Here is a 57671-nt window from a genome sequence, read left to right on the forward strand (position 1 = left end):
CATCGCATCTACAATTTTGGATAACATAAGAGGAGTTGGAACTTTAAAAATGGCATCTCCCATATATTTTGAATATGCACTGTCCTTGTCCACATGTAGGCTCTTAATAAACGGAAATACCATTTCCTGCATAACAAAATACATCTTCTGAGCCGGAAAATCGTGAAAAACAGACCACTTTAGCTGTGTGACGTCAATCATTCTATCTCCCAGCTGTACCTCTCCGGAAAAAACACTCTGGTATGGAAGCCCCAGCATGGCACTCTCTTTTGCATGAATATTATCGGTTTCATCTAAATCGTGAATAAACATCAGATATGTCATCTGTTCAATCACTTCCAGCGGATTCGTTAATCCTCCTGTCCAGAATATCTCCCACAGTCCATCAATTTTGTTTTTCAATTCCCCTGTAATCATTGCTCATTCTCCCAATTCCATGTGTATTTTGTGTAACGTCCATTTCCAATTTTTTTGATTCTTCCCTGCTTCGTTAGCTCTGTCAGAGTTCTTTGTATTGTTGTCTGACTTACTCCCGGAACCTTCTGCATAATTTCCGATTTTGTAATGGTTCCTATCTGTTCCTTAATTGCTTCTGCCACACGATCCGGTTTTGCCGTTGCCTTTTCCTCAATCAATTTGGTTCTTTCAAAAAATTCTCTGTACGCAGCCGCAATCACACCCAATAAATAGGTCACAAATGGCGCATAATCATTTTCCTCCTCGTGCCACAATCTCGAACTATCCTGAAGAGCCTCATAATAAGAACCTTTTGTTTTCTCAATCAGTTTTTCAATACTGATATACCTGCCAACCATATATTCTGATTGATACAACAGAAGCAGTGTCAGTAACCGGCTCATTCGTCCGTTCCCATCCCGAAATGGATGGATACATAAAAAGTCCAGTATAAACATTGGAATAATCAACAGCGGATCTGCATTTGTTTTGTTTATCACATCATAATATGCTTCACAAAGCTTATCTACCGACTCCGAAGTCTCCCAAGCTGCTACTGGCTGAAAGCGTATAGATGACACCCCCTCAACATTTTTTTCTTCAATTATGTTGTCAACGCTTTTAAATGCGCCTCCCACTCCTCCATTCTCAAATTTATATAAATCTCTGTGAAGCTGCAATATAAAAGTAGTTCTGATTGGTATATGGTCAAAATTCTCATGAATTGTATTCAACACATCTCGATAGCCGGCAATCTCCCGTTCATTCCTGCTCCTTGGCATCGTCTTATCCAGCACAATTTTTCTCAGTCTTTCGTCCGATGTATAAATTCCTTCGATTTTATTGGAGCTTTCTGTACTTTGTATTCTCGCCACTTCAACCAAGTCATGCAGTACATCCGCATGCCTGCTTGCAATCAACCTCTGCTCGCCTTTGTACTCGTGAATCGTTGTAAGGTAACCGACAATTTGCGGTGTTAATAGCTTCTCCCATTTTTTAGTGTAATCATAATTTCTCATCCACTTCCCCCATTCCCTGTACAACTATGCCATCATACTAATTTGACTTAAATAAAATATAACATTCCTCTTCGTCACTGTCAAGTTCAATTTAGTCATTTTTTATGCAATGACCAAATTGAGTCAGCAGTACCAAATTAAAAAATAGAGCTCGAGAATTTATACAACTCAAGCCCTATATCCCTGACTAACATTTTAAAATGGTCCGCTACTACGGCATAGCACCGGCTACCGCCGTTTTCCCGCACAGAGCCATGAAGAAACCAGCATCGAGGCCACACCAATGACCAGATAAACCACCGCGTATATGACAAACGCACCTTCCCCCGGATCAAAGAACGCCCATGTGCCAAGCAAAAACAAGGCGGCGGCAATGACAGGCAGGCACCACATTTCTTTCATGGATTTTCCTGCAAAGATCCCTGTTACAATGGAGAATGCCGGATTGATCGCAAAAAACAACAGCAGCGTAACCGCCATTCCGGCATCACTTTGGACAAACGTTACCGCGGCCCATGGCAGTAAGAGCATCACCGCTGCAGACCCGGCCAACCACCCGATCAATTTTGTTTTCATGCTTCACCCTCCGTAATCTCTGCGCATCGGTTGCCTGACGTGTTCCTCTCTTTTCAAATCCTATTCCTGGGGAGATTTCTTATCAATGGTCTAATGTCTCCTCATCCGATAAAGGTCCGCCGCCTTCTTCGGGTTCTGAAAGGCATCATAGTGATCGCCCTCAAATGTAAAACGCCGCGCTGTAATGCTCTCGGGGTTTCTGCCGGCGAGCGCCGCAACGAGCTCAGTTCCCACATCCGGTTTGCATTTCACATACAGCATGTTTCCGTCACTTTTAATGGTGAAAATACCCGGATCATAACCTGGAAGCGCAGACTCTTCATACCAGATCACCGCCATGTCCGAAATCCGCATGACGCCATGATACAGCCTATTTGGCAGCCGCAGCCAGTTTTTAGTCAAAAAGCCCACTTTCATAAAATCTTTTTCTCTGGTGGGTTGGGAAGTCAAAGACAATAGCAGTGCATCCGGCTGGCGGCATTCCCTATAAAATTCCAGTATTTCTTCTGCGCTGTAGCCGCTGTCCTTGGCCGTCATCTCCGCAACGGAGGCGCCGGTTTTGGACATCATTTTTACGCCGAGTCCGGTCAGGATGACGCCAAGAAGCACGCAGACTACGGTAACTACAATCCACATTATATCACTTTCATAGATCATATGGAACAGCAGATGGTTGAACACTCCGAGAGCCAGCGCCCCAATACCCAGGATTAACAGGCCGCCTCCCTCATGTTTCATTTTACTTTTTTTGGTAAGTTCCTCCCCAGTCCACAGCAGTTCCGTCTCCCATGCTTTTGTCATCGGTGTAATCATGTTCATACCCTCTCTTCATTCTGTAATGTTGTTCGATTTATGAGTCAAAACATAACGGCTGCATTCCACATCGAATAACGTAAAGCCGCATGATAACAGTGTCCTCTCAGACGCCTTGTTCTCCTTGTCTATGTCGGCGGTAACTCTTTTGGCATCCGGAAACGAAAATACCAGATCCACAAGCGAGGTAACCATTTCCTTACCCAAACCTTTTCCGAGACAAGCTTCTTCTCCTATGAGGTAGTCGATGCCGTATGACCCCTCGATCGGCAGCGATCCAAAATCCTCATCCCTGCTATCCTCGCATTTATAGTATTGACTAGGCGTTTGCGAAACGCCACAGCCCTCATAAATTCGGGCTTTTTTCTTTGTCAAAATAAAACAACTCCTCACAGGTTTATGGTAAAATTGAGATGTCCAGTAACAATCAACCATATCCACCTGAAAGGAGTTGTACCTATATGATACCATACAATCAGCTTTCTTTGGCAGATATTTTTTCATGTTGCCAGGATATTTATGAATCTGACAAACCTGCTTTCCTGTCACTGCTCCAATCCCATATTGACCTTATTGAAATTGTCCCTGCTTCCTTCCGGAAGCGTTTCTATGCATCAACGGGCAGAACCCGCAAATACCCTTTGTTCGCCCTTTTATGGGCCTTAATCATTCAACGTATTTTTTCTATTCCTACTGACTCGTTACTGCTTATTTTCCTTCATTATTCCAGACATCTCAGAGAATTCTGTGGCTTTGACAAAGTCCCCGATGCTTCTAAGATAACCCGCTTCAAACAGGATTTTCTTCCTGAACTCGAAGATGTTTTCTCACGCCTTGTTGACCTCACTGAACCTATCTGTCAGGCGATTGACTCTTCCAAAGCCAGTATGACTATCTTCGATTCTTCTGGTATAGAAGCTTGGGTTACTGAAAACAATCCTAAATACGCAAACCGCATCATTAAACAGCTAAAAGCGTATGCAAAATCCAAAGGCTTTGACGATTCTTATGATCCATATAAAGCTGCCTATGCTTCCATGCCCTCACATTCAGCTGCCAATCCGGAGATCAAACAGCTCTATATCGATGGGCATTTCTGTTACGCCTATAAGATAGGAATTGTTACTAATGGCCTCGGCATTATCCGGCACATTGATTTCTACAACAAAGCTTTCTTTGAGAAGCATCCTGAAATTACCATTTCTAAGAAATCCGATTCGCCTGATGAGGACAAATCTGTCCATGACGCAAGGCTCTTGATTCCTACTCTTCAGGACTTTTTCGCTACACATCCTCTGATCCGGCCTGACACCTTCCTTGGTGACTCCGCCTTTGATTCGGTCCGCCTGTACAAGGAACTTCTTTCCGGGGATACCTTTGGTAATGGCAGGCACTTCAAGAAAGCCTATATTCCTTTGAACTCCAGGGCACATCTTGAAAACCTTGACTATACCATTGATGAAAACGGGATTCCCTGTTGTCCAAAGGATCCCTCTCTTCCAATGAAATACGAAGGAACCTGTAAGCTTAAAAGCGGCGTCACACGATACAAATTCGTCTGTCCCAAAGTTGTTTGGATAAAAGATCCTTCTTCTGGAAACTATCACCGGCTCTGTAAATGTGACAACCCATGTACCACGTCTTCCTGTGGCAGAATGATTTACATTTATCCAGAGAAAAATCTTCGTGCCTATCCAGGTATTCTGCGAGGGACTGACGAATGGAATAAGGTCTACAAAACCAGAACCTATGTGGAGCGGTCTATCAATCACTTAAAAGACTGCTTCTGTCTGGCCGGACGTAAAACCCAAAATGAGAAAACACTTCATGCCGACCTAATCCTCGCAGGCATTACACAATTAATCGGTGTGGTTCTCGCAGATAAGATTCATAAGCATGAATGCATACGGACGTTAAAATCTTTAATTGCATAGGACTTACCAACTCCATAAAACGTATGGCTTATGAATGTGCGCCATTATCCGAATACATCCCACTTATTCAGGTCCTCCTGCTTCGCAAAGTGGCTTCCTTATTTGGAATCAGGATTGAATACCTGTTTCGCAATCAACTAAATATCTATAATATCTTGTCTTGTTACCTCAGATATTTTATTCATATTTTTAGTCATTCCTTTCGCTTCGCTCAGGCACGAACAAGTCATGAAAAGTCTTGTCCCCCTCCTCTTTTAGTTTTAAAATGTTATTATGGAATAGCAATACACTACAGAGCATGGGAGGAGGAGTGGCGAAGTTTATTCGGCCCCGTATATTTATATGTGCCGTCATCCTTACAAGCACAAACAAGTGGGACTTTGAACCCGGACTCTTATCACGGGTAATAAACCATGTTTATTTAGTCGTAAGATGACAGTCAATGTTGCTATTCCTATCTTTAGTTAAGGTGGTGATACTTATGATGAGGCTCATCTCCCCCATCTGCTGTGGACTTGATATCCATAAAAATGTTATCGTTGCAACCATCGTTACTACTAATAGTTCTGGAATATCGAGTGTGTGAAGAAAAGTCTGCAGGAAAGATTTATGATATCTTGGAGTGTCTCCGATTTCATCATCTCAATCACCCTCATGTCAATCCCATTACAAAAAATATTTTTTGTTTAAAGCGACTTTAAAACTATTATTTGTCCAAAGCCGCTTTGTTATCGTCATAATATTCTTACACCAAGACTCTTTCAAAAAACAGTATAGTAAGCACTTGACTAAATAGTAAAATCGTTGTTTTTACTAGAATTTTTCTTAGACTTTTTTTAATGCTGTCGTACCATTGATTACTTCTAATAAATTGTTTTCCATCTGTTTTTTAATTTCAATTATAGACCTCCCATATTGTACAGCTAAAAACTCTATCACATCCATATCCCATGGCATATACAACATTCCATTCTTTTCAGTAAACGGTGCATCTGTTTCTGGCAATATTTTATTTAATGGCATTTGCATGATTATATCTCTTCCTGCTTTTGAATAACACATTTTAGGATTTATACTAAACCAACAACCTAACGATAAAGCCTTTTGAAGTTCTTTTATATTTCCGGTAAACCAATGCATTATAGGCACATTCTTATCTAAAGTTTTTTCTATACATTCTAATACATCTTTAACTGCACATCTTGAATGTATACTGATTATTCTTCCATGGTGCTTCTCAGCTTCACTTAATGCACCATAGAAAAAGGTTTTTTGTACAGAATATGAATGCCTATTTCTGCTAGTACCATCTATACCTACTTCTCCAATATATCTGGACTTTGAAATTTGTTCCATAAATAGATCAATTTCATTCCTTCTATCTGCCACTAATTCCGGATGAAATCCTAACGCAACTCTCACATTATCTGTATTATTAAAATACTGGGATGTTTTTAGATAGGCGCGCGGACTTGTCGTAACCGCTAACACCTTTACATTTCTTTGCTTGACTTCATCAAATACTGCTAACGGATTCTTGTATAAATCCAAATGACAATGGAAATCTATCATATAACACTATGCTCCCTTAACAATGCTCCTATTTCTAGCACCCCACGTTCAATAACACCTAAATATAAATTTCGTTCTTCTCCTTTTGCAAAAGACAACATACCTTTCACAAGACTTTCAATGCCATTTTTTTTCAATTGAACAACAGCCAATGCTGCAGCTGCTACATCTTTTGAATACGAACATTGTAAATTTTCTTTAAAATACCCGCCTTCTGTAACATCACACAAATTATTTTTCAAAAAAGCTGCTCTCCTTACTAAACAAGGAACACAGACCCCACAGTGCTGTAATTTCCGTTGATATTTTCCACAACTTGTCGAACCAAAAATAAGTTTTTTCATCAAATCCTGATTCTTACAATCCATCAAAACTTCACCTTTTGTTTTATATTTGTATGGTAATACAAAATCAATATTTATTCCCACATCATTCCAAATTTCCTGCATTGCTTTCATATATACAGGATGGGTTGTTTTTGTACTAAGACTACCTGTTCTAAGTGGATCTAATGGCATATTCAAACTAATATATCCATTTTCAGGTACGAATAATTCTTTCCTGCCTTGAGCATTGCAATCAATGCCACAAGATGCCAATAATGCAAAAGCAAAAAAGACCATTGATCTTGCTCTGGTCGAAATTTCCGATTCTCCTTTTTTCTTTATATTATTGCTCCATTGGCACAAATTATTTATTCCAAACTGCATGGCATATTCTCTTTGATGTTCAGCATCTCCCCTAACTGTTTGAGATACAAATAAAGGATTTCTTCCTTCTTCATGCAAATCAATTGCTCCCACTAAACTGTCCATACCTCCTGACAACAAACAAATACAATCCTGCTGCCTTAAATCATATTTTTTCTGCGGAACCAGCGATTCTGGTAAAGCATTTATATTTAAAACCCAAAAATCTCCGCTGAGGAAACGAAGCATTTCCTCTAACTTCCTTTTTTCCTGTCTCCATTTAGGCGCATCATGCAAATATATGCAAAGCTCAATTTTTCTTGTCCAACCATCAGCACTCTTTTTCCTCAATACTGCTTTATCTGCTGCAACTACAGCCATAGCAATAATTGTAAAATCCAATGCCTCTACTGTTGGAGCTATTTTTGATTTTCTCAATTCTTTAAATAGTTGTACTCCCACATGCCCTACATTGTTTATTTTCTGTTCAGGAACTGTAAACATTTCAAAATAATAATCATCATCACTATAATACTTTGGGGTACAGCATCGTGGATAACAAATCACTTTATTCATACTTCAACCTCATACACTTCAAACGTGTTTTTTATAGCTGTTTGAAATAATTTCTGCATATCAATCGTCTTACTACCAGAGTTTCTAAGCCTATTTAACTGCGATGATATTTCTGATTGTAAATAATCTTTCATTTCGTTCATACGATTAACACGTTCTACAGCTGATACTTCTTGTTTTTCAAAAGCTTGTCCTATGTCCAATTGGATACGACTAAATGCCTCATTGCCAAGAAATGTACCGGTGAGAGACCATATCTGATCATCAGTCAATTTACTAATATCTGTATCAGGATTTTGACTCATAAACTCGCTCAATGCAAATCTTCCTGAATCTCTACAAGATACTTCGTCTAAGCTTCCACCAGTTGGGCATACATTATCAATTATTGTATCAATAATTTCATTCGCATTAGCACCTCGTCCTTGCAATTCTGATAAAATTTTACCCAATGGGAAATTCTCGTTATCCCTTAAGGACTGAAATGTCTGGAAGAAATTCGCAGCTGCTTTGGTTGAAGTACGCATGCGTTTGGAGAGATTTTTCGCTCCGCCCATTCCTGTTTTAGAATAATGCCCCAGCGATTTTCTCAAAGAGTCTTTACTCCCAGAATGAACGTATTCACCCATTCCTCGTCTAGCACTTGCAAAACGGAATTTGGGTGCAATAACAAGTTTTTCATCATCATCCGGTTCTTTTTCATCAGATTGATTATCATTTTCACTATCGTCATCATTTTGACAATCCGGTTGCTCATTATCTTGATTAGGCAACTTAATGTCATCTAACCACTCCGGATCTAGTGAAACCCCTGCACCTGGTCCCATACTTGAAGCTGATGTTCCCATATGTTTTCACCCCTACTTCTTTTGTGTATTTTGTGTTATGGCCCTTTTTACACTATCTGGTGTTTCTGAATCGTCAGCCCATTGTTTCAACATATCTTTAGCCCATTCCTTTTCAGCAATAACAGGAATAATGGGAGCTTTTCTAGATTTTGCCGGTATCTCACACAAAGCCAAAGCTAAATTACGACCTAATTCGGGAAAAGCTTCCGTAATATGTACTGCTGCAAATAAAGCATTTACATTCCATTGTTCATTACGTCCCAAACTAATTATTCTTTTCAACAATTTCTCAGCCTCTCTTATTCCTAGAGATTTAATTGATTCAACAAGTTCCCTAAGGTATGTACCATTCTTTACTTTCTTTAACGCAGTTAACAATTCTTTGCCTTTAATAGAAAGTTCGTCATATGCAGCAAACGAAAGCGCCTTATCTCTGCTAAGATACAAAAGTGGACGCAAATCAAGTCCACCTAGTTTCGGTTCAATTAATACCCATTTCTGTACAAAATCATTGTTCCATGTAACATCTGGAAATTCATATTTTTCACCACTTATTAAGCTATCTTCTAACTTTTGTATAAATTCCGGTTTTCCTTCCTCTGCGTTTGCAACTTCTTTAGCCAGATAATCAAATGCCCCTTCTGATGCACATCTCTCAAACAATAACATCTTTATTAACACACCGGAATCTAACATCATTCCATTAATTTTTGCAACTTTTTTTCTTATCTCAAGAGCATTTAATAACCGTTTTATTAATCTAGGATTACCTTTAATATTATCCGCACTTACAAGAATACCTGCTAATTGATCTGCAATTGCTACATATTCCTTCATGGTTCTTTCTGTATCATCATCAAAAACCCCTTCTATTTTTTCTGCTGTCACATCATCTTCCCATGCTTTATTCAAAAGCTTGCTTAATTTATTTTGCGCCTCTAAAAATGCTTCTTGTCTCACTCCGTTTCTTTTAACTTCTAATTCCATGAACAAGAGAACTATGTACACTTTTACTTCTGCAATCCCCAAATGCGGTATTTTTATTGGAACTTGAATCAACTTATCGAAATAACTTGTAACTAACTCATCTGACAATTCAACTCCATTAAAATGGGCACGTACTCCATTTCTTATCATCTGTTCATCTGCTGCGATGATAAAGGCTGTTCGCTCTACAAATAATAATAATCTCATTGCTTCAAGAGTCGAAATCGCTGTTTCAGGTAAGCACCGATCTAAATCATCTACCAAAACAACAAGTTTCACTTTTAGCTGTTTAAGTATTTCTTCAAATTCCTTCCTAATTTCCTCAATCTGCTTTGTTGCCGGCTCTGACATCTCTTCATTATCATTTAAAAGATTTTCCAATTCTGGAGTCAGTCCTTCAATCGCAGTATCTATCGCTTCACTGTTCTCAGACTTTTTATCACGATTATTCCAACTGCTTTTTATGACATTTGCAAAATTTGCAATCACGCCGACAGGCGCTGCTCCTGGAATAAAGCCAGCCAACAAAGGTAATGCCAGTTTTGATACCTGAAACCAATTAATACGTTTCAGGAATTTCTTGAATTTCTTTCCAAGCTCACCATCTTCATCAATTCCTTGTTTTTTCATTTCTTCAGTCAATTTCATCGTCACCGACTGGAGCAAGGCGGATTTCGCATCTTCATATCCCTGATATAACCATGCATTGAATTCAAGAAAAATATATTTGTTATCACTGGACTGGTCATTCAAATCTTTACCAATCATTTTTACCATGGAGGATTTCCCGGCCCCCCAGCTTCCAGATATTCCTATAGATATTGGATTATCCCCTGACTCAATTATTAAATCTGCAACCGTCTTAGATACAACTGAGAAATGCAAATAGTCTGTAGTAGTTTCAATATCATTCCACATATACTTTTCTCCTAAATCTTTGATAGATAGTTCAAAGTTTACTTTTTTATTTTTATTGAAAAAATCCGGATTATGTAACGTCTCCCATAGTGCTAAAAATTCAATGATGTAACGGCTTCGCATTCAGTTATGGATTGTGGCGGCCGAATCTTCACCTATTTATTTTGCAATATCAGTTAAAGAAATATAGTCATTATAACTTCCATTCGACACAACGAAAATTTGCATTCCCTGGATATTAATTTACTTTTAAGACCTTTTACTACTTTGTTCTCAACCTCAACCACTTTCCTCATTATATCAAATTTTGTGTAAAATGTCTTGCTCTTAACACCTATTTAAAAATATATTCGACATTTTATAATACTAACTCTAATCATATTCAAACATAATTTCCCAGATTTTGTTGTCACAATCTCCGTCTCGGTTCCGAATACCGCCTCGTCCTGGCTGTCCATCCATTTCACACGATAGGCCAGGTAGTTCAGTTCCTCCAATCTTTTTTCTGACACTGGGACCTCATACAGGTACTGGCGCAGATTTGGAATGGATGATTCTACATAGGTGGTAGCTGTTTCCAACGGAACTGTATCCGTTCCATTCAGAAGAGAATAGGCTTCTCTCATTTCTTCGATTGTAGCCGGCAGACTGATACCTACACCAGGGCTCACTGTCCGGCTCAAATAAATCTTAAACATCTAAATTCCCCTCTCTGTCCTTTCACATATAGCCGTTTCTATTTTTGATACTCTATTAAAAGAGGCCCGCCATTTTTATCTGGCTGACCTGAAATTTTACCTCATATCCTCTTTTCCCCATCTCACATCTATGAAAAGGCCAAAAAATCGGGGTCAAAATCGGCCATTTTTTGCCCGATTTTTTTCTCGATTTTTCGCCAAAACCACTATATCTTGTGGTTAAATCCCTCTATTTCCCTTCCGAACCACAATTCCGCATCATTATTAACTCTTTATATCTTTCATAATGTCATTTATAGGTATAAAACCGTGGTTATTAGTTGTATCAGTTTCACAATAAGACACAACACCACACCTTATCATTCCAATCACCTTATGCTCTTCGTTTAATACAACACCCCCACTTGCGCCATGCACAATTCTGCCACTTACTGTTATTAACTTTTGTCCCATAAAAGTTCGCTCTCCAGTAACATATACAGTTTGAACATCTGGTGTATTTCCTAAATTATAATCGGGATAGCCAATCATAATAATTTTACTACCTATTTTTATATCATCCGAATCCCCCAACTCCCATGGAATTAAATCTTCTCTACCAAACCCATTATAACAAGCATAATCTATATTCTCATTTCTTTTTAGGAACTTAATATCATTAGATATAATGCCTATTTGGTCTTCTTTAAAAGTTGTTACCTTATAGAAGCCTTCTTTTTTTGTTACATGGTGATTAGTAAGAAGTAAGTCCGGATCAAGCAAAAAACCACTGCCTTGTATGTAATCATCAAGAGCATTAATTTCAATTATGAATACAGATTTTTCTATCTGCTTTATAAAATCCAAGTATTCATCTACACGAAAGAATATTTTGCCCGAAACTCGATTCAACTCAGAAGCATATTTAAGATAGGTAGGATTATTATCTCCCCTAATACTTTTTATATATTCAATTTTCCCTTTTAATACTTGTAAAAACCAATTAATAATCTCATCTTCTTTTTCACTCTTTCCTGAATTGACCGCTTCAATAATTTTAGGATTTTTGCATTTTCCTTTCTCAACATATAGCTTCGCAGACTCTAAAAGACCTTTAACTTTACAGCTATATAATAATGCCCTAATTTCCTTTATATAATCTCGTCTCAAATTAACAAATTGATTAACAACTAAACCGGTTACTATCTGTCTCTGTCGATAATCAGATATTCTAACCTTATTGTAATTTATCAAAAAATTATTTTTTTTAATAAGTTCTTCCAAGACAGTGCCCACATGAACCCCATTAAAATCCACATAAGCAATTTCCACTGGAAAATCAGCTTTATATGTTGAAAATGTAATATCGTCTGCATATCTACTATATTGCAAATTATATTTCTTTGCCAGCTTAGTCAATTGAGTATCTAACGGTGCACATACCATATTTGTTAAAATTGGTGATGTAGGGGCTCCTTGAGGAAGTTTTCCTTTATAACAAGCAATTTGCGAAATAACTAAGGCAGCTTCTTCACCCAAATTATATGGCGGCTTCATTAGCATACCTCTGACTCTACCAAAATGAATTTGGTCAAAGAAATTTTCCAAATCAATGTTGAAAACATACTTCTTTTTTACATGTCCTTTGGCATTAGTCGCCACATTTTTGTCCAAAACAAATCCATGAGCTGCTGGCTTCGTTTTATATACCATATTCAATATAACTGCTAATTTCCTTTGAATAGCTTTGAGTTTATCATTTGGCGCACAAATAACTCTTTCCCCGCCATTCTTTTTTGAGATTGAAAACTCGACATACATATTATCTGGTTTTATGCTATATAAAAAATATCTTAAACTTTTTTCTTTTATACCCAATATGTCAGCCACATCTTCGCGGCTTTTCATATTAAAGAATTTTTCTCTTACCATATTAGGTTCTTCAAGCATAACTTCCTCCAAATAAAATAGGAGAATTCTACCTTATCCATGCCCACATTGTGATTATTATAATTCACATATAGTAAAGTGAGATAGTCAGAGGGATATCCCCCTAACATTATAGTACATCGTTGCAGTAACACTAACGAATATAAATTCTCCTATGTAATAACTATATCATAATTTTTTGAAATATCAAATACTAACTATAATCTCTACATGAAATTCCTATAATCATATACCACACCTTCATACTGCGATAATAGCCAGCCAACTCTTGCTATAGCATTGGATGACTGAATTGTACATGGTAACTTTGAATACAATCCAAAACTATTCCAATTCATTTTTGATAACCCCAATATTTCTGTTGCTATTTGAGCCAGATCACCATTACCATAATGTTTAACAATTTTTAAAGGAGCCGGTATACTTTTTCCACCTTGAATATATCGCAGGTTAGCGTTTTTTACCGAAGGGGCTATTCCATGAGTATAGAGATATGCCGTATTTTCATTAATAGCAAAACACACGCCTCTTCTTACTGGGTACCCATCAATTTGTAATCTTCTATCATATTCAAAACATCGAAATCTATCTTCAAGAGTTATCTCTATTAAATCAATGTCTTTAACCCCAGCACTTCCTAAACATTTTGTTAATCCATCAATCTCTTGTTTCTGGAATGGGAACCTTTTATGTATAACCACTCTTTGAGGAAGCGTTTTAAATGAATCAAAAAATAGTTCTTTAATATTTAAGCCCAACTGATAAGCTTCATTTTCTGATAAATATGGATTATTTTTTGAATCAAATGTTACATCCTTAATTTTTGATAATTTATATCGGAGCCCTTGGCCGTCTGCTCCATAAATATGACTACACCCTATAAGTGTTTGGTTATCCGTTTTAATATGATCAACACTGTAACCTATTCCCGCGAACGCGGTGTCAGTTCTTAAGCCACTTAAAATCCAAGGTGTTCTTCCAGCTTTTACATAAATTGCAAGAGATAAAGCCCAGGCAATTTGACAATCCAACTCACTATCAATTGTTTTTTCTCTAATAAACTGTGTCGAGATATGTCTTTGAACAGAAAAAGCTTTTACATAATCATGCAAATCATAATGAATATTTCCATCATTAAAAAAAGTAAATAACTCATACTCTTTGGGAATATAAATAATAATAACATCTACACTATCACGTGATTTTAGATATTCAATCTTCTTCTTAATCTGATCACCAAAATTCAAGCATGACTGATATAAGTTGGCTTTATTTAGCATTTTATCATCTAATAGAGCCCATTCCGCAATTAGCGGAACACTGAGTCCAACCCCATAGACGGACTGAAATCCAGGATAATCAATAACGTAATCAACATTATAATTAACTTTGTGTTTTTTATTAAGTCGATCCAAAAAATCCTCTAATTTTTTTTCGGATCCTACTGGGCTTATCACTCCTAAAGATATGTTTGATTTAAACAATCTATTATTCATATAGAAATCATACGGTTTATTATTAATCAACCCTCGCATAGGATGAAAATCTGTATGCATCGCATTCTGGGCAGGATTATAAAATTTTAATTCTGTATCTGCAAGTTCTGCGCCTCCAATGCATATTCTTTTTTTCATATCATCATCAGGATTGTGTAATGCCTGTCTTGATCTCAACCCAACAAGTAGACTTTTATTGACAATTGTAAACTCGAACCCTGATTCAGAATTACATGGATACATTGAAATAATCGATTTACCATCTGGAAAAATTATATTTATCCAATGTTTAATATAAGCCGCATAATTCTTATTCGCTTGCATTTTACATATTTGTTCCATAAATCTATCCGAAAATTCTTTATTTTCTTCCTTGCTAACATTATTTCGATCTTTATAATAAAAAGCAGGCGTTAGTGTCAAATATGAGTACTTCCAATCCATGAATAATGAAAACCGTATGCCCTGATATGCTTCAATATTTTTTCCGTTTATAGTGTAGTTTATTTTTTTTGACTCTCTCCATATTTTGTTTCTATTATATTTACAATTGCTATGCTTTCCAATAACAATAAGCAATGTTTTTAAAAGCATACTTTTTAAAGTGCCATTGTCAAAAAAAATTTTTCTTGTCAATGGTACTAGTTCTATCGTTCCATTAACGTTAGGGCCACACATGTTACTAATCGAATTTCGATTTCCCCAAGCATAAATCATTCCATTATAAGGTACTGCAACTATGTTATAATCAATCAGCTGCTTGCAATAATCCCATAGGTTCATAACTGAACTGTTTTTCACCTCAAATTGGTAACATTTATCTGGAAATTTAATTGGATAAACATTTGTATCTACAATTTTGTTTACACCCTCCTTATACGGTGAAAACGTTGTTGTTCTACACTCATACCCAGCACCCAGATCAGCTTTTAATTTTTCAACTTCTTCTTGTAGTTCCTTGTCTTCAAAACACATATGCGCAATATTAAGCATTGTTTTATCAAAACCATCTGTAGGTATATAAAACGCCTCTCGCCCATACAAATTGAGTTTCTCAATCAGAACTCTCACTTCTGGTGCAATATTCCTACCATATCCACACCAATAAAGCCTTCCAGCACCACTTCTACAAAAGCTACGCTCTATTGCTTGCATTAGTGATTTATCTCTTCCGCTATACCCCATTACAACAAAATAACGTTTTGATGCTTCAAATGATAAGGCATTAACAAAAATATCACTCTGGCTATCTAATTCCTCTTTACTGTTTTTTAGAGGACCATATTTGTAATCGCCATGTAGAGCAATACATAGCAACTCCTTATTAGCATCAGTACGATATATCCTGTCTTGTGATTCCAACGTAACCTCAATAGGAACTAGTTGATATTTATGCGCAGCTTTAATAATTAAGCCATCAAAATTGGTAGTCCAAACACTTTTAATTATCTCTCGCTCTGCTAACAAACATAATATATGATATCCCAAACTTGGCGTCTTTCCTGTTATGTTTCGTTCAAAATATTTTCTTCTATCGTCTGGAATTCTAAATGCTTTCTCAATATAATAAGAGTATTCAATATCTTCGCCTTCTTTAGGATATGTACCCTGATTATCTAACCAATTTTGGATTGACCGTTTTATATTTTGTGATTTGATATTATTATGCATTTCTGCCAATGTAGGATTTTGAGAAATGAATATATCTCTTTTCCATTCCCAAATACATTCGCTAGCACAAGGTATCCCTGATTCAACTGATGCACCAGCACCCAACAAAAATGAATACTTTGTATCTATATTTTGTTTAATAGAACGAATAAATTCATCAAACTCTAAAATATAGTCCATATATCTCTGTTCCTTCTCTCTCAAAAAATTATAAATAATATTTCACATTATGATACTATTATATAACTAACAATCTTCACATTATCTTTAATTATTAATATTAGTAGATGACACATTTACCAACCATAAATACTGCTCTGTTTTTTCTTGATTATCATCTTATCTTCATCTGACCGTGAATGGTCCCTTTTCCCCAAATACTCATCTTCCCTAGCGACAATTGGATCATACCAATCAGCCTTCTTCTTCGCCCATTCAATCCATTCAAAATCAGCTTCGGTCAGCTCTCCTTTATTCAGTATTGCAGTTATGTAATTTCTAATCTCACAAGCAATCCGATAATCTTTTGCTATATTCTCCAGTGCCTGCGTTTTTACCGCTTCCTGCTGCCGTCTTTCTTTCACTTCCTCTTCACGGAGTTTCGCCTCCAAATATAAACGATGCTGCTCTTCTCTCTTTTCCCGTTCGATTCTGTGTACATTGGAAATTTCGTAAAGACGAATTATTATTTCATCCAAGTGCTCCTCTAATTTTAACTCTACACTATCTTTAATATACGAGCTGTCGTCAAACACAATACGAAGCTTACCATTGTATACATTATCGTATTTTTTTATTTTAGGTTCGCTTGCATATCTTTTATATCGTTTGGCCTCTTTATACTCCAGTAATTCTTTTGCCTCCTGCTTTGTTATTTCATGGGGTACCTTATCCTGGGCCTCTGCAAACTTAAAATGCACAACATCTTGTCGTATCTTTACAGACAAGTCTTGCTGCACCTCTCCTCCCAGTTTTTCTACTGTTTTAAATATGACATCCATAATTAAAATAGCCCGGCTTAATCCATCCTCAGAAACATCATTTATAAATCGAGGTGGCTCAACTGTTTTTCCTCTATCATAATAATTTCGATTCCTTGCTGAGAAATTATGTTCCTTGAGATAATCCTTATACTCTTTTATTGCTCTCTTATATACAACTAAATTCTTATGTAGGTGAGCATTTTGTTTAATTTCCAAACTATTGATTGCTTCAATTACCTTCGCTTTTTCATCAGTCGTTAAAAAGTATAAAACCGTATCCGGTATATCTAAATTTGTAGAAAATGGTATCACAGTTGGCGCTTCCTCTTTAAGCCTCTCCATCGCTTCTATACATCTCTCTTCTGGCTGTACTGCTTTTTCAACTTTTTCTTCCTCTACAAAGCTTTTCTTCCGTTTTCTGGTTACTACAGCACCTGCCAGCGTCAACTCTACAGACACATCTACATCACCTGATAAAGGTACTAAATCTGTTGATACATCCTTTCCAAAATCCACTCTTGTCCAATATCCAGAAGGAGGATATGGGACGTTCGCCTGTTTTAAACTGCTAATTAACCGTCCATAGTGTAGATTATATTTTTGGGCAACCTTTACAAGTGACTGTTTCCAAACTTCATCATAAAGCTGTTGCCTCGTTAAGGAAATCACTTCCTTACCTTTCATGCCAACTCCTCCCCCCTTCGTATTTTTTCTCTTCATCTTTATACTTGGACAGCGAAAACGCGTACTCAAACAGCTCTATTTCTTCGGTTCTGCGTCTTCGCTTAATATAAAAAGCAGGTCTTGTTTCATTTCTTCAAACTTTTCAATTATTGTGGTCAGGTTCTTTTCGATATTCTGAACCTGGATTTCATTTATTTTTCCATGATTATATGCAATTAACCGTTCAGCAATAATATGATATGACCAACTTTCTGAGTATCTTCTGTCACGCTCCTCATTATGAATGGCAAAACCAATTGGCAAAACACCATTTCTCATACCAATGCTTACTGCCATTGATGATATCCCCAAATATTCACCAGCAATCTTGCAAGTTATTTTCGATATACCACGTATCTCATCATCCGTATATTTCGCCATAGTTTACTCCTTCCATCCACCTTTTTAATAGCAATAAATATTGATTTAAAACACTTACACCATTGCAAAGCTATACATACATAATTATATTCTGATAGTACCATTTCAACTTAAAGCCTACCATCAGATTCAATATAATCTTTTATTCATTTTAACAACCTGTTCTTGTAGCATTCGCAAATGTCCTTTGACTACCATTAGGAACATATATCTACATATATCATTTATATATCAGGGGCTACTCCAAAGCAAATTGCTAAGCAAAATTAAAGGTGTACAAAGGATTTGTAAATGTCAAATAGAAATAAGCAAATCTCCTTCGAGGACAGTAAGCTACCAAACAACGCCTTCATAAATATAGGGTGAGTAGCCCAGTAAACTACTCTTTTTTAACCTACTAGATTTGCATATAATCCACTTAACTATATTAAGGTTATTGTAACATGGAATGGATTATTTTCCCACAAAGCTTTATAAATTCATATCATCTCATTATAAACCCATTCTCCTCCTACTGGTTGGAGTTCATACTCAGTGCTTTGGCTGCGTTTGACGAGCATATGAAAGCTGGACGTTTTTGTTATGATACTGCTGTCTGTTTCGATTCTCCGTAGACCATCAGGAATTCTTTCTCACCTATCTCTTTTTCCGTCATGCTCTGTTGAACCTTAAAACCCTCTGCTCGATAAAATGATACTGCTCCAGTGTTTCTTTCGTATACATGCAGGGACAGATATTTCTTCAACCTTACTGTCTAGCTGGTGTCAATTCCCATGCCCCAAGGTTGACTGCTGCAACTCCTGTTATCTCATTCTATGTTTCATTTACATTTTTCCATTCCGTAATATCAAACAAACTCATCTGACCCTTGATGGTCTCCTCCTCCATCCACCACGAAAAAACATCCTCCGCCGTCTTCCACTTTGTCTTGCCCCCGCCAGCATGAATTACATCAAGCATTTTTCCAAAGGATCTTATATATGCCCGCTGGTAGGTCGGGAATAGCCGAAACTCTGTCCAACGGTTCTTCCCTGCCATAGGGCATCCCAAACAGCCGACTCGGTAGAATCCCATATCATAAAGCGGATTAATCTCCAGACGCTCGCTGCGTATATATTCCCACACATCTGAGTCCCGCCAGTCCACAATCGGGTTGCAGGTTCTTTTCCCTTTTAATGTGCAGTTCTCAAACAGCATCCGTTGCTCATCATTGTCATTATTCAGGATAATCTTCTTACTGGGATCCGAGACAAAGTTCTCAAAAACTCCCCGGCTAGTCTTCCTCTTCGCACTCTCCGCCCATCGCACACCGGTAGTAATAAAGCGATCCTGGCAGGAGTTCTCTTTACAAATTTGGCAGCAATATCTCTGCAGCCTTGTCGGTGGGAATTTTTTCATAGGGATCAGAGACCACATGGTAACTCTCTGGCCTTTGTAAATCGGATAATTCACACAGCAGGTAATCCCCTCCAGTTCCAACTTGCGAAAAATATCTCTCACATAGTAAATGGTCTGAGGTTCATCTGCTGTAGTCAGGTTGTGATGAATCTCAAATGGTATCCTGGCACGTCTGACAATTTCCCTACATACTGCGCTGTCTTTCCCTCCACTGTCTGTTACAACCAAGGGGCGTCCGTATAGTCTTAAGGACATCTCGGACGCCATCTTCACCCTTTCTATCGCTTTCTGTTCTAAATCCATTCAAAAAAGAGTCAGATATCTTTTCCCGGCCGGAACTCTGCCTCCTTCTTTTTGTCTCTCTTGCAAAAGAAAAAAGACACTGATTTTCATCAGTCTCTCCCTGTCATAACAATCTGCTCTTTTCTATTTACACAGTGAACACCATCACCTCCTTTACAGCAAAGCCCCACCATATTCCTGGATTTACATATTAATTTGCGGTCCCTGAGTTATTTCTGCCTCCTGAAACAGTCCGACATATTGACTAATCTCATCCGCCAATATCTGGTAATCCTTCTGGTTCGGCTTATAGACATACCACTCCTTCTCCTTGTTTTCCCAAATATGCGGGATAATCCCTTCCTTGAAATTGGGATTGCTGACCGCCTTCCTGCCCCAAATATCCCGGAATTTCAACGCATTGGTATCAATCATTCCCTCTTTTCGGTTAAACATTGTCATAACGATTCCGTCATATGTTGTAGTAGAGGATCTGGAAAACTCCAGACGCATACGAACTTCCTCATTTACTCTCACATAGCCACAGCTTCCGATATATGTTGCATCTTCGCTGTATCGGGTCACACCAAGCACCTTTTTTAACTCCATTCGTAAAAAATTCACCATTTAACCTCCTCTGTCCCTTTTTACAATTTAATCCGCGGCCCCTGTAAGGTTTCTAGCTCTTGAACCAAGTCTGCATATTTATCAACCACCTCCGCCATTTTTTCTTAATCGTTTTTTTCGAACAAATAAAATAAAGGCTATTACGATAAACAACGTTTACTAACCAACGCCCTATCATAACAGCCTTCTAGCTTGTAATTAACAAAAATGACCAGTCAAGTCCAATTTTATCGGTCATTTTTATTATGTATTATGATGCTTAATTACTCCTTAAATTTATGCAAGCTTGTATCTCTTATTTAATTATTTCTTTCGTATCTGTAATTCACCCCAGCCTTTTCCGCTTGGTGCATCTGGTCTTTCCGCTCAATATGATAGATACGGTTTCCTTTTTTGAATTTAGCACCTGTCTGTTTGAACCAGAAAGGAATATCATACTCCACACACTGCTGCATGATTTCTAAGATCCATGCGTAATCACAAATCCTGGCCTCTGGGCCAGACTCCCCGCCACAAGTAACTTGTTCAATTAATCCGGTTGCCAGATACCTACGAATCTCAATCCATTCCAGCATTGGTTCATGAATAATCGTCCGGTGTCTGATTGGTAAATTCAGAAAAATGGGGAGCCGATAGTCGGCCATATTCTGATTCTCACAGGTACAGCAGATTGTTACATTGTCATATCCTTCTCCCCAGTCTTTTGGAAGTCCAACCTGGAATCGATGGATTCGTTTTGTAATGATTACAAAATGCAGGTCATCCCTCTCCCGAATCATCTTCCATGCTTCAGGCCGCCATTCATCCGCTTCTTCTACAAAAAAGTCTGAGGTCATGCAAGTATACACGGCCCCCTCGTCCGGCTGTAATTTATATATACCTTTTCGATTCCGCTTTACCGGCAGAGCAAAGCTGGATGTCCTGGCTATGATGCTGCTGTCTTTTCCAAATTCGGCGTCTCTGCGGTACACATAGCAGTTCAGACACCCCGAACTTACTTTTCTACATCCGTGCCATGGATTCCAGGTTGCCATAATGCCACCTCCCGCATATTTAGAAGCCTTATGGTATGTTTCAAAAATGGTTGATCCGATAACATCTCCCTTTTCTATAACTGGAAGTTATAGAATTTCTTTTCATTATCTTCCTTTGCTTTTTTCTTTTCTTCTTTTTTTGCCTTATATTCAAAGTATATCCACATAATATCTTCCATTAATATTAGAAAAAGTCACTTTGGTAGGGAAAAGGTTCATTCCCCTGGCAGCCATTCCAACAACACTACAAACCCACTCACTTAGTTCATTTGGAAGTCGAAAGCACTCAGATTCTCCATCTTTTAGAATTGTTATTATTGGAGTGAATTTCTGATCCACCCCAACCGATAATACATCAAAAGTCTGAGAACCTTCATGCAACGGCAAAAGAAGTTGGTTCACCGAATCAAAATATACCTTCCCACCCCTTGAGTTCAAATATGATTCTTCATCAAAGGGAATTACAGGCTCAATGGGCAGTTTGCATCTTCTCCGCTCAAAATACCTTGCCAACTGCTCACAAGCAAACGCATTAAAGTATTCGCCCTGCATATCTATATCAGCCCGGATCTGTTCGACAGATTCAAAATGGTTCATAAAATTAAGCAAAGCATTGAATACAACCAAATTATCAGAATAAATGCCAGAGTACGATTTGTACCAAGCTGGTTGCCATTCGCAAATAAGACGATATAGCTTTTTGTAAAGCTCTAATTGAACTTCACTCAAGCAAAACCAACCTACGTCCAGAATCTTTTTGTTGGTGCTTTCATCAAGAGATTGGTATCGTAAGGAATCGCATAACCCCTTCAACAGCTTAGAAATTATTCCCGCCATCATATCTGCCATACGAAGACCTGAATGTTCCATAGAACCGGCTTCATCTGAATTATCCAGTCCTATTTCACGGGCAGACTTTAGAGTTTTGCTTTCTTCCTCCGCTTTACCTTCTTTATCAATAATAAGTGAATAGTTCTGTAAATTTTTCTCCTGTAGATACTTATAGACCCCATCAAAAGGCATATGATAATCCCAATCAAGCTCTGGAGCATCTGAAATTTCATCTAATACGAGTAAAATTTCTTGAAATGCCGTCGTCTCTGCTTGTTTCAATTCCAAATCGTTTTTATTAAATTCAATCCTATCTCGGAAAAACTTCTTTAGTTCCTCTAAAAAGTCTTTGGGTGATTCGTAGAGGCATTTAATGATTTCCCTCGGGTGATATATAACGAGAGCCTTTGTAATGGAATACTTCATAAAGTCTGCATCAAAGAGAAAACTGTTCTCGTACCCTTGAAAAACCTGCAACATAAGGTATTCGATCTTGCTGGAAACAGAAAAGTAAATATGAATTTCCTCGTCAAAAAGCGACAGAAAATCATTTATAAACTGAGCATTCTGCTTATTAAGGGAGGCAAAACCATACTTAAATTGTTTTTGCTGAAACATCGTACTTTTGATTTCACCATTACGATCTTTTCTATCTGCGTACTTAGCCTCAAAAGAAGCATGCCGTTGCAGAATATCATCCTTCTCGGCTGACCATCCTACAATCATGGTTACGAAATTATCATAATAATTAGAGGCACTTACTGTCTGATAGTTGATTTTTCGACTATGCTCAGACTCATCATAGTAGAAATTATATTTAGACATTTTGTAACTCCTCCTTCATAATAAATGACAATTTATAAGTAACTGCCCAAAAAGTTATTTCATCCACCTTATCAAGCTATGTTCCCTCATTTAATTCGCTGTCCTCATGAAACACCATCAGGTACTCCTGCTCCCCAGTTCCTTTCTCTGTCATGCTGTTTTCAACACGGAATCCTTCCGCCTGATAAAATGCCACAGCGCCTGTATTCTTCTCATATACATGCAATGACAGGCGCTTTTTCCTCTTTACCTCTGAAATCAGCTGATGGCCGATCCCCTGCCCCCGGTGTCCCTCCGCTACAAATATTCCGGCAATATACTCTGCGTCCATGCCAATGAAGCCTTGGACCTCCCCGTCTTCCTCAAACACATACACCTCTGCATTTGGCAGCACGGAGCGGACTGTCTCGAAATTCTGTCTCCAATACTCCTCTTTTATAAATGGATGAGCATTTAAGTTTCCCTCCAGCCAAATCTCCATAATCCTATCCAAATCCCGAAACTCAAATAACCGAATCATCTAATCTGACGCCTCCTCGTTCTACTGCTATTATACAGGAGCAGACATGATAGCGCAATATGTTTTCAGAACATTTGTTCTTTTCGTGCTTAACCACTGTTCTGGGCTTGCATTGAAAACTTGTATTCAAAGACTTACTTTTAAAGCTGCAGCTCCTGCCCAATCTGACTTCCGCCCAGGTAGTCCCGCCGAAACTCCTCCTCTGTTTTTATAAACAGGTTGTCATTATTGTCTGTATCCCAGAACCCAATATAAATCTCACCCTTCTCCGTCTGAATAGGCCGGTAAAACAGTTCTTCTCCCCAGCCGCTATCTGCCATCGCCTTCCACTCTTCCATCACAGCCGCCAACTCCCGGTCATTTAATTCTCCGTATGTTCTTACTGTAAGCACACCCCAAAGGCTGCCGGCATATGCCTCTACATCTGGCGTCATAGATGCAACCCGTTTTTTAAGCAGTTCAGAAAACAGATATTCCGCCAGACCTTTCTCGGGGTAGCTTTTTAAGCTGGCCTGAATCTTTTCCCGGATCATGTTTTCATACGAGAGAAGTTCCTTCCCTCTTAAAAGCTCCGGCACAAAGGATTCACTTCCACTCCAATAGGCGGTTACAGCCAATGAATTGTATAGGCGGAATTCATGAACAGACGGACTCAGTTCCTGTATCGGATGTCCCTTATAGATGAGCGTGCCAAATGTTGTCTCCACCGGCCCATTCGCTTTCATTTTCTGCAAACCAAATTCTTCGAGACGGACATATGGTTCCAGTTCCTTCTCGATATAAATCTGATGTAAATTCAGCAGATACTTTGCATAGCACTCCGCTGACAACTCCTGAACCGGGAGGAATTCATAGTCCTTATAATTACGAATAATCTGACTTGCTGCATCTGCATCCCTTGGAACCTCAGCTTCTAGTGAAGCCAGAAGTTTCTTTCTCGACACAGTGGTTTTATCCGCCAAGTTCTGTATCTCCATTGCAATCTGGTTCAGCTCCCTAAATGTGAGCCGTGGAGGTAAGAACTGATCCAACTCCCAGATATTGCTGAGATAGTCTGCCACCTCATAAACGTCATATATTCTGCATTTCTCCTCAAGGGCCTCCAGCTGTTTCTCCGTCATAGGGAAATAATAACAGTTCTTTTCCGGATACTTCTTATCAAATACCAGATACACCCGGAATACTGCTGTCCCAGGCTGCACCACTTCTGGATTCTGCGTCTTTCCTACTTCCGATTTTGGTGCCTTGATTCTTGTAATAAGCCCCTCATCTGTCAACCTCTCACTGGCTTTCATATGGAAACGGCCATACGCCTCATAATCAAAATAGCCGGTCAGTTCCACCGGCAGCGTTCTCCCTTCCCGCTCAAACAGATCATGTCCATACTGTTCTAGGGATTTTATCTCTGGATGGCATTCGTACTGGTCTAAATGCTCCATTACCTCCACAATCCGTATCAAAGAATCCGGCTTTTCATTCTGCAGCACAGTCTCGAAGACAGCCCGCTCCTGTTCCGTCCAGGAACCAATCTTTGCGGCAAGGTAGTTTAACTGTCCAAGGTTTGAATCCTGAAACACAAATTCTCCAATTAACAGATGTGCCAGACCGGACACCGGCGCTTTCACATCTCCTATGAATGGAATCATCCTGGAAGGATGGTACCCGGCCAGTTCCTCCTGGACCTGTTCTGCCTGTTCCTCCGAAGCCGGCAGCTTCATCCAAATTCCGCCATCCCAGTTTTCACGCTTCACAAACACTTCCATTTAAGCCCCGCTCCCTTCCTTATTCCTTCTATATTAAACATGGTTCCGATGATTTAAGTAAGGATATTACCCGGCAGCGCTCCCGACTGTACTTCCTGCCCCTGAGACTCGTCCTCCTTCTGTCCCTGAACCAGTTCTTCCGACTGAAACAGAGACAGATATCCATTGACCACCTCCGCTATCTTCTGGTAGTCCTCCTCTTCCATCTCACAATTCCACCAGACAGAATCTTTATACGATCTCAGTTCTGGCCCTGCCATCCGTTCCCCTTCCGTTTCTTGTTTCAGACCAGTCACATCACTGATCAAAAACTTCATCTGATCCACCAGCCCATTGGTCCGCTCCAGCACTGAGACGGTAAGCCTGGTATACCCACTGTCCATAAAGCCCTGTCCCAGCTCAATCTTCCCTCTGAGATTCTCCTCCAGTCTCCCATAGCAGGCTTTCCCCACATAATGCATATCCTGCATCGCAATCCGCCCTTCAAACATCTTTTTCAGCTCTTCCGATATCATTCCGCTGTTCCTCCCCGTCTATCGTTCTTACTCCTCCCTGTAATACCAACAATAAAACCCCCAGCTGTGATAAGGATATCACACGGTGTCTGGGGACTTTATTCTTGCCACTGTCAGGATCCCGGCAGGCAGGAATCCGTTGATTCTGCCGCCGGTCTTAGTCATATTCATTGATTCTCTGGGTCATCACAATCCCTGAGTGGAACTGTATTTCAATCTTATCTTCGCTGATTACCATGATGGCCTTAATCAGTCGCCTGACCAGTTCGTCATCAAACTGGCGTTTTAGGTAGTTGGTCTTTTGGATGTACTGACCCATACCTTCCACTCTCTGGTCGTAGGCTTCGGCCAGCTGCTTTTCCCGGCTCAGCTCTGTCCTCTTTTTCTTGAAGGCCCGGATCTGGTCCGTGATCTCCCGATACGCCCGGTCGAACTCCTCATCGGCGCTCTCCGTTTTAGCACTATCCTCGATTAGGGCCAGCATCTGTTTCTGCAGTGCATCGATCTTCTCATCATATTCGGTTGGCTCCACGTTGTCCGAGTAGCTGCCCAGGATCCGGATGACATTATCCCGGAAGGCATCGATGAACTCCCCTTCATCCTTTACCACGGAGTTGATGGCCTCCATAATCGCTTCGTGGAGCGCTTTTTCTTCCAGGCTGGGGGAATGTTTACACTTCTTGGTTCCGCTCTTCAAGCGGCTGTAACAGCGCCACACCGGCTTCTTTGTACCGCCGTTCACCCATACCTGCCTGCGGTAAGGCTGTCCGCACTCTTTGCAGTACATGATGTCGGCCAGCACATACTTGGAACTGTATTTTCCCCGGATGGTGGTTCCCTTCTTTTTTGCCGGGCGGTAAACATTCGCCCGGCGGGCCCGTTCCTCCTGTACCTGGTAAAACAGTTCCCGAGGGATAATCGCTTCATGGTTGCCCTCGATGTAATACTGCGGTACGATTCCTTTATTGACCGCCCTCTTCTTTTCCAGGAAATCCACGGTATAGGTTTTTTGCAGCAGCGCATCCCCCATATATTTTTCATTCATCAGCATTTTGGAAATCACCGTGGCATGCCACACGGTGTTTCCTGTCACAGTCCGAATTCCTTCCTTTGTAAGCGTCTCTGCAATTTTGTTAATGCTGTTTCCTTCCAGGTATAATCGGAAGATTCTGCGGACCAGCTTTGCCTCATCCGGCACGATGACCAGATTTCCTTCTTCATCCTTGGTGTATCCCAGAAATTTATTGTGATTTACATACACCACTCCGTTTTCAAACTGCCTCACATACCCCCAGTGGACATTTTCACTTAAGTTCCGGCTTTCCTCCTGGGCCTGGCTGCTAAGGATGGTAATCAGCATTTCCCCGCCATCCCCCAGGGTATTGATGTTCTCCTTCTCGAAATACACGGCAATATTCTTTGCCTTTAATTTTCGGATATGGGTAAGGGAGTCTACCGTGTTCCTGGCAAAGCGGCTGATGGATTTTGTGATGACCATATCAATTTTCCCTGCCATACAGTCATCAATCATTGCTTGAAAGTCATTCCGCTTACGGGTCATGGTGGCGCTCTTCCCGTCATCTGCATAGATTCCTGCAAACACCCATTCCGGGTTGCTGTTGATTTTTTCTGTATAATAATTCACCTGTGCTTCATAGCTGGTCTCCTGCTGTTCCTGCAAGGTACTGACCCGGCAGTAGGCGGCTACCCGCAGCCGCTTATATTGAGCCCTTGTATCACGGCTGAATTCCGGATTGGCTGGAATTACAGAGATGTTTTTCTTTACAACGGTTGCTGTTCTGGCCCGTCTCATCCGGTTTCCTCCCTTCTGCTGCTTCCTGGATAGGAAGCTCAATTTTTACACCATTCATTAATTCATATTCGAACCGTCTGTCCTTGTGAACGGTAATCCGATGTATCGTTGCCTTAAAAAGTTCACTATTAAATTCTTTTTGGAGTGGATTTTCTTCCAGGACTGTTTTCAGTTTTTCTGTCTGGTAATTCTGGTCCTGAATTCTGGACACCCGGTACTGTAATCTGGCCCGCTCATAAATCAGCCGTACCATCTCCTCGGATGGATACTCCGGCTTTTCCTCCAATTCCTGCAGCTTTCTGGTCAGTTCTGCCGCCTCACGGCTATATGGCAGGCCCTGCACGATGGTTTCCGGCTCTATCTGGAACCTCCCCTCCTTCACCCCTCTCATCAGTTCCATAAATGCTTGGATGATCTGGCTGTCTACCAGGAATATGTTCCGGCAGCACACCCTGTTTTCATTTATGTAGTGCTTACATTTCCAGACGATTTTTTCTCCCGGCTGTCCGCAGTGCTCCACGTACCGGCGGTAGGGCTGCCCGCAGACTCCGCAGATCAGACTGCCTGCGAACATAGAGCGATTCCCGAAGCTGTTAGGCTGCATGACACGCCCCAGCTCCCTGCTCTTTTCTTTCCTGCGCTCCTGTACCTGGGTGAACAGTTCTAGTTCTATCATTGTTGGATAAAATTCGTCTCCCAGATACTTTCGATTCTCCAGGATTTTTCCAACCGTCCCATGATTCCACACCGGCTTATGGTTTGCATTGAGTGCCCCCTGTTCTGTAAGTTTTCTCGCAAGCTGGTACAGGGAAGCTCCTTCTGAATACTCCTGGAAGATTCGATTTATAATCTCTGCCGTTTCTGGATCAATTACTATTTTTCCTTCCGCCATCCGATACCCCAGCGGCATATGGCGTTGTCTCATACTTAGCTCACCTCCTGTTCATTTTCTTCCAGTTCCAGACCATTCTTCAGACGGAATACCAGCCGGCGTCCGGGCAGCACTGTGATACGTTCCACCAGCAGTAGGAAGAGTTCCTCGTCATACGCTTCCAGGATGGCAGGACGGTTGCGGAAGACGCTTATCAGATATTCGGTCTGGGATATCTCCCATTCAAAGGCTTTCTGCCCCTGCAGCTGCCGCAGCCGCCTCCGGTCCGCTTCCAGCTGTGCCTCAATCTGGTTCTGTCTCTCAATAAAAATGGCAGAGCTTATGCTGCCTTCGGTTAATACCCTGCCCAGCCTATAGCCCTGCCGTTTTAGTTCCTGAATATTCTGTTCTATCTCCTGCATTTCCCTGTCTTGCTCTGGGTTGCCCTGGATTGCCTTCAACGCCGCCAGCATGGGGATCAGGATCTCCTCATAATTGCTGGCTAGCCGGTTCCAGAGCCTAAGAAATGCAGCCTGGATGACGTCCTCACGGACTGCCTTCTGGCTGCATTTCTTACTGTCTTTAATATGCTGGTAGCAACACCACTGGATTTTTTCATATGGCTTTCCGATGTAGATTTTCTGCCTGCGAAATTTTGTCCCACACTCCCCGCAGAGAATCCGGCTGCTGAATGCATACCGCTTCTGATATACACTGGCATCCTCCACACACTGCTGTTCCCTCCGATACTCATAAATCTGGCGGATAGCCGCAGCCTCCTCTCTGGTAATGATGGGCTCATGGTCATCCGCTATCAGATACTGGGGCAATTCTCCCCGATTGTTTTTGCGAGTGAATGGGACTCCATCGGTCGTATAGGTTTTCTGAAGCAGCAGATCCCCTTCATATGCACAGTTCTGAAGAATCCCCTTTACCACACTGTCCAGCCATTCCTTTGCTCCACGGATCGTGGGAATCCCTGCTGTTTCCAGTTCTGCGGCAATGGTGTAGGACCCTTTTCCTCCCAGGTATTCATCAAAAATCCAGCGCACGATCTCTGCCTCTTCTTTTTTGATAACCAGCTCTCCATACTCATTATTCTCATAACCATACGGTGGACTGCTTATAATGAATGTACCATTTCGGAATCTCCGTACTACCGACCACTTATTATTGGTGGAAATACTCTCGGATTCTCCCTGGGCGATAGAGCTCAAGATGGTTATCATCTGTTCGCTCTTTTCCATAAGGGTGTTGACCCTCTCCTTCTCAAAGTAAACGCCTATCCCAAGGGCCTTCAGTTCCCGGATAGCTTTGATGCTGTCCAACGTGTTTCTGGCAAACCGGGTCACGGATTTTGTCAGGATCAAATCAATTTTTCCCTGCCGGCAGTCCTCCATCATCTGCTGGAAGTCATCTCTCCGGTACAGCTTTGTGCCGGTCCTGGCTTCGTCTGCATAGATACCGGCCAGCACCCAGCCCTCCTTCTCTCCAATCAGCCGGGTATAATAGTCTACCTGGGCTTCAAAGGAATTCTTTTGGTCCGCTGAGTTCGTACTGACGCGGCAGTAGGCGCAGACACGTTTGACTTCCACCGCATTGGCGGCGGAACCGCTGCTAACAGGCTCGATTTTTATGATTTTCTTTACAACCTTCTTCTCCATAGGCTTCTCTCCTTCCTTTCTTTGTTCTCCTGTTAGCACCACACAATACCACAAGTTTTCAGATATATCCAGTGTTTTTACCCATATACTTTCGACAATTCCGGAGAAAATGTTTCCCGATTCAAGGCATCGATTTTTTTGTATTCCTCCTCTGAAATAAAGCCATTTTCCAGCATCAAATTCAGCAGTTTCCGTGCTATACTGTACCGGACTTCGTTTGTTTCTTTCTTCTGTCCCATGGGTCTGCCTCCTAATGAATGGATAAATTCAGACCGTATTCCGGTATCGCTAATGCCGAATCCTTTAGCACAGAAGTGCAAAGCATTTCCGGGCCACACTATACCGGACCTCGTTCGTTTCTTTCTTCTGTTCCATGGCCTGCCTCCTAATGAATGGATAAATTCGGACTATCTTCCGGTACCGCTAATGCCGAGTCCTTTAACACAGAAGTGCAAAGCACTTCAATCTTCCCCTGTTTCGGCGAATAAGCCTCCACACCAAAGTTCTGTAAAAACTCTGCATAGACAATGATGTCCTTTGCATTGCGACTCAGACGGTCGGGACCGCTCACCACCAGGATATTCACACCCCCTTGTGATACCGCATCGGTCAATGCCTGGAGTCCGAGCCGGTTCATATCCCGGCAGGAACCAATGTCCTGGGAATGACCGACTACCTCCCACCCCATGCGGGAGGCATATTCGGTTAGCTTCTGGTCCTGCCGCTTCAAGCTCCCATACCGGTCCTCCGGTGCATCGATCCGGGTATATACCCATGCTTTTTGCTTTTCGTTCATAAGATCCTCTCCCTCCTATTCTGGACTACAACGTTCAATCGAACTTTAAATATATATACGGCTCGGCTCTTTCTGTGGTTTCGTTGTTTTCCGTCTAACTAAGGCCGATGCTGATCCGCAGCGCATGATCTACCTGCTCCATATCCTCTTCCGGTAACCGGCCTATGCACTCTCTCAGGCGGACACGGTCAATGGTCCGGATCTGCTCTAACAGTACAACGGAATGTTCTTTCAGGCCGCAGTGGCTTGGACTGATTAGGACATGAGTCGGCAGCGGATGCTTGTCCTGTCTGCTAGTTACGGCCGCTACGATCACGGTTGGGCTGAACCGGTTGCCCATGTCATTCTGGATCATCAGCACCGGCCTTATGCCGCCCTGTTCGCTGCCGGTTACCGGTGTCAGGTCTGCATAGTATAAATCGCCTCTTAAAATATTCACTTTGGTTATCCTCTCTCATGTCTGTTTTTCTGAAAACAAAAAATCCCCTCACTTGTATTTAGCAAGGGGATGAAACTCTATGTAGTTTTATCCCGTTCTCTTTTAAAACCAGACTTTACTCAAGGGATAGTTTTCCTGCTCCTTTTGGTAATCCTCTCACTGCTGTTTCCAGTCGATGCTGTCATGCTTGCAAGGGTTGTGATGGACCGATTCTGCTCTCCCAAATCGGATATACATTGCTACTGTCTTTTTGCTATCATTTCTCATGATCGCTTCCTCCTCTGATGGTCTATTCTTTCTGTACCACATCATATCTGGCTTATCATAAAACAGCTATCACCATATCTAATAAGTACGCTTTGCCAATCTGACAAAGATTCAGCGTTTCAGTAAAAATATATCTGATGGCGGCGCTTAAGATACAGCTGCCGCCACACAATATAAAAACGTACTTGTTCTTCATTTCATTTTTATTAAATACTTTATGCTCCTATTCGGCACACCTCCCCGGAGCCTGGCAGTCGATTACAACCAGCCCTGGCAAGGCCGTCATAGGCACAGCTTCTTTTGCTGCCTCAGCCGGGATCTCCGGCTGCCGCCCTCATTGCGTGATCCCTCGGTCAAGAGGGGCTGTGACTAGACGGAAGTATCATCATAGGCTGCCCAGGTCATGGCGGTATGGCCCGGCCACGGGCCATTTAAAGAACAGAAAAAACCGCTCTGCACCTTCGATATGATAAGATTAACAGGACACTAGAGATCCTGCAGGTGGTCGTGGCGTATCTTTCTATGCCGCTTTCGCTTTCGCGCTGGACAACTAACGTATCGTAATCGCTGGATATAAAGTTTTCAAAGAACAACGGGGACTGAATAAGCCCCTTCACTCCTATAAAGGAAAAAGTGAAGGGGCCCACAACCTCAGAAAACAAAAAATTTATTCTATTTTTTCACGGAGCTTTCTCAGAAGCCGTTTCTTCCGCTTACTCACTGCCTGCTGGGTAACTCCGAGACGGGCTGCCAGTTCGCCTTCCGTAATCCCAGAAAAGAACAAAGCATCAATCAACAGCCGTTCTTCTACGTTCAGTTCTTCCAGCGCCTGATACAGTCTGCGGTTATCTTCGGCCCGGATCATTTCCTCCTCAATTCCCGGAGCCGAACGGACCACACGGTATTCCGTGTTCACCCCTTCCTCCTGGAACCGTTCCAGCGACATCTCGATCTGCCGGATGACACGATTCTGATATCGTTCCGCCTCACGGGCTTTATGATAGGCATAATAAACTTCTCTGCTCACTTCCACACGTTCTCTCTGTACAATAATGGTATAATTCCTTTCTTCCGCCATAGGGCTTGTCCTCCAATTCTTAAAATATGAAATGAAGAACAAATCCGGAGGTGAACGACACCTGGTATTTTGAGCAAAAATGCAAAGAAAATGCTGATTGAGTAAATTATCAGCCCTGGATTCCTGCCTTTTTTTCTTATCTTTTGTCTGTTTTAAATACATTCAATTTTCAAACATTAGACATCTCTATATCTAACAGAAGCAGCGAAAAACCAACATATCAAACTTCCCGTACATCAGCTGTACTCAAGGAGATCTGTTCTTTATGACCATGTCAGTAAAACCTGTTCTTCATGTTTTTTATCTACTAAATCCAATGTATGAAAAATGACCAATCATTACAAATAAGGTAAGGAGCTCAAATTAAACTTTTTTAACTACTATATAAATAAGCCACCTACCTAATTATATTTCCTACTTATTATCGATTCTTTTATATGTCAAAATCACATTCATTAACATTTAAAAAACCTGTTTTTTACTCTAATCTGTTATTTATAAAACTTGAATAACGGTATAACGATCGCTCAGACTAAATATTAACAAATAATGCATCTCTGCAAACTACTATATAATCTTCATAATAAGATGACGAATTCTATATTTTCATATTACTTTTTAACAAATGGCATAACTTTTCGTAGTGAAATTATTCTGTCTCAATCTACACATATAAATAGAGTAACAGGACACCATAGCTCCTGTAAGCTGACAGAGAAGTCTTTTTTTCTATACCAATTGCCGTATTCGCGCTAGACAGCTAACGTAGTGAAATCGTTGAATATAAAGTTTTCAAGGAACAACAGGAACTAAACAAGCCCCTTCACTCCTATAAAGGAAAAAGTGAAGGGGCCTACAACCTCATATAACAAAAATTTAGTTTTATCACGGAGCTTTTTAAGTCTTTTCTTAATGCCTACTCACCATCTAATGGGTTATTGGAGGGTAGTGTACCTTTCATTATCCCTGTAGAGGATAGTCTTTTATTTAACAATTGCTCTTTTAAAAATTTGATAAGGTCTGTAGTTATTATACGGATTATTTTATCCTGCATTCCCAAAGCTAAATGCAAATACGTAATTATAATTTTTTATTTTAGAATCATTCCAGATACATTTCCAGCCCAGAAACTTTCTCTGGCTATGGAGTGGCAAAATAGTATTTTGTTAAGCAAGGCGCTTATAAATCATTATACTTAATAATAATATTTGTTGCGCAATATATAAATGTATAAAATCTCAAAATTATGTATATATCAACCTTTTTACTCATACCAATGTCTTCATAGATAAAAATAATTTTTGTAGAGCAACCTGGTAATTATCAAGAAAAACAGTATAACCTTCCCTACTATTATGGGATAATACTCCTTGTACATTGACCAAACCAGCACTACACTTGCTCTCCAAATCATCTAAAACCTTTTATTCCGCACATAAAACAATCATCCTTTTTATGTACTTGTTTCGACCATAAAAATTCGTAACGTTGTATAAATGATTCCATAAATTTTTTTATCTTCCAATAGATTTTAAAACATCCATTCTTCTAAATTCAGTTAGCATCATACCATCCACAACAATAAAAACTGTCATATCAATAATAAGCGTTATGGAAAATACGCTATATACACCAAATCCGGCAATATAAGGCATGATGATAGGCCGCAGGTTGTAGATGGCTATTTGGCGAAAAATAACCAGAACACTCGCGTAGCTCTGCCAAGAGACTGCATCAGAGGCAGAATCACAGTTCAGACTCCCAATAAAATATATTACAGTAGAAACAGACGGAAATCCCCTACACCCAGTTCCACTACGGACGGCGTTGTAATAAACATAGAGAGAATTGTCTTCGGTACTAACATAATCGTCAGTTAGCAAATAAACACTAATAAAATTGCTGTGATTGCAAATACTTTCGTAATATCCTTTACCCGGTCGCACTGTTTTGTATTGTAATTGGTTCCGAACGCTGGCTGATATACCTGAGAAAGTCCTATAAAGGAATAAATGCAAAAGGCACTACCCGGTATGCCACGCCGAGTATAATCTGCCATGTATCTCCGCCATGCTGCGCCGCAAGATTATAAAGTACAGTTTGCTATACCAGTATCGTCACCTGCATCAGCATCGCAGAAAAACCTACTCCAAATGATTCCCGAGAAAAGCGTTTTTTCAATGCGAATTGCATTAATTCTTATTTTTTCGCTTAAAATACCAAAGAGAAGCCATTGCATACGCGCTCTGCGAAGCCACCGTTACATATGCAGCTCCATCAATTTTCATGCCATAACGTTTTGAAGTAAAATGAACATCAGAGCTTCCCCAGAATATGATTTATTGGAAACTATTCGTGTAATTTTAAAAATCGGAGTGTTTGCCTTTAAAGGAGCATACTGACGTGATCATGGGAAACGGATAGTTCAGTGAGGCTGTGTTAATAGATTTGATCGTGCTCAGCCAAACTCTCCCGTCTCCATTGTGATCAATATTGCCAGATATATAAGCGGTCAGTAACAGGATTACCTGGATTCATCTGCACCACTTTGGTTATTGTTCTTCCCTCTTTTCTGAACTTGCTAATCGTGGCTTCAGCGCTACGGGAATGGATCACAAAACGACCGTTCCAAGCAATTTTACGAGGAGCCAAAACATCACTGTTTAGTGTGAGCATAGCTAACGGAGCTTTCTATGATATTGGATACCTTGATAGCAGGCACTAACGGTACAGATATGCATCCTGTAGTATTCTTATCCTGTTGCCGCTCTTCAGCACTGGTCATCACAAATTTATCAATCGCGCGTTCCCACTTCTCCTGACGAGCATGATCGCGGATATTTGATACAATATCTCCTATCTTGTAATAAAAAATAAAAAACTCCATCGGTGTCGGACAGAGCTCCTGAAACGATGGAATTTTCTATTTTTTTACTTCCAACCAACACCCTTTGGATATATCATCCTCGAGAATGATGCGGTAATCCGACAGCATGGCCTGCCGGGCAAAGGCATCGTAATCTTCAAGAGTATATTGGCGGGGGGAAGTTGTTCTATCTGAAGCAGACATGGACCCATAGATCCTGCGGCGCATGGTTTCCGGCATATACCGTCCGGCGCCCACGCCGACAATGGCACATCCACCAGGCTTCAGTACCCGATAAATTTCAGTTATTCCCTGGACGGGAACCGGCCAAAAGCCGATAGAACCACGACACATGATAAAATCCGCCAGGTTATCCCGTAAAGGCAGTTTTTCCACATCAGCGCACAGGGTAGAAATTCGGTTATCCACCCCCAATTCACACAGGCGGTTCTGTGCGGTCCGAAGCGCTTCTCCGTCAATATCCACCAAAATCAGGTCCATTGCTGTTACTTTTGCCAGCTCAACCGCCAGATTTCCAGGTCCTGTTCCAATATCTAAAGCCACACCGGCAGACAGATTGTAATCGTCCAGAAATTGCTGGATCAGGAGCGGATACATTGGTTGCATAAAATCATAGCTAAACGGAATCATGTTATGCCACCTCCTCTGCTGTGAGAAGCAATACGGTAAGGAAAAATGTTCTGGTGTTCCTGGCCATCTGCTTGAAAAGAAACAATTTTGGAACGCACAGAAAAGAATCGCTCAATATTTTCCTCGTTAAGCAAATCCTTTGTCGCACCAAACAGTTTTTTCTGTCCCAGTCCCAGCATTAGAGTCTGATCCGATATATTAAGGGCATGATTTGGAAAATGCGTGTTGATCAGGCAGGCGGCGTTCATTTCACGCGAAGCACGCTCAATGGCATCCAGAATGCGAAGTTGGTTTTTCATGTCCAGATTGGATTCCGGCTCATCTAACACCAAAAGCTGAGGTCTGGAAATTAGCGCTCTGGCGATCATCACCATCTGAAGCTCTCCTCCCGAGAGCTGATTGCAGTATCGGTCAATAAGTTTCCGACACCCTAGCAAGTTCAGAAGCTCCTCTGCCTGATCGTACTGCGATTGATCAGGAACCTTAAAAAAGTTTTGGCTCGCGTTCAGGCCCATTACCACCATGTCGAGCACACGGTAAGAAAACACGCTCCGCTTCGCCTGCGGTACATAGCTGATCACTTGCCAAAGTTCCTTTTCTTTATAAGTCCGCAGGGGTTGGCCCGCAATAAAGGTTTCCCCTTGCTTCCAATGGAGAAAGTCCATAATGCATTTGAGCAACGTGGTTTTTCCAACTCCGTTTGGCCCCAGAACCGTCATGACCTTATGCTCTTCCAGCTCGAAGGAGATATCGGACAATATAGACCGGCTGTTGTAAGAAAAGCAACCATTTTTTACCTCTAAAATCATGTAGAACCTCCTGAAGTCTTTCGTAGCATCCACGCAAAAAAAGGCGCTCCAATGATCGCGGTTAGAATGGAAAGCGGGATCTCCGCCGCGGTGGCAGTACGGGCAATAGTGTCGATCAATAGCAGGTAGAGCGCACCAAGAAGCGCGCTGGCTGGTAATAATGCACGATGGTCATTGCCAACAAGCATCCGTCCAACATGAGGAATAACCAAACCGATCCATCCGATCACACCGCACAGAGAAACCGTCACACCGGTCATCAGTGTGGAAAGCACGATAACAACAGAGCGCAGACGATGAACATTGACCCCCAACGAACGAGCCTCTTCTTCATCCAAAGACAGAAGATTCATTTTCCAGCGCAGCGTCAGAAGTACTGCAATGCAGGGCAGGATGATCACGCACGAAACGATGATATCTTTATAAGAAGAACTGGCCAGACTTCCCATCAACCAAACTGTAATGGCTGGCAATTTTTCCTGGGGATCCGAAACATATTTAATAAGGGAAACCAGTGCGTCAAACAATGCCTGAATAATAACACCCGAGAGTACCAGAGTAAACAACTCCGTCCGACCATTTACTTTTGAAACCAGAAAAACCATGAGTACAGCCAGCAGTCCAAACGTTAAAGCGGATCCCTGAATAATGAGGGTGCTGGTAGACAGGAGAATACCTAAAGAAGCTCCAAAACCCGCGCCGGAGGAGACACCCAGAATGTCCGGGCTAACCAGCGGATTCCCGAAAATAGCCTGATATGTAGCTCCCGCCACAGAAAGCCCCGCGCCAACAATCATCCCCATCAATAGACGTGGAAGGCGTGAGCCCAGAATAACACTAACCCCAAAAGGATTCTCCGCCTTCAACGCCTCCAATGCCTGTCCATCCCGAAAGAGGGCTACTCCCATAATTCGGAAGGCTTCCAAAGGAGGCACCGAATAGCGCCCCACACATAACAAAATCAGAAACACGCCGGTCAATGCCATCGCCAACAGCAATACCATAGCACATTGTTTCGCTCGACTCAGTTGCGCACTTCTCATCACACGCCCTCCCGTAAAGCGGCATCCAGCAGTTCCAGGAACTTATCACCAAAGGGGCAGACCTGACTGGTCCATCCAAGGCGACTGGAGACTGCAACATGAGGAAGTTCCACATAACCGGTGGGGCTGTCGGCCCAATCCAATTCTCGGAAAAAGCCATCACCGATAACCAAATCATAGCGCCCAGAACGAATTCTTTCTTCAAGCTGCGCTTCGCTGATATGAGCCTGATCTCCAGAACGCATCAGCTGCTGGTCTGCGTCAAACAGGGTGCAAACGTCCACGGAAGTAAATTCTCTATCCAGTTCTAGGGATTCCCGCACACTGTTTGCCAAGAGCTGTTCACCGATGACCAATGCACAAAGTCCTTCATATTTTTCAACAGTCTTCTCCTCTTCTTCCAGAACAGGAACCTCGGATAAGAGATTTTCCAACTGAATCAGGAACCGTTGCAAGGGTTTCCGGCCAGAGAAACTTCCCGCCAGCCAAGACATTGCATACTTGCTCTCCAAGTATCGGCAGACGGGCAAGGCTGAAACCGTAAGAGCAATGTTGCAGGCCGCACTTACACTACCGCTAATCTCCTCCAAAGTGCTACCCATAGCCCATACAGAGCAAACAGTGAATCCTGCATCTTCCAAAACCTTGCGAAGGACATCCACATTCCGCTGATGGGTCAGGTCCAAAGGAGTGGCTCCAATGAGATTTACTGAGCGAGGAAGCACGTCTGTCCGGTGTTCAGGCAAAAAGGTTTTAGCCAACCTCAGAAGCGCCATTGAAACGCCGCGATCGTAAAAATCCGTCCCTTTGGTAGGAAAACTCATTGCTTTCTTGCCTGTTCTGTTTTCAACCAATTTGGCAAGAGCACGATAATCCGTTCCTAGAACGGCAGGAGAAGGACTACCTAGCAGTGCAAAAAACTTGCTGTCCAACCATTCATCTGCAGAAAGAAGTTTATTTAAAAAGATGCTATCATCTCCGAATACTGCCTCGGCGTCATCTAAATTAGATGTAAACACCCGGCTGCGCTGGTCAAACCATCGAGGTTCATCATAACCAGTGTAAGTGCCTGTGCATCCACCCGCATCATGGATAGCTAAAATACCACCCAATTCAAACAGAGTGCTACATACGCCAGAAAAATCCGGAGACAGCGTGGGTAAAATCGAATAAAAACCTCGCATAGAGAACCTCCTAACAATTGTTTATGAAAACAAATGGCTTTACACCACAAGTCCCTTGGTGTAGAGCAAAGCCCGGGCAGAAATATCACTGTTCAAAGCATCCTCCACGCCCTGAAGGAGAGCAGTAAACGCTTCAAAACCGTAGTGTTGGTCATCAGCGTCCAACGTAAACAATTTTGAAGACGGGCACACATAGGAGGCGGAAAAACCAATTGTAACATCTGCTTCTTCCGGGACAGCTTCCGCCATAGACATACTCGGATGATAGCTGGTATATACTGGCACATCGGGAAAACTCTGCTTCAACTGAGCGATCGATTCCCATTCATATTCCATAATAGCATCACTGAGCAGGAAGCTGATCTCCACTCCACATAGAGCCAGTGCCATGGCGATTTCAAAGGGAGAGCCGTTAACTCCAATTCCAACGCCTACCCGCAAGCCTTTCAAACGCCTCCGCCACTGAGAGATACTATCCATGCAACTCTCGTAGCAGGACTGCCAGGAAACTTTTCGTTCCAGGAAGGCTTCCAGCCCTTCATAGCCACGGCGGATCCCTTCCGGATGGTAGCGGATGAACTCTTTATGCCAGGGAATACCCAGATGACGCTCCATCTCCTGGCAGGCGACCCGACCAAAGGGCTTGATGAGCAAATTGTGACTGCTATGTCGCATTTCCATAAACTGCTCAAAGGTCTGGCAAGCGCTGAGCTGAAGCACCTTTTCGAACCCCGCCTCATTCATCAGGGAGAAAAACTCACCGTTCGGATTAATAGGCGAAAAGTGTCCAATCACATTGAGCGTGTCTTTGGGAACACGCGTATTCTTCTCCTTACAGAGAAAATCATAAAGACTGCGCTGTATATTCAGAGCTGGCGGCATACTGCTATTGGCTGTGATGGGATTCATGTGGCAATCCACAAAGGGCATCCCATACCGTTCAGTTAGACGGCGACACAGATTTTTGTAATCAGAGGCCAATAAATCATCGATGCAGGAGGCACAGATAAAGAATGCAGGAGGACGCTTCGATAGACAACTCAGAATGTCTTCTACAACAGCAGGAATGCGGTCCATATGGCTACCCAAGACCAAATCTTCCTCGGTAATATCCATGTAACGAATGCGGCTGCGCAATCCCAGCTGTATGCTGGAAACGGAGCCATGTCGGCCACAACCATGCGGCGCCACGAACAACAATACACTTTCCGGTACCAGCATCGCGGTTCGGACAATTCCCCATCCTCCCGCACTGGGTGCGCTGTAATGAAGGCAGGGTCCACTGACCACTTTTCCTTTAGTGCCTAATTCCGGCGCGGCGGGGTCAAGATTCGCGATCGTCAGGTGATATAGTTCTTTTTTCATACAGCACCTTCCTTCTGTTCCTCCACAGGTACCATAATGCGTTTGGCGATGTCGATGATGGTTTGAGAAACAGGAAGTTCAGAATCCATCTGGACCACGGTCATATTTTGCTCCTCGGCTCGCTGAATGTCGGAATCTCTCGGGACAACACCAATGATCTCTGTTCCGATCCGTTGCACAAAATCCTCAACAATGGCAATCTCATCGGGGACATTTCGACAGTTAAGAACGATTCCGCGAAGCTTAGCGTAACCGCGTTCCTGGAAGTTGTCCAAGGCCTTCTTGATATTAGCAGCGGCATATAGCGCCATTTTCTCGCCAGAGGTCACAATCACCACCTCATCAGCATATCCCTGTCGAACGGGAACTGCAAACCCACCGCATACCACATCGCCAAGCACATCGAAGAACACATATTCCGGGGCATAAACCTGAAATGCATTAAAATCGTCCAGAGTATCAAAGGTCTTGATAATGCCGCGACCAGCACAACCGCTTCCGGGTGTGGGGCCACCAGCTTCTACGCAGACGATCCCCCGATACCCCTTGACAGAAATTGCATCAAGACTGGGGCAAAGTCCGCCGTATGCCTGCAGTACGTCCATTACCGAGGTAAGTTCCTGACCTGCTCTCAAATTTAAAGTGGAGTCCGCTTTGGGATCGCAGCCGATCTGCATGACCCGTTTGTCCATTCCTGCAATCGCCGCGGCAATGGATGAGGTCAGGGTAGACTTCCCAATACCGCCTTTTCCGTAAAACGCAATCTTTCTCATAAATTCACACTTCCCTGCATAAATTTTCATTAAGTTTTATTTAACTCTGAGTATCACCCAAAATCTCAGCTACCATCTCATCTGTCAGCGTGAATCCGTACATCTCCTGATAAAAGTCACGCAGTTCGGTCTCCATATCCATATCGCCAAAAAGCTCAGGATGCTGAATTTTGGCCATCCATTTGATCGTCAGAGGAGTTTCAACTCCAGGGGGATCCCAGCGGTATCCACCGATAGGAATTTTATAGACCTCGCCATCCTTGACAGCCCGAACAAGGGACCAGTCCTGACCTTCCAGCTTGTTTTCCAACAAGTCGGAGGGCTGCAGATCGGTGAAGTTACCGATATATATGATCTCAGGGTTCCACAAATAGATCTGCTCCATATCAACATTCAGCTCTTCGCCAGACAGGTCTCCCGCAGGGTTGATAGCACCGCTGTTGTCCCATAAGTAATAGCCGAATCCCTGACCAGCAACCTTCAGATTGTCGGAAAGCTGTAGGATGCTTCTGAATTCAGAAGTGTTCAGAGTGGCAACTCTATCACTTACCTCCGCCACCTGAGCATAGAAATAATCGATCAACTCTTCTCCGCGTTCTTCCTGCTGATACAGAGAGGAAATAATGCGAATCCAGGTTTCCAGATCGTCCATAGTGCCATATTGGAGTGCAATGACTTTCAGACCTGCGTTTTCCATCTTTTCGATCTCTTCGGTCATATAGTTCCACTGAAAAACCACATCGGGTTTCAGCTTCAGCAACTCCTCTATATTGACTACGAAGCTAGTGTCCACCCAACTTGTGTCAACCTTAGCCATAGTAGGATACATATGCCGCAGCGCACTATCTTCGTAAGCAATCACGGAAGAAGGATTACAACCGACCATGTAATCATTATTCCCCATTACAGCGTAGAAGATATAAGGGAATGGCATGATCGTTGTAGCCAGTCTCTGGGGTGGTTCATCAAATTCAATGGTGCGTCCCAGTTGATCAGTGATCACAATTTTATCACTCTCTTGCGCGGACCTGTCCTCTTTATCAATTGTCTGAGTGAACAAATCCTCTGCTGTCGAAGTTTCCATCTGTCCTCCATTGGAGCAGGCACACAGAGATAGTCCCAGTACACACGCCAATAACAGAGATAATACTCTTGTTTTCATCTATAGTCCTCCTTCTGTCAATTAATCAGTTAGTTTTAACTAACCATTCTGTTAAAAAAGTCTCTCACTTGGAATGCGAAATATAAACCCCGTCAGTTAGTTTATACTAACCTTTTTCGACTTTACCACTTCCATCCAGAAATGTCAATACCTAATTTCATTTTTGACCAAATATCTAGTATACCGGCGCACGAATTAATTCTACAAAACAATCCCGGAACCGTCAAAAAACTCGGGATGGCAACATTTAAGAACGTGGCATCTCTGCGAGAAAAATTATCATGTTGTCAGATTATATAAAAATTGCTTACTTTTATTGATTTCAGCAACTCAAAATATACAAACCAGAGCAGCCATAAAAACTCCAGACTTATACTGGTGAGTAGTTTTACTTATATGTGGTTGGCAACAATTGTATGATTCTTTGAAGTTTCTTTATGTTTACTGCGTTAGCTCTGTCATTGACAAACACAGCGCTCATTCTCTGTGCTCTCAAGTCTCTTATGTCTGATATATAGGTATTTCCATCAATCATGTTGGCAATTGCTTTTTTATTACCGATGCTAATGTCGGCCACGTTTATTAAAAGAAGGGTTAGTGTTTCATAGCCCAAAGGTACGAAGATGTGGTAGTGGAAAATACCGTACTACGAGAAGGTCCTCACAAAAATGCGATTTCCAAACATTATATAGGTTGCCAAGAACAGCACAATTCTCTTTTTTGTATCCAACTTTCTGTGCTCTTGCACAATAGCACAGAGACCATCAATGGACTTCATCATGTAGATGCAGACACAGACAATGCAGATCTTTACAGACCGTAGATATCTCCTAACACGGCAGCATCTTCAGTAACTTTATTGTATGTGTAAGGAGAATGGGATCTGTATTATTCGTGAGCCAGATTATAATACCATTTACAATAACCTCGATCATATGTGAATTGTCAAAGTTCAATGGAGTCTGCTACTGAAATGCTGCAGCCGATTCCAGAACTACATCCGAAACTATATCAAGACTACATCCTATTTAGGCAGAGGAGTCTCATGGTGGCCATAATTAGGTTCCAGGATATCAGTGGATTCTTTACAGCATTTGCTAACCCAGTTGTAAAAAGTACTTAGCACAATGCCTTTTTTATGACACCAGTCAGTGCGGCATTCATTAATAAGTTTTATCTGTTCCTGCATAAGAACACGTTTGTTATGAGTAGTTGTCATAACCTATACTCCAAAATGAGTCAAACAAGTTGAGCGCTAAACTTGTTGACTGTTTTTTGAATTATAATGGGTATGCTATCTCCAGACTTCAACTGCAATTGAAAGGTACTTTTACAATGTTCCAAAGAGTAGAGTGTGTTTATTTTTCTGAGGATATCTGGCAACGGTATAAACTCTTCTAAATGACATTTTCGCATCAATTACCGTAGTAGCTTTTGCATATAATTAAACAACGGACCATCGCAAAAAAGGATGATCCGTTGTTTTTATCATTTTTTCGAATGAAACACAGAAAAATCTCCCAAAACCAAGACAGGACTCAATTGTGTACAATCCTCCAAATCGACACAAACGCTCATGTATTCCATGTGTTTTGCATCCAATGGATTGCCGCTGTTTTCTGCAGTCTTAGCGGCATAGTCCAAGTCATCGGCCAATACAAACATATAGGCATATGCGGCCCCATTTTCTTGATTTAAAAAATAAATCTCCAAATGCTCTTTTTCATTTTTTAGTGTTTTATTTCCTTCTTCCTGATGTTCTTGAAGAAAAGCAATCCACTCCTGGGCCATTTCTTCCTTGCCATCTTTGATTCTCATACGCCATAACACAATATCCATGGAAACACCTCTTTCTATATTGGTTTTAACTCTTTGTTTGATATGTTTTCTTCCCTCAGAATGAAAAACAATATTTACAGCGCTCTTCCATAACCCTCGGAGCATGTATGAGCACAGTTTTTCATTTCTACTAGCCACTTTCAATGCATCAGACAAAATAGCCAGATGTACAATGTGATATTCGTACAGCCCCATATTCTTTAATAGCAACCGTATCTTCTCTACTCGCTCCTCCTACAAAGGTTGCATCAAATTTCTTGGTATTATGACAATGCCTCTGTTTCCATAAAATGTTTCACTGAGTAACCCGATAAACATACAAAATCTTTTATTTTCCCCGCTAACCATCCGCATGTAAACCGGAGTACTGAGGAACATGAGAATTTTAACGGACAGCACCCTGTTTAGAAAACCATTCACTATGCAGATGGTATCCACAACGAACTAAATACTAATAAGCGCCGTGTTCAAAAACAGTCACCCTGTCCCCTTTACGCTAATATTGGAATTCTTCCGTCAGTTTTGCTTTCTCCACCAAATTGTTATAGGTTGGAGAAGTTTTGAGCAGTTCAAGATGAGTACCGGACGCTTCCACTCTCCCGCAGTTGATCACCACGATTTTATCTGCATTTTCAACGGATTTGAGACGGTGGGAAATAATGATAACAGTCTTATCCAGAATGAGGCGGTTCAAACTGTCCTGGATCTTTTTTTCGTTTTCCACATCCAAAGAGGCTGCAATTTCATCCAGAATGATAATAGGTGAATCTTTCAAAAAGGCTCTGGCGATGGATAACCGTTGACGTTCTCCTCCGGAGAGTGTTGCTCCGTTTTCTCCGATCATCGTTTTGTACCCCTCCGGAAGCCTCCGGATAAATTCTTCGCAGTTGGCCAATCGTGCCGCCCGGATGACTTCCTCGTCTGTGGCCGTCTTTTTCCCAATGCGGATATTTTCCAGAACAGATGTATTAAACAACGTTACATCCTGAAACACGATGGATAACTTTTCAAACAAGGATTTTGTAGAGAGCTCTTTGATATCCAGCCCGCCAATCCGGATGCTTCCGCCGTCATGATCATAAAGTCTTGACATCAGACGCAGGATACTGGTTTTCCCGCAACCGGACACACCCACTAAGGCAGTCACTTCGTTTTGCTTCGCGGTGAAACTGACGTTCTTGAGCACTTCTGTATCCTTATCGTAAGAAAAAGACACCTTATCAAATTCAATATCATAACTTGAGATTGTCTGATCCTTGCCCTGCTGTATCTTTGTCTCCCGAATCTCCCGGATACGCTTGACCATGGAATCCAGATAATACAACTCTTCCACATTCATATTGACCGACTCTACACTCTCCCTCACCTTAATGGAGGCCAGTACATATCCCAAAAAGTACAGGATATCGATCTCTCCTGTATGCAGCATTTGAACACCGGTCAGGATTACAATCACAAAGGCAAATTGCAGAATGACATTCGAACACAACATAGGAAAGCCCGCTGAAATCTCTGCACGAAGATGGATTTTCTCACTTTCTTCCATCTTTTGATAAAGAGTCTGCCGAATCTTCTGAGTCAAGCCAAAACTCTTGATTTCCTGCTGATTTTCAATGGCCTCCTGAAAACTCTCAGAATTGTCCCGGAGCTTTTGATAATGTTTGAATGACTCCCGAATCTGAAGGTTTTTCGACAATAAAAGAAGCCCGAATCCAAGCAGAATCGGTAGAATGATAGCAAGCCCCAATTTAACATTGCCAAGGAGCAGCAGAACCGAAAGCAACGGAAAAAAGAACAGGAATCCCACCGCCTTTGCCATAGCGTGGCTCATAGCATGCTCAATAGCTGCCACATCCGCCATGATGGTTTGCGCCAGATCCGAAAGGTCATGCCTGGAAAAGTAAGATAAAGGCAACTTGGTCAGAACATCTGCAATCTCCGTGCGAAGATTCGCGCTCTCCTGGTAAGTGGTGTTATACAGTGCATCATATTCAATTCGGAGCAGAATCCACATCGCGGCCAGAACCAGAACGGATCCCCACAAATACAGCCCCATTTCCTTGACATTGTTCAACAGCAACTCATCCACCAGGAGAAGCAGCAGCATTGCGGGGAAAAAGTTGATCACATAGACAAAGAAGGAGGCCGCGCTCGCCTTTTGCAAATCTTTGGCCCCCTTGTCGGTCAGGGCAAAATGCTTTTTAAACAGTTCTCTCATCTCACAACCCTCCATTCATTTGCCTGTTCATAGAGCGTTTGATATTTTCTGTACTTGGTATCGGTCGCCATCAACGCCGCGTCCGTTCCTCGCTCTGCTATTTTCCCGTCCTCCAAAACCAGAATTTCATCCACATTTCGAATGCTGGACAGCCGGTGTGCAATCATAATGACAGTCTTCCCCTTCATTAAGTGGGCAAACGCCTTTTGCAGCTCATGCTCATTCTCCGGGTCGATTGCCGCGCTGGCCTCGTCAAGGATCACGATCTTCGCATTCTTTAGCATTGCCCGTGCGATTGCGATCCGCTGCTTCTCACCGCCCGACAGGTATACGCCTTTGGAGCCAATCACCGTATTTTCCCGATCTTTGAACTTATTCAGAATGCTGTCACAACCTGCCTGATGCAGCGCTTCCATGACCTCCGTTCTTTGAGCGCCTGGGTTCGCCAGACGGACATTCTCGTAAATACTGATGTGAAACAAACGGACATTCTGGAACACAAAGGCGATATTGCGGATTAAGGCGTCCTCTGTATAGGCTTCGATGGGCTCTCCCCCAATCTTGACCTCTCCTCCATCCACTTTGTAAAAACCAGAAATCAATTTGGCAATCGTGGACTTTCCTCCTCCAGAAGATCCCACCAGAGCATAACTCCGGCCTTCTTTCAGAGTGAAGCTAACATCCTCCAACACCATCTGGTCTGTATACCCAAAGCATACCCGTTCAAATTCAATGTCATAGTTTTTGAATGTGCTCTTGTTTCCAAATGTAAGCCGATCCTTTTGCATATCCGAAAACACTTGCTCCAGTTTCTCAACCGCCGAAGTTCCCATGAATGCATACATACCTACATACATCACTTTCATAAAGGCGGTAAACAGTACTCCACCCAGGAATAATGTCATAATGAGTTCCACCGCCAACACGGCAGGGTCTTGAATCCGATTCAGCGTTAAGGCTGTCACTGAAACGAGTATGGCAATAGAGCCAAATAGGATCATCTGGAATAACACATATGGCCTGCGGCAACTCATAGAATAGTTCAAGGCATGTCGTGCATAATCCGTGATTGCCCGATGCAGCGTCTTGAAAGATGTAGCGTCTATGCCAAAAATCTTGAGCACCTGTATCCCGCGTATGTACTCCACGGCCTCGCTGCTCATTGTCTCCAGCGCCTTTTGGTAGATTTCCATAAACTTCTTTTCCCCGGTCATCAGGACAAGGAGCACGCCACTCAGCATGAACAGAACCAATAGAACAATGCCTACCCTCAGACTGATCAAAAAGCCCACCACAAGCGCCAAAAGCGGTGTCAGAATTGCTCCGACATTGTCAGGAATCAGATGGGCTACAATAGAATGAGTTTGGGCTGCGTTGTCATCAATGAGTTTACGTGTCTTTCCCGATGAGTTCAGATCAAAGTAGCGGAAGCTGGCATTGGTCAGGCCGTCAATTCCACGCTTGCGCAAGTTGGTCTCCAGTCGGAAGCCCAACATATGCGTTAAAAGCACGGCTGCAAAATACAAGAGCGAACCGCCAATCAACAGCCCCGCAATCAGGAACACATTATATTGAGCATGCCCCATATCTTCGTCTACCACCAATCGTTTCAAAAACTCATAGAGGTAGTAATAAGCGCCTACATTGAACAATGTGGATACCACCGTCAGGCCGATTGCAAAATAGGCCAAAGGTCGCTGCTTTGGTACATAATATAGCAGTTTTTTGTATACCCCAAACATAGATACTCTCCTTTCTAGATGGATGCTGAAATCAATGTTAGTTAAGGATAACTCACGTATAATATTATCTCATTTATTTTTAAAGAAAAAAAAGAACTAGATGCAAGATTCAATCATTGACAATCAAATAGAGAACTATTCACGTTCTACGATAGTTCTCTATTTGAACATTTGCTTATTACTTCAACATAGATTGAATGAACCAAATTGTTTTGTTGTAATTTGCCACATCGTCTTCCATGTGGGCAACCACATCAAATTGATTCTCCTTGTCGGCCTGCTCACGAATGAAAGAAGCCTGGGTTCTGAGAGATTCCATATCTTTCAGAACCGTCTGCATCGCACTCTTGACATCCAACTCGACACTTTCCAACTCTGGAATTGTGGCAACTGACAAGTAACCCTTCATACTTGCCAAAGGGGCTTCTCCGTTCATTTTTAAAAGTTCTGCGATAGCATCGAGCACATCTGCAAGGGCATCATACAAGGTTTCCAGATATTCATGTGCCGCTTTAAACTGGCTCCCTACTACATTCCAATGAAGATTGTGTAATTTGATGTATGAGACACCAATGTTTGCAAGATATGCATTCACCTGAGTTGCAAGTTCTTTTTTCAAAATAACAGCCTCCTTTGATTTGAAATACATGGTTAGTCTAACTGCTCTTATGAAGTTAGTATAAACTAACCAAAAGAAAATGTCAATTCATTTTCCTATTCACGCTATTTACCCTATTATCCATATTGGGGCAAGTTTTTCACCTTTTATTCGCTAAAATAATTTTATAGAATGGGCCACAGTAGGAACGGTCAGGAAAGGTGAACGTCCCCAATCCAAAATAGCAGCGTTACCTTGATTCATACCGCTATCCATCACTTTCCCCGTCCACACTTTCGTACTCGTGAAACTGCTATCGAAAATGTAAAAAAGATGATTTATTGTGACAATCCTGCCTTCTGTGGTATCATGTATGCCTGCCTTTTCTATAGAAATTTATGTTTGACCAAAGTTGAGCAATTGAAAAATTATCCTTTATGAAGAGGCAATTATGTCATTTGACTATAAAAAAGAGTATAAATATTTTTATATACTGCAGAACAAATCATCTATCGTAACGGTTGCGAAAATAAACTGTATGGCTGTGAGGGGCAAAGATAATCTCAGCGATGAAAACGGTGAGTGTGTAGCATCCCGCAGTTTGCTGTGCGATATTGCATTTACCATTGTTCTTCCCCTTGATGGATTTTGGTTTCAGAACGCCATTACCAGAATTGACTATGCCCACAAGGGTAATTTTGAATTTATTTTATTTTTATCATTTGTTTGCCTGATTTCGTAACAAAGGCGGATTTTGATTGGGAGATTGAAGAAACAGCTTAGAAGAACAAACAAGATCTTACAAAGATTGAGTTTTTACCTATGACGAGGGTTAGTGTGTGTAATGTATTCACCTCAGTTCTTATGATGATGAATCCGAAACCATTTCCGCTAAGCTTGAATATACCGGGAAATATGATTATACTATTGACATTACGGATACTCTATCACCATGAGATTGATTTGTCCAATCCTCGCAAGCTAGCAACCGTGAAACTAAAAACCGTGGGGCACTATTCGATAAAACGAGTTAAACAATTTCCAATTCAGTGAGGCAAACAAGTCAGGATTTGCGATAATTAGGCATACGAATCTTATGATGAAATATTATGTAACGCAATGAAGGAGGAAGAATTATGTGTACAGCAGCAACTTATAAAACAAAAGATTTCTATTTTGGACGGACACTAGATTACGAAATCTCCTACGGTGAGACTGTTACAGTCACACCAAGAAATTTCAAATTGATGTTTCGAAGTGTGGCAACAATGGAGCATCATTTTGCCTTTATAGGAATGGCTCATATAACAGAAAATTATCCACTGTATTACGATGCTGTAAACGAAAAGGGTCTGTGTATTGCCGGTCTAAATTTTGTGGAAAATGCACATTATTGTGAAAAAGAAAAAGGTAAGGACAACATTGCCCAATGGGAATTTATTCCTTGGATCATGGGTCAGTGTACAACGGTGAATGAGGCGAGAAAACTGCTTGACAGAATCAACTTCTTGGCTGAACCGTTTAGTCCACATTTTCCTATAGCACAGCTCCATTGGATCATTTCGGATAAAAACAGCTCCATTACGGTAGAAAGTGTTAAGGACGGTATCTTTGTTTATGATAATCCTGTAGGTGTTCTCACCAATAATCCGCCTTTTCCGGTTCAAATTTTCAACTTGAACAACTATATGGGATTATCCATCGACACCCCTAAAAATTGTTTTTCCGAACATCTCAGTCTAAATGCATACAGCAGGGGCATGGGCGCTATCGGGCTCCCCGGAGACTTGTCATCTATGTCAAGATTTGTACGTGTGGCTTTTACAAAAATGAATTCACTATCCGAGAATGATGAAAAATCAAGCGTAAGCCAATTTTTCCATATATTAGGCTCCGTTGAACAGCAAAGAGGATGTTGCCGTTTGGCTAACGAGAAATATGAAATTTCCATTTACACTTCTTGCTGCAATGCCGACAAGGGTATTTACTACTATAAAACTTATGATCATCACAGCATTGTTGGTGTAGATATGAATCGGGAGGAGCTTAACGGTGAGGCACTCATTAGCTATAAGCTTATGACGGACAAAGCGTTGGAAATGCAAAATTGATAGATTCCAGTTTATCGAGAAGAGAGCAAAGCCCGCAAACAAGTGATAGGAAAGGTTAAGCGCCACTTTCTCTTCAAGCTTGCCTTCTGATTTGATTCTATAAAATCAGAAGGCAAGAACCAGCACTTATCTGAGAGTACTGCGACTCAGACAGATATGGGCGGAAAGAAACATTTGTTATTCTAAAAACGAGAACACAAACTGAATAATATACAGAAAAGGGGCTTTCAAAAAGCGATGAAAGAATGCCTCTTATCGGTAACATCATTAGGCCTTAAAAGACTGATAAAACGGTATAAGTAACCTTGTTTTGCCAGTCTTTCTATTTTGTTCCGTGAGAGGAGGAATGCAAAAATACCTCATGAAATGGATTTATCAACAGATACCTCTAAAAAGGCGTATTTTGACGCAAAACTACATCAGATTTTAAGTTTATGACACCATGCGAAACAGGTGGTTTTTTGTTTCGCGCATCCCCATTCCTCACTTCAGAAACTCCAACGAGAACTTGAAGTATGATGGATAAGAATCCCCCACTGTAATCCATAAGTTGTACTACAGAAAATAAGTCTTTAATTAGCAGTAGAAATATTGGCTATTAGATGGATCTCTGCGGCAAAAGAAACACTGGAGGCCATTGGGCAGTAATGCCAGATGACAGTTTGCAGGTAAACTCTATTACTTGTTCGCTCATATTGTTAACTTATGAAAGGTTTTTTAAATTCAGCATATACTATTATCAAATACCTGAATGAGGTACATCATGGCAAGTTGTCCTTTTAACTCGGCTTCAGAGACCATCGCTGACTTTATTTACCGTCACGGGAGTCAGCAGCAATTTCCTGTCGATTCTGAAAATAATTTCTGCATGGATTTTGTAAGTACTGATTTTAGTATTATATACACTCCGCTAGATACTGTAAAGCCCCTCTCACTGAGCAAGTTTACCTATTACAGTATCCCTGGTCTGTACACACTTTTAGACAGTACCAGCATAGATGCTTCCGGTATTATGGCAACCCACGCATTGCCTGCCCTGAGCAATCGAGGACGAGGCGTTATAATCGGCATCATAGATACGGGAATTGACTATACCAATCCCCTTTTTCGCAATTCAGATGGTACCACTAGAATTATCAGTATTTGGGATCAGAGTCTTCCAAATAATAAAAGCACTCTTCCTGCCGGCGTACCTAATCGCTATCATACCAGCGGGGCAATCTACGGCACGGAATATATTCAGAAACAAATTAACGAGGCATTGGAATCTGATTTTCCTCTTACCGTGGTGCCTTCTACTGATACCAACGGACACGGAACTTTTTTGGCAGGTATTGCCGCCGGAGGAACCCTGCCCCAGCAGGTTTTTACTGGAGCTGCCCCAGAATGCGAACTAATAATCGTCAAATTAAAACCAGCCAAGCAATATTTGCGTGATTTTTACCTTATCAGTAGTGACGCTGATGCTTATCAAGAAAATGATATTATGATGGGCATTAAGTACCTGCGTGTGGAGGCAATTAGACATAGAAAACCTCTGGTCATTCTATTGGGAATCGGGTCTAACCTGGGTAGTCATGAGGGAACATCTCCGCTTAACATGATGATTCAGGATATTAGCAGAAATCTGGGAATGTCCACAGTAATGGCAGCAGGCAATGAAACTGGCCGAGGTCATCACTACATGGGCTCTATACCTACGAGTGAATCGTCCATTGACGTGGAAATCCGAGTTGGAAATCTGGAATCTCAGCGAGGATTTGTAGCTGAACTCTGGGCTGGTACCGCTGATACATATTCCGTAGGATTTATCTCACCCAGTGGTGAATCCATAATCCGTATTCCTATTATAGGCAGAAACGAAACTTCTATCCATTTCCTTTTAGAACCTACGGTCATTACGGTTAATTATCAATTAATTGAGACGGGGGCCGGTAAACAGCTTGTTTTTATGCGTTTTGAAGCCCCTACGAAGGGAATTTGGAAAATACGCGTATATAGTACCCAGTCTCTAACAGGACAATTTAATATGTGGCTTCCAGCCCATAACCTAATTTCTGACGAAACCACGTTTCTGTCCCCCAACCCTTATACTACCTTAACTCTACCAGGAGATTCTCCCTCTCCAATCACAGTAGGCGCCTACAATCATTCTAATAACAGCATCTACATTCATTCCAGCCGTGGGTACACAATAGGTGGATTAATTAAACCAGATTTAGCGGCTCCCGGAGTTAATGTGAACGGACCAGATATTGGATATAGAAACGGAACCTCTATCCCCATGACTACCAGAACAGGAACCTCGGTCGCTGCTGCCCATGTTGCTGGGGCAGTCGCTAATCTTTTAAGCTGGGGTATTGTAGAAAGACATAACACAACAATGAGCGAAGCATCTGTTAAAGCTTTTTTAATACGAGGAGCAAAACGAAATCCAGCCCTATCATATCCCAACAGGGAATGGGGATATGGGGCTCTGGATTTATATGAAACATTTTTACGGTTAAGAGAAGTAAGGTGAGTCCTTTTATTAAATGGAATGATTGGACACTAGGGGAAACGAGCATAACCTTTAAGGAAGTCAACCCTCTCATGTTTGATTGACTTCCTTGTATTCCCATCCTAGAGTGTATTTGAAAATCATCCCCCTCCAAAAACAACCGATTGTAGACACCGAATACACCTTCCACATTTTCATCACATTTATGATGTAAGACAGGCTACAAGCGATCATTCAGAGTTAGCATCCATTACTCCTTTGTAACAGAAACTATAGTTCCTGTAAATGCTTCTACTTGTTCCAGATTTCCTGTATAAACTACCGAAACCATGTCTCCGTCCTTAACCGCAGACAGTCCCTCTGGTTTTTTACTTTCAAAAGTAAGTGCATATTCTACTCCATCCTTATCAGTAATAACAAACATAAAATCCTTAATATCGCTAATTTCTCCTGTTATTACAGACTCTTCCTCTGTCATGGCATCACTACCAGATGGTTGAACAGCGGATGTATCTTCCGGGCTCTGAGAATTAATCATCTGTGATGGTTCGATAGAAGGAGTTACACTTCCCTGCCCTGAACACCCTGTAGCTAGCATTAAGGTTGCACAAATTGTGAAAAATACATTTCTTTTTTTCATAGTCTACGACCTCCCTTTTGAGTTTCATACTATTAGACGAAATATATATTTAAAAAGTTGCAACCTTTTTGTTTTGAATTGAAAACTATAAAATTAATAAATTAAAAATCATTACTGAATTAGGTCGTTTGGAAGGCGTTACAAATATCTCCAAAATGGAGCCGTTGCAGATAAATTGAATCCTGCCAATTATGAGGTATCATTTGGCTATGGTTTCCGCAAAATTATTGAAAACATTTATTTAAACATACCAAAGCATACTACATGTGCAATTGTAGCCCCGTCAGGAGTCGGAAAACAACACTATGCAATCTATTCGCACGTTTCTGAGATGTTCAAGAAGATTCTATTTGCATTGGTAGACAAAGTGTGAAAAATTATACTGCTGACAGTGTGCTTGACTGTATTAATATGGTCTTTCATAAGATTTATCTTTTCAATGACACAATCAAAAATAATATTAAATTCGATATGCCCAAAGCAACACTTGATGAAGTAATGGAAGCAGCAAAAAAGCTTGCTGCTATGATTTCATTATGTCTTTGCCTGATGAATATCAGACCGTGATTGGAGAAAGTGAAGCTACATTATCTTGCGGTAAAAATAGAGACTTTCTATTGCCCAGGCAATTTAAAAAAATGAACCCATCGTCATTTTTGATGAAGATACTTCCAGTGTTGACTTGATCAAATCATTGTAATTTATAATGGGCAAGTCAGACAAAAGGGCACTCACAAACGGCTTAGACAAGAGGATGGTATTTACAAGAATTTCCTTAAATTTCGTGTGGAAGCAAGCGGTTGGCAATTATAAAAATTTCCTTTGCACTTTTAGAGAAATCATTTAATAGATTTCCAATTATCTCTTTAGGTTTTCTTATATGCCGGTATAGCCCGTAACTTCGGGCTTTTCCGGCACTTTTCCTATCGGAAGAACCTCACAAACGTTCTTATTACCCTTCATGTTTTCGCTCTCAAACGTAGTACAAACAGTAGTACATTCTGCGCATTCTATGCGGCTTGGGCTTCCTGAGCGCTCTCTGACGCTGGCTGCGTGTTGACGGTTGCGCTGGTCTGTGCCTGAGCTTGCAGCCGTTCCATTTCCTCCTGTGCGGAATGGAACGTGGCGTGAGCGTAATAGTTCAACGTCATAACGATATTGGCATGCCCCATGATGTACTGTAATGCCTTTGGGTTCATGCCTGCGTTTGCCATTCTGGTACAGAATGTATGCCGCATGGTGTGCGGCGTCATGACCTCCGGCAGCGGTTCCTTATGGAACTTGTTGAACTTCTTAGCAAGGCACTGAAACATGGCATCATAGTGGACAGCCACTTTCGGCAGTCCATCCCGGTTTAAGAACAGGAAGCCCTTATATCCGTCCACCACAACGCCTTTGCCATCCTTTCGCCTGTGCAGCACGCGCTGAAATGCTTTGTAGGCTGCTGCGCTCATAGGCACCTGGCGATAACCGCTGTCGGTCTTTGGCGCTTCGATGTAGTAGCCGTCCTCGGTGCTTCTCAAAAGCTGGTGGTCTACATTCACAAAGCGCTTTTCAAAATTCAGGTCGGCAGGTGTCAGGCCGCAGAGTTCGGAAACACGAAGCCCGGTTTCCAGCAGAATCAATACCTCGTCATAATACTTGGCATAAACGGGGTCACTCTGCATGAAGTCCAAAAGCTCCTTTTCCTGTGCAGGGGTAAGCGGCACCTTTGGTACGGTATCGTCGTTGATAACCTCATTGATCTGGAAGTCAAAGGGGTTCTTGCGGAGGCAATCGTCCTGTACGGCCATGTAAAAAATGGCTTTCAGGGAACGCTTGCCGTTGCAGATGGTGTGATAGGCCACACCCTTTTCCTGCATACGTAAAGCCCATTCTTTGGCGTCAGACAGCTTTACGCTGTCGATGCTGGTCCCTCCGATTTTATCCTCGGACAGAAGTTTCATTAACTGCTGGCGGCTCTTATGGGTTCCCCGCTTCACATTGCCCCTCTGCCGGATGTACTTTTCATAGAGCTGGCACACGGTCATTTTCTTGCCGATGGTGTCAATCCCATCGTCAAGGTCTTTTTGTATCTGCTTGATTTTCTCACGCAGGGAAATATCCGGGCGTTTCCCAGCAGGGATTTTGTCCGTGGGGACTAACTTCCATGAGTACACAAACTTCGGTTCTCCAAAGGCATCCGTATATTTGTAGGTGTATCTTCCGTCTGTTCGCTGGCTCTCTCCAGATTTCAAAAGGCGGCCTTTGCTGTCCCGTCTTTTTTCATCTCGTTCTTTTTTTGACATTTCGTCATGCTCCTTTCCATGACGGAAAGAGCCTTGACACACTCTAAAGGTATTATAGCATAGTCAAGGCTCTTTTTCACTAGATTGTGTCCAGAGAATCAATGATTTTTTCAAACTTTTGTCGTTTGATCTGGATGCGGTTGCCGTTCAAAATCACCCAGCCAGCGGATGGGTTTTCCTCGGCCAGCCGCCGCAGTTTGTTTTCTCCAATGCGAAAATATTTCGACGCTTCCTCAATGGTAAGCGTATATTTTTCCCAAATAGGCACATCGTTATTACTCATAATCTTGCCTCCTTATGTTCAAAAAAAGGATTCTTGTAACTATGGGCAAAACACGGACGGCTGGCGGCCCAGCTCCACGGGACTTTCACCCCCGCGTGGTTCTCACACGGCCCGACCCATTGCCTGCGACGCTTTTAACGCTCGGACTATGGCTGTAAGGGAGTATCATTGTCCTGCCTGCACGTCGTCGCCCATAAGCAGCCACGCCTATGTGGCGGCTGGGTGGTGGTCGCTCCGCTGTTTTCGTAGAAACCAGCATCATGGCGCACCCGCCGTCCGGCTCGGTACAGACAGAATGTGTCCGTATGCCCTATGACGCACCGCCATTGTCCTGCGGGCGTATTTGTCAAGGTGCATCCATCAGCCACCAGGTCGGCGGAAATGCGGAAAGGGAGTTAGAAAACATTTCCGTTACCGTGGCCGGGCCGTTACTTCAAAGCAACGATGATGGAATGGATGAGCTTGAGTTCCAAACGGTGCTTCATATACTCGTCCACGCACACATAAGGGATGCCGTTGCTGTCGTACAAGGTGCGGGTGCAGAGCTTGTTTATGTAGCCCGCATAGTAGCGCAGCACATGTTCCATAGCTATTGCATCCCCAGCGT

At 41.8% G+C, this 57671-nt stretch carries 47 protein-coding genes and 1 pseudogene (2 of these 48 only partly in view); 4 read left to right on the forward strand and 44 right to left on the reverse strand.

The features are described from left to right. From ACK2JC_RS03545 to ACK2JC_RS03565, 5 genes are all read right to left on the reverse strand, one after another. A protein-coding gene (locus ACK2JC_RS03545) for an N-6 DNA methylase (protein ID WP_368271061.1) crosses the window boundary here: on the reverse strand, positions 1-417 show its 5' end (the start). Its footprint begins 1080 nt before the window's first position; only the first 417 of its 1497 coding nucleotides appear in the window; the start codon lies at positions 415-417; the stop codon falls past the left edge of the window. Then, positions 414-1475: a Fic family protein gene (locus ACK2JC_RS03550; protein ID WP_368271062.1), complete on the reverse strand. Its 1062-nt coding sequence runs from the start codon at positions 1473-1475 to the stop codon at positions 414-416. The genes ACK2JC_RS03545 and ACK2JC_RS03550 overlap by 4 nt, the downstream gene beginning before the upstream one ends. 228 nt (positions 1476-1703) lie before the next feature. Further along, positions 1704-2051, reverse strand: coding sequence for a hypothetical protein (locus ACK2JC_RS03555; protein ID WP_302327886.1), 348 nt, complete (start codon positions 2049-2051; stop codon positions 1704-1706). Positions 2052-2141: 90 nt separating this feature from the next. Next, positions 2142-2870 carry a hypothetical protein gene (locus ACK2JC_RS03560; protein ID WP_118756789.1) on the reverse strand — a complete coding sequence of 243 codons (729 nt, stop codon included), beginning with the start codon at positions 2868-2870 and terminating at the stop codon, positions 2142-2144. A gap of 9 nt (positions 2871-2879) precedes the next feature. Beyond that, a complete protein-coding gene (locus ACK2JC_RS03565; protein WP_368280911.1) occupies positions 2880-3239 on the reverse strand; it encodes a GNAT family N-acetyltransferase in 360 nt (119 codons plus the stop codon). A gap of 86 nt (positions 3240-3325) precedes the next feature. Between ACK2JC_RS03565 and ACK2JC_RS03570 the strand changes: the two are divergent. Further along, positions 3326-4703: pseudogene (locus ACK2JC_RS03570) on the forward strand (transposase). Between the two features lie 920 nt (positions 4704-5623). Here ACK2JC_RS03570 and qatD read toward each other — a convergent pair. The 35 genes from qatD to ACK2JC_RS03745 all read right to left on the reverse strand — a co-directional run bounded on the left by qatD (position 5624) and on the right by ACK2JC_RS03745 (position 49263). Continuing rightward, the gene (gene qatD / locus ACK2JC_RS03575) at positions 5624-6370 is read right to left on the reverse strand and encodes a Qat anti-phage system TatD family nuclease QatD (protein ID WP_048931263.1); all 747 of its coding nucleotides are present in this window, start codon (positions 6368-6370) and stop codon (positions 5624-5626) included. Further along, positions 6367-7635 carry a Qat anti-phage system QueC-like protein QatC gene (gene qatC, locus ACK2JC_RS03580; RefSeq protein WP_048931264.1) on the reverse strand — a complete coding sequence of 423 codons (1269 nt, stop codon included), beginning with the start codon at positions 7633-7635 and terminating at the stop codon, positions 6367-6369. The genes qatD and qatC overlap by 4 nt, the downstream gene beginning before the upstream one ends. Further along, the gene (qatB, locus tag ACK2JC_RS03585) at positions 7632-8483 is read right to left on the reverse strand and encodes a Qat anti-phage system associated protein QatB (protein WP_048931265.1); all 852 of its coding nucleotides are present in this window, start codon (positions 8481-8483) and stop codon (positions 7632-7634) included. The genes qatC and qatB overlap by 4 nt, the downstream gene beginning before the upstream one ends. A gap of 12 nt (positions 8484-8495) precedes the next feature. Next, entirely contained in the window at positions 8496-10388 is a 1893-nt protein-coding gene (locus ACK2JC_RS03590; protein WP_048931266.1) for a P-loop NTPase fold protein, read from the reverse strand. A gap of 338 nt (positions 10389-10726) precedes the next feature. Further along, entirely contained in the window at positions 10727-11086 is a 360-nt protein-coding gene (locus ACK2JC_RS03595; protein WP_240305388.1) for a hypothetical protein, read from the reverse strand. A 264-nt stretch (positions 11087-11350) separates the two neighbouring features. Further along, on the reverse strand, positions 11351-13015 hold the full coding sequence (locus ACK2JC_RS03600) for a reverse transcriptase domain-containing protein (RefSeq protein WP_048931268.1): 1665 nt from the start codon (positions 13013-13015) through the stop codon (positions 11351-11353). A 206-nt stretch (positions 13016-13221) separates the two neighbouring features. After that, positions 13222-16362, reverse strand: a complete 3141-nt coding sequence (locus ACK2JC_RS03605) for an SIR2 family protein (RefSeq protein ID WP_048931269.1) — start codon at positions 16360-16362, stop codon at positions 13222-13224. Between the two features lie 116 nt (positions 16363-16478). After that, a complete protein-coding gene (locus ACK2JC_RS03610; RefSeq protein ID WP_002566036.1) occupies positions 16479-17849 on the reverse strand; it encodes a hypothetical protein in 1371 nt (456 codons plus the stop codon). Positions 17850-17924: 75 nt separating this feature from the next. Next, the gene (locus ACK2JC_RS03615; protein ID WP_002566037.1) at positions 17925-18269 is read right to left on the reverse strand and encodes a hypothetical protein; all 345 of its coding nucleotides are present in this window, start codon (positions 18267-18269) and stop codon (positions 17925-17927) included. A gap of 813 nt (positions 18270-19082) precedes the next feature. Then, the gene (locus tag ACK2JC_RS03620; protein WP_082174022.1) at positions 19083-19934 is read right to left on the reverse strand and encodes a phosphoadenosine phosphosulfate reductase family protein; all 852 of its coding nucleotides are present in this window, start codon (positions 19932-19934) and stop codon (positions 19083-19085) included. Between the two features lie 219 nt (positions 19935-20153). Then, positions 20154-20576, reverse strand: coding sequence for a hypothetical protein (locus ACK2JC_RS03625; RefSeq protein ID WP_048931272.1), 423 nt, complete (start codon positions 20574-20576; stop codon positions 20154-20156). A gap of 299 nt (positions 20577-20875) precedes the next feature. After that, a complete protein-coding gene (locus tag ACK2JC_RS03630; RefSeq protein ID WP_048931273.1) occupies positions 20876-21610 on the reverse strand; it encodes a DUF5131 family protein in 735 nt (244 codons plus the stop codon). A 150-nt stretch (positions 21611-21760) separates the two neighbouring features. Next, positions 21761-23266 (reverse strand): hypothetical protein, encoded by a 1506-nt coding sequence (locus ACK2JC_RS03635; protein WP_048931274.1) that lies wholly within the window; start codon positions 23264-23266, stop codon positions 21761-21763. A 76-nt stretch (positions 23267-23342) separates the two neighbouring features. Then, a complete protein-coding gene (locus ACK2JC_RS03640) occupies positions 23343-23786 on the reverse strand; it encodes an N-acetyltransferase (RefSeq protein ID WP_048931275.1) in 444 nt (147 codons plus the stop codon). Positions 23787-23926: 140 nt separating this feature from the next. Beyond that, positions 23927-25549, reverse strand: coding sequence for an antirestriction protein ArdA (locus ACK2JC_RS03645; protein ID WP_320998592.1), 1623 nt, complete (start codon positions 25547-25549; stop codon positions 23927-23929). A gap of 53 nt (positions 25550-25602) precedes the next feature. After that, positions 25603-26064, reverse strand: coding sequence for a hypothetical protein (locus tag ACK2JC_RS03650; protein ID WP_048931277.1), 462 nt, complete (start codon positions 26062-26064; stop codon positions 25603-25605). 157 nt (positions 26065-26221) lie between these two features. Then, on the reverse strand, positions 26222-27877 hold the full coding sequence (locus ACK2JC_RS03655) for a recombinase family protein (protein ID WP_048931278.1): 1656 nt from the start codon (positions 27875-27877) through the stop codon (positions 26222-26224). Beyond that, a complete protein-coding gene (locus ACK2JC_RS03660; RefSeq protein WP_048931279.1) occupies positions 27801-28802 on the reverse strand; it encodes a recombinase family protein in 1002 nt (333 codons plus the stop codon). The genes ACK2JC_RS03655 and ACK2JC_RS03660 overlap by 77 nt, the downstream gene beginning before the upstream one ends. Positions 28803-28804: 2 nt before the next feature. Then, positions 28805-30412, reverse strand: a complete 1608-nt coding sequence (locus ACK2JC_RS03665) for a recombinase family protein (protein WP_320998590.1) — start codon at positions 30410-30412, stop codon at positions 28805-28807. Between the two features lie 77 nt (positions 30413-30489). Further along, positions 30490-30651 (reverse strand): SHOCT domain-containing protein, encoded by a 162-nt coding sequence (locus ACK2JC_RS03670; RefSeq protein ID WP_181988625.1) that lies wholly within the window; start codon positions 30649-30651, stop codon positions 30490-30492. Between the two features lie 146 nt (positions 30652-30797). Further along, the gene (locus tag ACK2JC_RS03675) at positions 30798-31208 is read right to left on the reverse strand and encodes a recombinase family protein (protein WP_048931281.1); all 411 of its coding nucleotides are present in this window, start codon (positions 31206-31208) and stop codon (positions 30798-30800) included. A 94-nt stretch (positions 31209-31302) separates the two neighbouring features. Then, positions 31303-31647, reverse strand: a complete 345-nt coding sequence (locus ACK2JC_RS03680) for a type II toxin-antitoxin system PemK/MazF family toxin (protein ID WP_048931282.1) — start codon at positions 31645-31647, stop codon at positions 31303-31305. 934 nt (positions 31648-32581) lie between these two features. Continuing rightward, positions 32582-32992: a sigma-70 family RNA polymerase sigma factor gene (locus tag ACK2JC_RS03685; RefSeq protein ID WP_048931283.1), complete on the reverse strand. Its 411-nt coding sequence runs from the start codon at positions 32990-32992 to the stop codon at positions 32582-32584. Between the two features lie 2656 nt (positions 32993-35648). Then, the gene (locus ACK2JC_RS03690) at positions 35649-35879 is read right to left on the reverse strand and encodes a hypothetical protein (RefSeq protein WP_092364917.1); all 231 of its coding nucleotides are present in this window, start codon (positions 35877-35879) and stop codon (positions 35649-35651) included. A 36-nt stretch (positions 35880-35915) separates the two neighbouring features. Next, entirely contained in the window at positions 35916-36509 is a 594-nt protein-coding gene (locus ACK2JC_RS03695; RefSeq protein WP_117634114.1) for a class I SAM-dependent methyltransferase, read from the reverse strand. Next, positions 36506-37318 (reverse strand): ABC transporter ATP-binding protein, encoded by an 813-nt coding sequence (locus ACK2JC_RS03700; protein ID WP_092364911.1) that lies wholly within the window; start codon positions 37316-37318, stop codon positions 36506-36508. The genes ACK2JC_RS03695 and ACK2JC_RS03700 overlap by 4 nt, the downstream gene beginning before the upstream one ends. Next, complete coding sequence (locus ACK2JC_RS03705) at positions 37315-38361, reverse strand: FecCD family ABC transporter permease (RefSeq protein ID WP_002565657.1); 1047 nt, start codon at positions 38359-38361, stop codon at positions 37315-37317. Before ACK2JC_RS03705 ends, ACK2JC_RS03700 begins: the two co-directional genes overlap by 4 nt. Then, entirely contained in the window at positions 38361-39545 is a 1185-nt protein-coding gene (locus ACK2JC_RS03710) for a nitrogenase component 1 (RefSeq protein ID WP_092364908.1), read from the reverse strand. Before ACK2JC_RS03710 ends, ACK2JC_RS03705 begins: the two co-directional genes overlap by 1 nt. Positions 39546-39584: 39 nt before the next feature. Continuing rightward, positions 39585-40910, reverse strand: a complete 1326-nt coding sequence (locus ACK2JC_RS03715; RefSeq protein WP_117634113.1) for a nitrogenase component 1 — start codon at positions 40908-40910, stop codon at positions 39585-39587. Further along, positions 40907-41683 carry an AAA family ATPase gene (locus tag ACK2JC_RS03720; protein ID WP_092364902.1) on the reverse strand — a complete coding sequence of 259 codons (777 nt, stop codon included), beginning with the start codon at positions 41681-41683 and terminating at the stop codon, positions 40907-40909. Before ACK2JC_RS03720 ends, ACK2JC_RS03715 begins: the two co-directional genes overlap by 4 nt. A gap of 40 nt (positions 41684-41723) precedes the next feature. Beyond that, on the reverse strand, positions 41724-42845 hold the full coding sequence (locus ACK2JC_RS03725) for an ABC transporter substrate-binding protein (RefSeq protein WP_092364899.1): 1122 nt from the start codon (positions 42843-42845) through the stop codon (positions 41724-41726). Between the two features lie 1488 nt (positions 42846-44333). Then, complete coding sequence (locus tag ACK2JC_RS03730; protein ID WP_242956342.1) at positions 44334-44894, reverse strand: DUF6176 family protein; 561 nt, start codon at positions 44892-44894, stop codon at positions 44334-44336. A 286-nt stretch (positions 44895-45180) separates the two neighbouring features. Beyond that, on the reverse strand, positions 45181-46902 hold the full coding sequence (locus ACK2JC_RS03735; RefSeq protein ID WP_118077278.1) for an ABC transporter ATP-binding protein: 1722 nt from the start codon (positions 46900-46902) through the stop codon (positions 45181-45183). Next, positions 46899-48644, reverse strand: coding sequence for an ABC transporter ATP-binding protein (locus ACK2JC_RS03740; protein WP_092364890.1), 1746 nt, complete (start codon positions 48642-48644; stop codon positions 46899-46901). The genes ACK2JC_RS03735 and ACK2JC_RS03740 overlap by 4 nt, the downstream gene beginning before the upstream one ends. Before the next feature lie 178 nt (positions 48645-48822). After that, a complete protein-coding gene (locus ACK2JC_RS03745; RefSeq protein WP_082082497.1) occupies positions 48823-49263 on the reverse strand; it encodes a Dps family protein in 441 nt (146 codons plus the stop codon). Positions 49264-49693: 430 nt separating this feature from the next. Between ACK2JC_RS03745 and ACK2JC_RS03750 the strand changes: the two genes are divergently transcribed. The 3 genes from ACK2JC_RS03750 (at position 49694) to ACK2JC_RS03760 (ending at position 53874) form a co-directional block, all read left to right on the forward strand. Beyond that, a complete protein-coding gene (locus ACK2JC_RS03750) occupies positions 49694-49984 on the forward strand; it encodes a hypothetical protein (RefSeq protein ID WP_319638389.1) in 291 nt (96 codons plus the stop codon). A gap of 394 nt (positions 49985-50378) precedes the next feature. Continuing rightward, positions 50379-51353, forward strand: coding sequence for a choloylglycine hydrolase (gene bsh / locus ACK2JC_RS03755; protein ID WP_092364887.1), 975 nt, complete (start codon positions 50379-50381; stop codon positions 51351-51353). 763 nt (positions 51354-52116) lie between these two features. Beyond that, positions 52117-53874, forward strand: coding sequence for a S8 family peptidase (locus ACK2JC_RS03760; RefSeq protein ID WP_411338454.1), 1758 nt, complete (start codon positions 52117-52119; stop codon positions 53872-53874). Between the two features lie 229 nt (positions 53875-54103). Here the strand turns inward: ACK2JC_RS03760 and ACK2JC_RS03765 are convergent, their stop codons facing one another. The 4 genes from ACK2JC_RS03765 to ACK2JC_RS03780 all read right to left on the reverse strand — a co-directional run. Next, on the reverse strand, positions 54104-54493 hold the full coding sequence (locus tag ACK2JC_RS03765) for a hypothetical protein (protein WP_092364881.1): 390 nt from the start codon (positions 54491-54493) through the stop codon (positions 54104-54106). A gap of 1010 nt (positions 54494-55503) precedes the next feature. Then, positions 55504-56781, reverse strand: a complete 1278-nt coding sequence (locus tag ACK2JC_RS03770) for a site-specific integrase (protein ID WP_302819048.1) — start codon at positions 56779-56781, stop codon at positions 55504-55506. Between the two features lie 79 nt (positions 56782-56860). Further along, positions 56861-57064, reverse strand: coding sequence for an excisionase (locus tag ACK2JC_RS03775; protein WP_002566648.1), 204 nt, complete (start codon positions 57062-57064; stop codon positions 56861-56863). Between the two features lie 428 nt (positions 57065-57492). After that, positions 57493-57671, reverse strand: partial view of a helix-turn-helix domain-containing protein gene (locus tag ACK2JC_RS03780; protein ID WP_073383229.1) — the 3' portion only. It continues 61 nt past the right edge of the window; 179 of the gene's 240 nt are visible here — the last part of the coding sequence; its start codon lies off the right edge, out of view — the gene reads right to left on this strand; the stop codon is at positions 57493-57495.

This window comes from Enterocloster lavalensis (assembly GCF_046603895.1).
In the GTDB taxonomy this organism is placed as follows: Bacteria; Bacillota; Clostridia; order Lachnospirales; family Lachnospiraceae; genus Enterocloster; species Enterocloster lavalensis.

Bases quoted from the DNA above. Each gene is read 5' to 3' on its own strand.
- ACK2JC_RS03550 (WP_368271062.1), bottom strand. From the start codon at position 1,475: ATGAGAAATTATGATTACACTAAAAAATGGGAGAAGCTATTAACACCG.
- ACK2JC_RS03555 (WP_302327886.1), bottom strand. From the start codon at position 2,051: ATGAAAACAAAATTGATCGGGTGGTTGGCCGGGTCTGCAGCGGTGATG.
- ACK2JC_RS03560 (WP_118756789.1), bottom strand. From the start codon at position 2,870: ATGAACATGATTACACCGATGACAAAAGCATGGGAGACGGAACTGCTG.
- qatD (WP_048931263.1), bottom strand. From the start codon at position 6,370: ATGATAGATTTCCATTGTCATTTGGATTTATACAAGAATCCGTTAGCA.
- qatC (WP_048931264.1), bottom strand. From the start codon at position 7,635: ATGAATAAAGTGATTTGTTATCCACGATGCTGTACCCCAAAGTATTAT.
- qatB (WP_048931265.1), bottom strand. From the start codon at position 8,483: ATGGGAACATCAGCTTCAAGTATGGGACCAGGTGCAGGGGTTTCACTA.
- ACK2JC_RS03590 (WP_048931266.1), bottom strand. From the start codon at position 10,388: ATGTGGAATGATATTGAAACTACTACAGACTATTTGCATTTCTCAGTT.
- ACK2JC_RS03595 (WP_240305388.1), bottom strand. From the start codon at position 11,086: ATGTTTAAGATTTATTTGAGCCGGACAGTGAGCCCTGGTGTAGGTATC.
- ACK2JC_RS03600 (WP_048931268.1), bottom strand. From the start codon at position 13,015: ATGCTTGAAGAACCTAATATGGTAAGAGAAAAATTCTTTAATATGAAA.
- ACK2JC_RS03605 (WP_048931269.1), bottom strand. From the start codon at position 16,362: ATGGACTATATTTTAGAGTTTGATGAATTTATTCGTTCTATTAAACAA.
- ACK2JC_RS03610 (WP_002566036.1), bottom strand. From the start codon at position 17,849: ATGAAAGGTAAGGAAGTGATTTCCTTAACGAGGCAACAGCTTTATGAT.
- ACK2JC_RS03615 (WP_002566037.1), bottom strand. From the start codon at position 18,269: ATGGCGAAATATACGGATGATGAGATACGTGGTATATCGAAAATAACT.
- ACK2JC_RS03620 (WP_082174022.1), bottom strand. From the start codon at position 19,934: ATGGCGTCCGAGATGTCCTTAAGACTATACGGACGCCCCTTGGTTGTA.
- ACK2JC_RS03625 (WP_048931272.1), bottom strand. From the start codon at position 20,576: ATGGTGAATTTTTTACGAATGGAGTTAAAAAAGGTGCTTGGTGTGACC.
- ACK2JC_RS03630 (WP_048931273.1), bottom strand. From the start codon at position 21,610: ATGGCAACCTGGAATCCATGGCACGGATGTAGAAAAGTAAGTTCGGGG.
- ACK2JC_RS03635 (WP_048931274.1), bottom strand. From the start codon at position 23,266: ATGTCTAAATATAATTTCTACTATGATGAGTCTGAGCATAGTCGAAAA.
- ACK2JC_RS03640 (WP_048931275.1), bottom strand. From the start codon at position 23,786: ATGATTCGGTTATTTGAGTTTCGGGATTTGGATAGGATTATGGAGATT.
- ACK2JC_RS03645 (WP_320998592.1), bottom strand. From the start codon at position 25,549: ATGGAAGTGTTTGTGAAGCGTGAAAACTGGGATGGCGGAATTTGGATG.
- ACK2JC_RS03650 (WP_048931277.1), bottom strand. From the start codon at position 26,064: ATGATATCGGAAGAGCTGAAAAAGATGTTTGAAGGGCGGATTGCGATG.
- ACK2JC_RS03655 (WP_048931278.1), bottom strand. From the start codon at position 27,877: ATGAGACGGGCCAGAACAGCAACCGTTGTAAAGAAAAACATCTCTGTA.
- ACK2JC_RS03660 (WP_048931279.1), bottom strand. From the start codon at position 28,802: ATGAGACAACGCCATATGCCGCTGGGGTATCGGATGGCGGAAGGAAAA.
- ACK2JC_RS03665 (WP_320998590.1), bottom strand. From the start codon at position 30,412: ATGGAGAAGAAGGTTGTAAAGAAAATCATAAAAATCGAGCCTGTTAGC.
- ACK2JC_RS03670 (WP_181988625.1), bottom strand. From the start codon at position 30,651: ATGGGACAGAAGAAAGAAACAAACGAAGTCCGGTACAGTATAGCACGG.
- ACK2JC_RS03675 (WP_048931281.1), bottom strand. From the start codon at position 31,208: ATGAACGAAAAGCAAAAAGCATGGGTATATACCCGGATCGATGCACCG.
- ACK2JC_RS03685 (WP_048931283.1), bottom strand. From the start codon at position 32,992: ATGGCGGAAGAAAGGAATTATACCATTATTGTACAGAGAGAACGTGTG.
- ACK2JC_RS03690 (WP_092364917.1), bottom strand. From the start codon at position 35,879: ATGGAGTTTTTTATTTTTTATTACAAGATAGGAGATATTGTATCAAAT.
- ACK2JC_RS03695 (WP_117634114.1), bottom strand. From the start codon at position 36,509: ATGATTCCGTTTAGCTATGATTTTATGCAACCAATGTATCCGCTCCTG.
- ACK2JC_RS03700 (WP_092364911.1), bottom strand. From the start codon at position 37,318: ATGATTTTAGAGGTAAAAAATGGTTGCTTTTCTTACAACAGCCGGTCT.
- ACK2JC_RS03705 (WP_002565657.1), bottom strand. From the start codon at position 38,361: ATGAGAAGTGCGCAACTGAGTCGAGCGAAACAATGTGCTATGGTATTG.
- ACK2JC_RS03710 (WP_092364908.1), bottom strand. From the start codon at position 39,545: ATGCGAGGTTTTTATTCGATTTTACCCACGCTGTCTCCGGATTTTTCT.
- ACK2JC_RS03715 (WP_117634113.1), bottom strand. From the start codon at position 40,910: ATGAAAAAAGAACTATATCACCTGACGATCGCGAATCTTGACCCCGCC.
- ACK2JC_RS03720 (WP_092364902.1), bottom strand. From the start codon at position 41,683: ATGAGAAAGATTGCGTTTTACGGAAAAGGCGGTATTGGGAAGTCTACC.
- ACK2JC_RS03725 (WP_092364899.1), bottom strand. From the start codon at position 42,845: ATGAAAACAAGAGTATTATCTCTGTTATTGGCGTGTGTACTGGGACTA.
- ACK2JC_RS03735 (WP_118077278.1), bottom strand. From the start codon at position 46,902: ATGAGAGAACTGTTTAAAAAGCATTTTGCCCTGACCGACAAGGGGGCC.
- ACK2JC_RS03740 (WP_092364890.1), bottom strand. From the start codon at position 48,644: ATGTTTGGGGTATACAAAAAACTGCTATATTATGTACCAAAGCAGCGA.
- ACK2JC_RS03750 (WP_319638389.1), top strand. From the start codon at position 49,694: ATGTCATTTGACTATAAAAAAGAGTATAAATATTTTTATATACTGCAG.
- bsh (WP_092364887.1), top strand. From the start codon at position 50,379: ATGTGTACAGCAGCAACTTATAAAACAAAAGATTTCTATTTTGGACGG.
- ACK2JC_RS03760 (WP_411338454.1), top strand. From the start codon at position 52,117: ATGGCAAGTTGTCCTTTTAACTCGGCTTCAGAGACCATCGCTGACTTT.
- ACK2JC_RS03765 (WP_092364881.1), bottom strand. From the start codon at position 54,493: ATGAAAAAAAGAAATGTATTTTTCACAATTTGTGCAACCTTAATGCTA.
- ACK2JC_RS03770 (WP_302819048.1), bottom strand. From the start codon at position 56,781: ATGTCAAAAAAAGAACGAGATGAAAAAAGACGGGACAGCAAAGGCCGC.
- ACK2JC_RS03775 (WP_002566648.1), bottom strand. From the start codon at position 57,064: ATGAGTAATAACGATGTGCCTATTTGGGAAAAATATACGCTTACCATT.